The organism is Streptomyces smyrnaeus (assembly GCF_017676345.1).
Lineage (GTDB): Bacteria > Actinomycetota > Actinomycetes > Streptomycetales > Streptomycetaceae > Streptomyces > Streptomyces smyrnaeus.
In genome coordinates this window covers 1-57671 of record NZ_JAFFZM010000003.1, presented here as the reverse complement: position 1 = coordinate 57671, position 57671 = coordinate 1, and the positions used below count along the sequence as shown (strand labels likewise).

47 protein-coding genes and 1 riboswitch (1 of these 48 running past the window's edge) are annotated in these 57671 nt (G+C 71.8%); of the genes, 17 read left to right on the top strand and 30 right to left on the bottom strand.

Annotated features, from left to right (window positions below):
• On the bottom strand, positions 1-1806 hold the 5' portion of the coding sequence (gene dnaE, locus JW613_RS06375) for a DNA polymerase III subunit alpha (RefSeq protein WP_209209725.1). The gene continues 1740 nt to the left of window position 1, outside the view; 1806 of the gene's 3546 nt are visible here — the first part of the coding sequence; the start codon lies at positions 1804-1806; its stop codon lies beyond the left edge, outside the window.
• Between the two features lie 193 nt (positions 1807-1999).
• On the opposite strand from dnaE, the gene JW613_RS06370 reads away from it, so the two are divergent.
• The 5 genes from JW613_RS06370 (at position 2000) to JW613_RS06350 (ending at position 8300) form a co-directional block, all read left to right on the top strand.
• A complete protein-coding gene (locus tag JW613_RS06370) occupies positions 2000-3328 on the top strand; it encodes a DUF2252 domain-containing protein (protein ID WP_209209724.1) in 1329 nt (442 codons plus the stop codon).
• Between the two features lie 33 nt (positions 3329-3361).
• Positions 3362-4093 (top strand): TrbL/VirB6 family protein, encoded by a 732-nt coding sequence (locus JW613_RS06365; protein WP_372447911.1) that lies wholly within the window; start codon positions 3362-3364, stop codon positions 4091-4093.
• A 42-nt stretch (positions 4094-4135) separates the two neighbouring features.
• Positions 4136-4897 (top strand): thioredoxin domain-containing protein, encoded by a 762-nt coding sequence (locus tag JW613_RS06360; protein ID WP_209209722.1) that lies wholly within the window; start codon positions 4136-4138, stop codon positions 4895-4897.
• 111 nt (positions 4898-5008) lie between these two features.
• Positions 5009-6706, top strand: coding sequence for an alkaline phosphatase D family protein (locus JW613_RS06355; protein ID WP_209209721.1), 1698 nt, complete (start codon positions 5009-5011; stop codon positions 6704-6706).
• 25 nt (positions 6707-6731) lie between these two features.
• A complete protein-coding gene (locus tag JW613_RS06350) occupies positions 6732-8300 on the top strand; it encodes a serine/threonine-protein kinase (RefSeq protein WP_209209720.1) in 1569 nt (522 codons plus the stop codon).
• A gap of 9 nt (positions 8301-8309) precedes the next feature.
• Here JW613_RS06350 and JW613_RS06345 read toward each other — a convergent pair whose 3' ends face one another.
• Positions 8310-8897 (bottom strand): dienelactone hydrolase family protein, encoded by a 588-nt coding sequence (locus JW613_RS06345; protein WP_209209719.1) that lies wholly within the window; start codon positions 8895-8897, stop codon positions 8310-8312.
• Positions 8898-9066: 169 nt separating this feature from the next.
• On the opposite strand from JW613_RS06345, the gene JW613_RS06340 reads away from it, so the two are divergent.
• A complete protein-coding gene (locus tag JW613_RS06340) occupies positions 9067-10104 on the top strand; it encodes a mechanosensitive ion channel family protein (protein WP_209209718.1) in 1038 nt (345 codons plus the stop codon).
• 34 nt (positions 10105-10138) lie between these two features.
• On the opposite strand, the gene JW613_RS06335 is transcribed toward JW613_RS06340, so the two are convergent.
• Positions 10139-11743, bottom strand: a complete 1605-nt coding sequence (locus JW613_RS06335; RefSeq protein WP_209209717.1) for a Na+/H+ antiporter — start codon at positions 11741-11743, stop codon at positions 10139-10141.
• A gap of 3 nt (positions 11744-11746) precedes the next feature.
• On the bottom strand, positions 11747-12688 hold the full coding sequence (locus JW613_RS06330) for an RluA family pseudouridine synthase (RefSeq protein ID WP_209209716.1): 942 nt from the start codon (positions 12686-12688) through the stop codon (positions 11747-11749).
• Positions 12689-12912: 224 nt separating this feature from the next.
• On the opposite strand from JW613_RS06330, the gene JW613_RS06325 reads away from it, so the two are divergent.
• Complete coding sequence (locus JW613_RS06325) at positions 12913-14184, top strand: metallopeptidase domain-containing protein (RefSeq protein ID WP_209209715.1); 1272 nt, start codon at positions 12913-12915, stop codon at positions 14182-14184.
• Between the two features lie 33 nt (positions 14185-14217).
• Here the strand turns inward: JW613_RS06325 and lspA are convergent, their stop codons facing one another.
• Positions 14218-14802, bottom strand: coding sequence for a signal peptidase II (lspA, locus tag JW613_RS06320; protein ID WP_372447910.1), 585 nt, complete (start codon positions 14800-14802; stop codon positions 14218-14220).
• 52 nt (positions 14803-14854) lie between these two features.
• Entirely contained in the window at positions 14855-15670 is an 816-nt protein-coding gene (locus JW613_RS06315; protein WP_209209714.1) for a TraR/DksA family transcriptional regulator, read from the bottom strand.
• A gap of 481 nt (positions 15671-16151) precedes the next feature.
• Between JW613_RS06315 and ileS the strand changes: the two genes are divergently transcribed.
• The gene (gene ileS, locus JW613_RS06310) at positions 16152-19280 is read left to right on the top strand and encodes an isoleucine--tRNA ligase (RefSeq protein WP_209209713.1); all 3129 of its coding nucleotides are present in this window, start codon (positions 16152-16154) and stop codon (positions 19278-19280) included.
• Between the two features lie 153 nt (positions 19281-19433).
• On the opposite strand, the gene JW613_RS06305 is transcribed toward ileS, so the two are convergent.
• The 16 genes from JW613_RS06305 to rsmH all read right to left on the bottom strand — a co-directional run bounded on the left by JW613_RS06305 (position 19434) and on the right by rsmH (position 38195).
• On the bottom strand, positions 19434-20603 hold the full coding sequence (locus tag JW613_RS06305; protein ID WP_099879866.1) for a DivIVA domain-containing protein: 1170 nt from the start codon (positions 20601-20603) through the stop codon (positions 19434-19436).
• A 52-nt stretch (positions 20604-20655) separates the two neighbouring features.
• Complete coding sequence (locus tag JW613_RS06300) at positions 20656-20940, bottom strand: YggT family protein (protein WP_099879868.1); 285 nt, start codon at positions 20938-20940, stop codon at positions 20656-20658.
• Positions 20941-21004: 64 nt separating this feature from the next.
• A complete protein-coding gene (locus tag JW613_RS06295; RefSeq protein ID WP_099879870.1) occupies positions 21005-21643 on the bottom strand; it encodes a cell division protein SepF in 639 nt (212 codons plus the stop codon).
• Between the two features lie 140 nt (positions 21644-21783).
• The gene (locus JW613_RS06290; protein ID WP_209209712.1) at positions 21784-22542 is read right to left on the bottom strand and encodes a YggS family pyridoxal phosphate-dependent enzyme; all 759 of its coding nucleotides are present in this window, start codon (positions 22540-22542) and stop codon (positions 21784-21786) included.
• Between the two features lie 78 nt (positions 22543-22620).
• Entirely contained in the window at positions 22621-23352 is a 732-nt protein-coding gene (gene pgeF, locus JW613_RS06285; protein ID WP_209209711.1) for a peptidoglycan editing factor PgeF, read from the bottom strand.
• 12 nt (positions 23353-23364) lie between these two features.
• Positions 23365-24612 (bottom strand): cell division protein FtsZ, encoded by a 1248-nt coding sequence (gene ftsZ, locus JW613_RS06280; protein ID WP_099879878.1) that lies wholly within the window; start codon positions 24610-24612, stop codon positions 23365-23367.
• Positions 24613-25272: 660 nt separating this feature from the next.
• Positions 25273-26199 (bottom strand): cell division protein FtsQ/DivIB, encoded by a 927-nt coding sequence (locus JW613_RS06275; RefSeq protein WP_307865812.1) that lies wholly within the window; start codon positions 26197-26199, stop codon positions 25273-25275.
• 77 nt (positions 26200-26276) lie between these two features.
• Entirely contained in the window at positions 26277-27371 is a 1095-nt protein-coding gene (gene murG, locus JW613_RS06270; RefSeq protein WP_209209709.1) for an undecaprenyldiphospho-muramoylpentapeptide beta-N-acetylglucosaminyltransferase, read from the bottom strand.
• Positions 27372-27377: 6 nt separating this feature from the next.
• Positions 27378-28775 carry a putative lipid II flippase FtsW gene (gene ftsW, locus JW613_RS06265; protein ID WP_209209708.1) on the bottom strand — a complete coding sequence of 466 codons (1398 nt, stop codon included), beginning with the start codon at positions 28773-28775 and terminating at the stop codon, positions 27378-27380.
• Between the two features lie 48 nt (positions 28776-28823).
• Positions 28824-30248, bottom strand: a complete 1425-nt coding sequence (murD, locus tag JW613_RS06260; RefSeq protein WP_245225165.1) for a UDP-N-acetylmuramoyl-L-alanine--D-glutamate ligase — start codon at positions 30246-30248, stop codon at positions 28824-28826.
• Between the two features lie 110 nt (positions 30249-30358).
• Complete coding sequence (gene mraY / locus JW613_RS06255) at positions 30359-31423, bottom strand: phospho-N-acetylmuramoyl-pentapeptide-transferase (RefSeq protein WP_209209984.1); 1065 nt, start codon at positions 31421-31423, stop codon at positions 30359-30361.
• 2 nt (positions 31424-31425) lie between these two features.
• The gene (locus tag JW613_RS06250) at positions 31426-32859 is read right to left on the bottom strand and encodes a UDP-N-acetylmuramoyl-tripeptide--D-alanyl-D-alanine ligase (protein WP_209209707.1); all 1434 of its coding nucleotides are present in this window, start codon (positions 32857-32859) and stop codon (positions 31426-31428) included.
• Positions 32856-34757 carry a Mur ligase family protein gene (locus JW613_RS06245; protein ID WP_443742839.1) on the bottom strand — a complete coding sequence of 634 codons (1902 nt, stop codon included), beginning with the start codon at positions 34755-34757 and terminating at the stop codon, positions 32856-32858. Before JW613_RS06245 ends, JW613_RS06250 begins: the two co-directional genes overlap by 4 nt.
• 12 nt (positions 34758-34769) lie before the next feature.
• Positions 34770-36821, bottom strand: coding sequence for a peptidoglycan D,D-transpeptidase FtsI family protein (locus tag JW613_RS06240; protein WP_307865811.1), 2052 nt, complete (start codon positions 36819-36821; stop codon positions 34770-34772).
• Complete coding sequence (gene ftsL, locus JW613_RS06235) at positions 36818-37198, bottom strand: cell division protein FtsL (protein ID WP_209209705.1); 381 nt, start codon at positions 37196-37198, stop codon at positions 36818-36820. Before ftsL ends, JW613_RS06240 begins: the two co-directional genes overlap by 4 nt.
• A 25-nt stretch (positions 37199-37223) precedes the next feature.
• Complete coding sequence (gene rsmH, locus JW613_RS06230) at positions 37224-38195, bottom strand: 16S rRNA (cytosine(1402)-N(4))-methyltransferase RsmH (RefSeq protein ID WP_307865810.1); 972 nt, start codon at positions 38193-38195, stop codon at positions 37224-37226.
• Between the two features lie 443 nt (positions 38196-38638).
• Between rsmH and JW613_RS06225 the strand changes: the two genes are divergently transcribed.
• From JW613_RS06225 to JW613_RS06210, 4 genes are all read left to right on the top strand, one after another.
• Positions 38639-39166 carry a beta-class carbonic anhydrase gene (locus JW613_RS06225; RefSeq protein WP_209209704.1) on the top strand — a complete coding sequence of 176 codons (528 nt, stop codon included), beginning with the start codon at positions 38639-38641 and terminating at the stop codon, positions 39164-39166.
• 176 nt (positions 39167-39342) lie between these two features.
• Positions 39343-40452, top strand: coding sequence for an AAA family ATPase (locus tag JW613_RS06220; protein ID WP_209209703.1), 1110 nt, complete (start codon positions 39343-39345; stop codon positions 40450-40452).
• On the top strand, positions 40452-41849 hold the full coding sequence (locus JW613_RS06215) for a DUF58 domain-containing protein (protein ID WP_209209702.1): 1398 nt from the start codon (positions 40452-40454) through the stop codon (positions 41847-41849). The genes JW613_RS06220 and JW613_RS06215 overlap by 1 nt, the downstream gene beginning before the upstream one ends.
• The gene (locus JW613_RS06210; protein ID WP_209209701.1) at positions 41846-44248 is read left to right on the top strand and encodes a transglutaminase TgpA family protein; all 2403 of its coding nucleotides are present in this window, start codon (positions 41846-41848) and stop codon (positions 44246-44248) included. Before JW613_RS06215 ends, JW613_RS06210 begins: the two co-directional genes overlap by 4 nt.
• Before the next feature lie 309 nt (positions 44249-44557).
• On the opposite strand, the gene JW613_RS06205 is transcribed toward JW613_RS06210, so the two are convergent.
• The 3 genes from JW613_RS06205 to JW613_RS06195 all read right to left on the bottom strand — a co-directional run bounded on the left by JW613_RS06205 (position 44558) and on the right by JW613_RS06195 (position 46712).
• Positions 44558-44974, bottom strand: a complete 417-nt coding sequence (locus tag JW613_RS06205) for an SCO2097 family morphological protein (RefSeq protein WP_209209700.1) — start codon at positions 44972-44974, stop codon at positions 44558-44560.
• Between the two features lie 261 nt (positions 44975-45235).
• Positions 45236-46012, bottom strand: a complete 777-nt coding sequence (locus JW613_RS06200) for a methyltransferase (RefSeq protein WP_209209699.1) — start codon at positions 46010-46012, stop codon at positions 45236-45238.
• A 94-nt stretch (positions 46013-46106) separates the two neighbouring features.
• Entirely contained in the window at positions 46107-46712 is a 606-nt protein-coding gene (locus tag JW613_RS06195) for an SAV_6107 family HEPN domain-containing protein (RefSeq protein ID WP_209209698.1), read from the bottom strand.
• A 278-nt stretch (positions 46713-46990) separates the two neighbouring features.
• Here JW613_RS06195 and JW613_RS06190 point away from each other — a divergent pair, with 278 nt between their 5' ends.
• From JW613_RS06190 to JW613_RS06175, 4 genes are all read left to right on the top strand, one after another.
• On the top strand, positions 46991-47824 hold the full coding sequence (locus JW613_RS06190) for an ATP-binding cassette domain-containing protein (protein ID WP_307865809.1): 834 nt from the start codon (positions 46991-46993) through the stop codon (positions 47822-47824).
• Positions 47796-49991, top strand: a complete 2196-nt coding sequence (locus JW613_RS06185) for a YhgE/Pip domain-containing protein (protein WP_209209696.1) — start codon at positions 47796-47798, stop codon at positions 49989-49991. Before JW613_RS06190 ends, JW613_RS06185 begins: the two co-directional genes overlap by 29 nt.
• Before the next feature lie 31 nt (positions 49992-50022).
• A complete protein-coding gene (locus tag JW613_RS06180; protein WP_209209695.1) occupies positions 50023-50694 on the top strand; it encodes a TetR/AcrR family transcriptional regulator in 672 nt (223 codons plus the stop codon).
• A 314-nt stretch (positions 50695-51008) separates the two neighbouring features.
• Complete coding sequence (locus JW613_RS06175) at positions 51009-52478, top strand: phytoene desaturase family protein (RefSeq protein WP_209209694.1); 1470 nt, start codon at positions 51009-51011, stop codon at positions 52476-52478.
• A gap of 43 nt (positions 52479-52521) precedes the next feature.
• Here the strand turns inward: JW613_RS06175 and JW613_RS06170 are convergent, their stop codons facing one another.
• From JW613_RS06170 to JW613_RS06150, 5 genes are all read right to left on the bottom strand, one after another.
• Complete coding sequence (locus JW613_RS06170; protein WP_209209693.1) at positions 52522-53574, bottom strand: hypothetical protein; 1053 nt, start codon at positions 53572-53574, stop codon at positions 52522-52524.
• A gap of 47 nt (positions 53575-53621) precedes the next feature.
• Entirely contained in the window at positions 53622-54563 is a 942-nt protein-coding gene (gene metF / locus JW613_RS06165; protein WP_209209692.1) for a methylenetetrahydrofolate reductase [NAD(P)H], read from the bottom strand.
• A gap of 131 nt (positions 54564-54694) precedes the next feature.
• Positions 54695-55429, bottom strand: coding sequence for a thiamine phosphate synthase (thiE, locus tag JW613_RS06160; RefSeq protein WP_209209691.1), 735 nt, complete (start codon positions 55427-55429; stop codon positions 54695-54697).
• 106 nt (positions 55430-55535) lie between these two features.
• Positions 55536-55910 carry an Rv2175c family DNA-binding protein gene (locus JW613_RS06155; RefSeq protein WP_099879917.1) on the bottom strand — a complete coding sequence of 125 codons (375 nt, stop codon included), beginning with the start codon at positions 55908-55910 and terminating at the stop codon, positions 55536-55538.
• Positions 55911-55943: 33 nt separating this feature from the next.
• Positions 55944-57152: an NAD(P)/FAD-dependent oxidoreductase gene (locus JW613_RS06150; RefSeq protein WP_245225162.1), complete on the bottom strand. Its 1209-nt coding sequence runs from the start codon at positions 57150-57152 to the stop codon at positions 55944-55946.
• A 179-nt stretch (positions 57153-57331) separates the two neighbouring features.
• Positions 57332-57445, top strand: a riboswitch (TPP riboswitch).
• Between JW613_RS06150 and JW613_RS06145 the strand changes: the two genes are divergently transcribed.
• On the top strand, positions 57441-57671 hold a 231-nt coding region (locus JW613_RS06145; RefSeq protein ID WP_209209689.1), incomplete at its 3' end, for an FAD-dependent oxidoreductase. (Overlaps the previous riboswitch by 5 nt.)

Genomic DNA, 57671 nt, shown 5'->3' with positions numbered 1-57671 from the left:
CTTGTTCTTGCGGATCATCTTGACCGCGTCGTCCATGATGGTGAGGTTGCGCAGCCCCAGGAAGTCCATCTTCAGCAGGCCCAGCGCCTCACAGCTGGGGTAGTCCCACTGGGTGACGACCGTGCCGTCGTTCTTCGGCGAGAAGATCGGGGCGTGGTCGATGATCGGCTCGCTGGACATGATCACGCCGGCGGCGTGCATGCCCATCTGGCGCACCAGGCCCTCGATGCCCATGGCGGCGTCGATGACCTTCTTGACGTCCGGCTCGTTCTCGTACATCGACCTGACCTCGCCCGCCTCGCTGTAGCGGGGGTGGTCGGGGTCGGTGATACCGGAGAGCGGGATGCCCTTGCCGAGCACGTCGGCGGGCATCGCCTTGGTGATCCGGTCCCCCATCGCGTACGGGTAGCCCAGCACCCGGGAGGCGTCCTTGATGGCGGCCTTGGCCTTGATGGTGCCGTAGGTGCCGATCATGGCGACCTTGTCGGCGCCGTACTTCTCCGTGACGTAGCGGATCACATCGCCGCGCCTGCGCTCGTCGAAGTCGATGTCGACGTCGGGCATGGTGACGCGCTCGGGGTTGAGGAACCGCTCGAAGATCAGGCCGTGGGTCACCGGGTCGAGGTCGGTGATGCCCATGGCGTACGAGACGATCGAGCCCGCCGCCGAGCCACGGCCCGGACCGACCGCGATGCCGTTGTCCTTGGCCCAGTTGATGAAGTCGGCGACCACGAGGAAGTACCCCGGGAAGCCCATGTCGATGATGACCTTCATCTCGTACTCCGCCAGCTCCTGGCGGTCCTGGGGGACGCCGTCCGGGTAGCGGCGGGCCATGCCGCGCCGGACCTCCTCGCGGAACCAGGAGATCTCGTCGTACCCCTCGGGCACCTCGAACTTGGGCATCAGGTTCTTGGGCTCGAACATGCCCTCGGTCTCGATGCGCTCGGCGACCAGCAGCTGGGTGTTGCGGCAGCCGGACTGCCAGGCGTCCGAGGAGTCGATGCCGTACATCTCCGCGGCCGACTTGAGGTAGTAGCCGGCGCCGTCGAAGCTGAAGCGGTCCGGGTCGGAGAGGTTGCTGCCCGTCTGGATGCACAGCAGGGTGTCGTGCGCCGCCGCCTCGCGCTCGTAGGTGTAGTGCGAGTCGTTGGTGACGATGAAGGGGGCGTTGATCTTCTTCGCGATGCGCTCCAGGCCGTCCCTGGCGCGCTTGTCGATGTCGATGCCGTGGTCCATCAGCTCGACGAAGAAGTTGTCCTTGCCGAAGATGTCCTGGTACTCCCCGGCGGCCTTGAGGGCCTCGTCCTCCATGTCGAGACGGATCTTGGTGCTCACCTCACCGGAGGGGCAGCCGGTGGTCGCCATCAGGCCCTCGGCGTACTCGGCGAGCAGCTCGCGGTCCATCCTGGGCTTGCGGAAGAAGCCCTCCAGACTGGCGCGCGACTGGGCGCGGAAGAGGTTGTGCAGCCCCGTGGCGTTCCGGGCCCACATCGTCATATGGGTGTAGGCGCCGTTGCCCGACACGTCGTCCCGCTTCTGGTGCGGGGTGCCCCACTTGACCGGGCGGGTGTTCCTGCGGTGGTCGGGGGCCAGATACGCCTCGATGCCGATGATCGGGGTGACCCCGGCGTCCTTTGCGGAGTGGAAGAAGTCGTAGGCCCCGTGCAGATTCCCGTGGTCGGTCATCGCGATATGCGACATGCCCATTTCATTGCAGGCGTTGAACATGTCCTTCAGCCGGGCTGCGCCGTCGAGGAGCGAGTACTGCGTGTGCACATGCAGATGTGTGAAGGGCTTGTCTGTCACGACGAAGGCCACCTCCGGGCGCGGGTTGTGTGGGGCGGCTCAGGAGTCTACGACCCGGCACCGACAACCACCCAAGAGCCGTCCGGCAGACGGCCCGCCGGGAACCACCGGGCACCCCGCCCCGTCGGCGTACGTTGGACACTCGATTCGTCCTACACCGGTTCAGTCCCCTACCGCCCAACGGAGCGCACCCATGACCACGGCAGGCCAGGCAGCAGAGCGCGGCGAGACCATCCTGCGAGTCTTCGACACCGCGTTCGGCGACCTCCTCGCCGCCGACCCGGCGGCCTTCCGTACGAAGTTCCGCAAGATGGCCGCCTCGGCGTTCGCCTTCTACCGCGGCACCGCCTGCCTGTTCTACGCGGACCTGCACGAGGAGCGGAACGGCGGCCCCTTCCTGGACGAGCGCACCAGCCGGGTGTGGATACACGGCGATCTGCACGCCGAGAACTTCGGCACCTATATGAACGCCAACGGAAGGCTGCTGTTCAACGTCAACGACTTCGACGAGGCCTACGTCGGCCCCTTCACCTGGGACCTCAAGCGCTTCGCGGCCTCCGTCGCGCTGCTGGGGTACAGCAAGGCGCTCAGTGACGAGCAGATCACCGCGCTGGTGACCACCTACGCCGACGCGTACCGCGACCGCATCCGCGCCATGGCCTCCGGCGCCGCCGAGACCGAGTCCCCCACCCTCACACTGGAGACCGCGCGCGGGCCGGTGCTGGACGCACTGCGCGCCGCCCGCGCCAACACCCGCTTCGGGCTGCTGGGCACCATGACCGAGATCCGCGACTGGGAGAGGCGCTTCACCCCGGGCGGCGGCTCCATCGAACTGGACAAGGAGACCAGGACGGCCGTCCTGGACGCCTTCGACGCCTATCTGGAGACCCTCCCGCGCAACGAGGACCGCGAGCGGCACGGCGCCCACCGGGTCAAGGACGTGGTGGGCCGCCGCGGTATCGGCATCGGCAGCGCGGGGCTGCCCTCGTACAACATCCTGCTGGAGGGCCACAGCGACGCCCTGGAGAACGACCTGGTCATCTATATGAAGCAGGCGCAGACCCCCGCCGTCTCGCGGCACATCACCGACCAGGCGGTGCGCGACTACTTCCGGCACGAGGGCCACCGCACCGTCATCTCGCAGCGCGCCCTCCAGTCCCACGCCGACCCCTGGCTCGGCTGGACGGAGCTGAACGGCACCGGCCAACTGGTGGCGGAGGTCTCGCCCTACGCGGTGGACCTGGACTGGTCGGACCTGTCGGACCCGGACGAGATCGCTCAGGTCACCGCGGACCTCGCCCGTGCCACGGCCACCATGCACGCGGCTGCGGACGAGGCCGAGAGCGGCCACAGCCTGGTCCCGTTCTCCACCGAGCGCGCCATCGACGCGGCGATCTCGGCGGACGAGGACGGCTTCCGCGAGATGCTGGTGGACTTCGCCCACACCTACGGCGCTCGGGCCCGCCGGGACCACCAGATCTTCGTGGACCTGTTCCGCAACGGCCGGATCACCGGCGTCTGATTCCGGCCTCTTAGGGATCGCTTACGCCGTCCCATGGCACACTCGGACCCCATGGGAGCGACAGGGTTGAGGGCAACACGGGCGGTGCTGTTCACCGCACTGTGCGTCACCCTGTCCTCCGGCGCCCATGTGATGCTGTCGGGCTCCCCCGTTCCGCTGCGCCCGTTCCTGGTCGTCTCGGCAGTGATCTTCTGCCTGGCCTTCGCGCTGGCCGGTCGGGAGCGGAGCTTCGCCCGGATCGCGGCGCTGCTGATCCCGCTCGAACTGGCGGCCGACACCGTCTTCACCACCGGCCAGCACGCCTGCTACGGGCAGACGGGCGGCCCGGTGACCGGACCGCTACGCTCGGTCGGCGTCGATCTGCTGTGCGGCGGCGGCAGCGTCGGTACCCCCCTGGCGCGGATGGCCGCGCGGGGCGGCGAGGCCGGCGCGTACCCACCGGGCGTCCACGGGGTGCCGGGCGCGGCACTGCCCTGGCTGCTGCTGGCCGCGCACGTCGGGGTGGGCCTGCTGGCCGCACTGTGGCTGCGGCGCGGTGAGGCGGCACTCGCCCGGCTGCTGCGTACCACGGCGGCCACCGCCTTCCGGCCGCTGCGCGCCGCGGTGGCCGTCTGCCGCACCTTCCGCGCCGGCCGGAAGGCCACCGGTCCGGCTCTGCCCCGGCGCGCCCCGAGCGCCGGCGGGCCCCTGGCGCTGCCGCTGCTGACCCACTCCGTACACCGTCGCGGGCCGCCCGCGCTCACCGCCGTGGCACCGGCGGTCTGAGCAGGTTTCCCTTCGCGTACGGAACAACGGAGAAGAACAGTCATGAGCAAGCGCAACAGCCAGGAAGCCAAGCGCGCCGCCCGCGAGCGGCTGCGCCTCGAGCGGGAGAAGCAGGCCAAGAAGGAGCGGACGCGGCGGCAGTTGCTGGTCGGGCTGTCGGTGGTCGCGGTGCTGGCCGTGGTGGCCGGTATCGGCATCTTCATCGCCAAGTTGAACGACCAGGACTCCAGCGGTGACGACATGGCCGTCACCACCGGGGGAGCCAAGGCGGAGAAGACCATCGACGTCTACGAGGACCTGCGCTGCCCGGCCTGCGCCAGCTTCGAGCAGGCGATGGGCGAGCCGCTCCAGAAGGGCGCCGAGGAGGGCAAGTACAAGCTGCGCGTCCACCTCGGCGCGATCATCGACGGCAACATGGGCGGCTCCGGCTCCCAGAACGCGGCGCGGGCACTGGGCGCCGCCAAGGCCGTGAGCGTCAAGGCGTTCGCGGACTACAAGGCGCAGCTGTACTCGGCCAAGTGGCACCCCAACGAGCAGGAGGACAAGTTCGCCGACAACGACTACCTGCTCAAGGTCTCGGACACGGTCCCGGAGCTGAAGGACAACAAGGCGTTCGAGAAGGCCGTCAAGGGCAAGAAGTACACCAAGTGGGCCAAGGACATGATCGCCAGCTTCAACGGCTCCGAGATCCAGTCCACCCCCACCATCAAGATCGACGGTGAGCAGGTGCAGCCGCAGGACGTCCCCGGCAAGCTCAAGGACCTGGGCGTGGACCTGAAGTCGGGCAAGGACGAGAAGAAGTAGCCGACGCACAGCCGTGGGCGAGAAGGGGCGGACCGCATTTCGCACGCGGTCCGCCCCTTGTTGCTGCTGCGGTCTGCCCCTCGTTCCTACCGCTGCGTAGCATGCCGGTTCGTGACTTCTACCCACTCCGCGAGAACCGACTCCCCGACAACCGAACAGGCCCTGCCCCACGGCCCGGTGACCGCTCCGCGGCGCCGGGCCGTGGTCGCCGCCGGCGCGGCCGGCGCCGCGCTGCTGCCGCTGGCCGGCGCCGCACCCAGTGCCGGGGCGGCCGAGGCGGGCCCCTCGTTCGCACACGGTGTCGCCTCGGGCGACCCCCTCCCGGACGGGGTGCTGCTGTGGACCCGGGTCACCCCCGGGCCCGGCGCCGTGCCCGGCTCGGGCAAGGGCGCCCCCGTCGAGGTGGACTGGGAGGTGGCCCGGGACCGGGAGTTCGGCACCGTCGTGGCGCGCGGCACGGTGCGGGCCGAGGCCGCAACCGACCACACCGTCAAGGCCGATGTGCGCGGGCTGCGCCCGGCCACCGCCTACTTCTTCCGGTTCACGGCCGAAGGCGCCCACTCCCCCACCGGCCGCACCCGCACCGCGCCCGCCGAGAGCGCCCAGGTCGACCGGCTCCGCCTCGGGGTGGTCTCCTGCGCCAACTACGAGGGCGGCTACTTCGCCTCCTACCGGCATCTGGCGGCCCGTACCGACCTGGACGCGGTGCTGCACCTGGGCGACTACCTCTACGAGTACGGGCACGGCGAGTACCCCACAGGGGACGCCGTCGTGCGGACCGCCCGGCCCACGCACGAGATCGTCTCGCTCGCCGACTACCGGGTGCGGCACGGCCACTACAAGTCGGACCCCGATCTGCAGGCCATGCACGCGGCGCACCCGCTGATCGCCATCTGGGACGACCACGAGCTGGCCGACAACGCCTGGTCGGGAGGCGCCGTCAACCACGATCCGGCGACCGAGGGCGACTGGGCGCAGCGGACGGCAGCGGCCAAGCAGGCGTACTTCGAATGGATGCCGGTACGGCCCTCCACCGCGGGCACCACCTTCCGGAAACTGCGCTTCGGCAGCTTGGCCGAGCTGCACCTGCTGGATCTGCGCTCGTTCCGCGACGCCCAGCCGACCGTGGGCGACGGCAAGGACATAGACGACCCGGACCGGACACTGACCGGGCGCAGACAGCTCGACTGGCTGAAGAAGGGCCTGGCCGGCTCCCCGGCCCGGTGGAAGCTGGTCGGCAACCCGGTGATGATCTCCCAGGTGGCGTTCGGCTCGGTCCCCGCCAAGTTCCTCGGTCCGCTCGCCGCGTGTCTGGGCGTTCCCCGGGAGGGGCTGGCCGTCAACACCGACCAGTGGGACGGCTACACCGACGACCGGCGGGAACTCCTCACCCACCTGCGCGACAACCGCGTCACCGACACCGTCTTCCTGACCGGCGACATCCATATGAACTGGGCCAACGAGGTGCCCCTGCGCGCCGCCGACCACCCCCACGAGCCGCCGGTCGCCACCGAGTTCGTCATCACCTCCGTCACCTCCGACAACCTCGACGACACCCTGCGGGTGGCTCCCGACACCCTCTCGGGCATCGCCGAAGCAGCCGTACGCGCCGCCAACCGCCATGTGCGCTGGGTCGACATGGACTCGCACGGCTTCGGGGTGCTGGACGTGGACGCGACGCGGACGCAGATGGACTACTACGTCCTCTCCGACAAGACCGACGCGCACGCCACCGCCACGCTGCGCCGCTCCTATCGCACCACCGCCGGCTCGCAGCGCGTCGAGCGGACGTACCAGCCGGTGCGCTGAGCCACCGGCGCCGTACGCTGAGCCCATGACAGGGGGAGGGCGCGGCAGGCGCGGACAGGTCGTCGACGGACGTTTCGAGCTGCTGGAGCGGCTCGGGGCCGGGGGCATGGGCACCGTGTGGCGGGCCCGGGATGTGGCGCTGCACCGCGAAGTGGCGCTCAAGGAGGTCCGGCCCCCGGCCGCCGACCCCGGCGACCCCGACGCGGCACTGGACGGGTCGGCCGGGTCCCGGGCGCTGCGCGAGCGGGTACTGCGCGAGGCCCGCGCCCTCGCCCGGCTCAGCCATCCGCACGTGGTGACGATCCACCACATCGTGGACGAGGGGCCCTTCCCGTGGCTGGTGATGGAGCTGGTGGACGGCCCCTCGCTGGAACAGCGGCTGCGGCAGGGCCCGTTGGCGCCGCAGGAGGCGGCGCGGCTCGGCCGCGAGGTGCTCTCCGCGCTGCGTACGGCGCACGCGGCGGGCATCCAGCACCGCGATGTGAAGCCCAGCAACGTGCTGCTGCGCGCGGACGGTTCGGCGGTGCTCACCGACTTCGGTATCGCCGCGCTCCAGGGCTCCGCCACGGTGACGGCGACGGGGGAGTTCCTGGGCTCACCGGAGTTCATCGCCCCGGAGCGCATCCGGGGCATCGACGAACCGGCCGGTGATCTGTGGTCGCTGGGGCTGACGCTGTACATGTGCACGGAGGGCCGCAGCCCGCTGCGCCGTGCCACCACGCTGGCCACCATCGCTGCGGTCCTCGACGATCCGGTGCCGCCGCCGGAGCGCAGCGGAGCCCTCGGCCCGGTGCTGCGGGCCGTACTCGTCCGGGACGCGGCGGCCCGGCCCGACGCGGCGGAACTGGATCGGATGCTGGACAAGGTCGCCTCGGGGGGCCAGGCGGCGCCGTATCTGCCGACCGAGACGTCGCTGCCCGTCCGCACGCCCTCCGCGCCCCCGCCGCAGCCCCCGGCGCACATCGACGGGGGTGCCCGGGGGCGGCGCCGGGGCCGCACCGCGTCGGCTGTCTGCGCGGCTGTGGTGGCTGCCGTCCTCGTCGCCGGTGGGGTGTTCCTGCTGACGCGGCCCGACGACACATCGGCCGCCGCCGACGACGGCAGGCCCACTGCTCGCCCCGCCCCGACGGAGGAGAAGGAGCAGGGGGAGAGGCAAAAGGAGAAGGAGAAGGACCCGGAGGCGGAGAAGAGCGAGCAGCCGGCGAAGGAGCCCACCGCCACCCCCACGACGCGATCCCCCACCGGGCCGGGCTCGCCCGACGACACCTGGGTCGCACAGCTGGGCTCGGTCGCCAAGGCGGACGGCACCGGCGCACGCGACAAGATGCACGCCGCGCTGAGCCGCAAGGCCGACGGCGTGCGCTACGTCGACAGCGACCGCCACGCCTCACTGCGTCCGGGGTACTGGATGTTCTACCACCCGGGCCCCTCCGGCGGCTTTTCCGACGGCCGGGCCGCGGCCGACTGGTGCGGCGAGCGGGGCCTGGCGTCCTCCAACCAGTGCGTGGGCCGCTACGTCAGCGACAACGCCGCCGACCGCGGCTACCTCTGCGCCCCGGACAAGGGCCGGGGCACGGGGCGCTGCGAGCGCTGAGGCCGTCGCCTACAGGGTGTCCAGGAAGCCCAGCACCGTGCGCCAGGTGCGCTCGGCCGCCTCCTCGTCGTAGTCCTGCAGCTCGGCATGGGTGTACAGGTGCGCGGCTCCCGGATAGCGGTGCACCTCCACATCGGCGCCGGCGCGCTGCATCCGCAGATACCAGGCGGTCAGCCAGTCGTGCGGCTCGAAGGCGTCCGGGTCACCGACGTGCAGCTGTACGGGGAGGTCGTCCACCGCGGCGTTCTCCGGAATGTCCGACGTCCCGGAGAACAGCACCAGGGCGCGCGCCTTCTCGTCCGCCAGCGCGAGGGTCTGGGCGATGGAGCCGCCCAGCGAGAAGCCCGCGTAGACGAGGCCCTTGTCGGAGTGGGGCGCCGTGGCGGCGACGGCCCGCCGCAGCAGCTCGTCGCGGTCGGGGCTGCCCTCCTCCTCACGCATGCGCATCCCCTCCTCCACCGAGGAAGCGGTCCGGCCGTCGAAGAGGTCGGGGGTCACCACCTCGTGCCCCGCGGCGCGGAGCCGCTCCGCCGCGGCGCGTACGTCCGCGGTGAGCCCGCACACGGAGTGGAGGAGAACGATCGCTACGGGTGCCACTGAAATGTCACTTCCTTCACAAAGGGCCCCCGGTGTGAGCCCTGGAGCCGGGTACTCCACATGGTGCCAGGTACGGTCGTCCGTGGTCCTTGGGCAGCCGGTGCGCGGCCCGGTCCGCCCCGGTACCGCGACCGGGGCCGCTGCCAGGAAAGCGAGGAGAAGGACGACCATGGAGAACGTGCTCCGGCCCGTCATCGTCTTCGGTGGCGCGATCGTGCTCTCGTACATCCTCGCCTGGGCCGTCGACCGGCTGATGGTGCGCCTGGACGCCCGCCACCCGGAGACCCCGATGTGGGGGCTGCTGCGCAGCGGCCGCTTCCCGTTCCAGGCGGTCATGTTCGTCGCGCTGGTCAGCGCATTCTTCGACAGCACCGAACTGGCCAAGAACCACAGGGCCGGTGTCGACCGCTGGCTGACCATCGTCCTGGTCGCGGCCTCGGCCTGGCTGATCCTGCGGCTCGTCGCCGCGATAACCGAGACGATCGCCACCCGGTACGCGGGCGCCACCCACGACCCGGCGCGGGGCCGACGGGTGCGCACCCAGCTCACGCTGATCCGGCGGCTGATCACCGCCGTGGTGACGGTGATCGCGGTGGCGGCGGTGCTGCTCCAGTTCCCCGGTATGAAGACGTTCGGCACCTCGATGCTGGCCTCGGCCGGTGTGCTGGGGATCGTCGCCGGTATCGCAGCCCAGTCGACGCTGGGCAATCTGTTCGCCGGGCTGTCGATCGCCTTCGGCGACATGGTGCGGATCGGCGACGAGGTCGTGGTGGACGGCGAGCTGGGCACGGTCGAGGAGATCACCGTCTCCTACCTGGTGATCCTCACCTGGGACGAGCGCCGGATCACGATGCCGGTCTCCTACTTCACCAACAAGCCGTTCGAGAACTGGTCGCGCGGCGGCGCGCAGATGACCGGCACCGTCTACCTCCAGCTGGACCACGCGGCGCCCGTCGCGGAGCTGCGCGCCAAGACGGAGGAGCTGGTGCGGGCGAGCGACGAGTGGGACGGACGCAGCTGGAGCGTGGTGGTCACCGACAGCACACCCACCACGATCGAGGTACGCGTCGCGGTGACCGCACGCTCCTCGGACGATCTGTGGACGCTGCGCTGCGCGCTCCGCGAGCAGCTGATCACCTGGCTGAAGACCTACCACCCTCAGGCGCTGCCGGGCATCCGGTACATCCAGCAGGACAAGCTGGTCTAGCCCGCACGCGGCCGGGCCCCCGGCCGCAACCCGCTCAGGTCCCCCGGAAGCTGCGGACATCGAGCTGGTGCAGCACCCGGTCCACCACCTCCGGGTCGACACCTGCCTCGCCGCGCGCGGCGATCACCTCGTGCCGGGCGGCCGAGAGCAGCTCGCCCTGGAGCCGCCGGATCTTCTGCGCCCGGGCCACCCGCTTGCTGTGCGCGGCCCGGCGCTCCTCACCGACGATCTCGGGGGAGATCCGCGCGCCCACGTCCCAGGCCCGGCGCACCAGCGCCTCGGAGACCTCTTCGGGCAACTCCTCGACCTCTTCGATCTCCTTGAGCCGCTTGCGGGCCGCCTTGGCGACCCGCAGCGCCAGCTGCCGCTCCAGCTCCCGCTCGGCGGCGCTGTCGGACTGCACCTTCAGCCGCCGCACCAGCCTGGGCAGCGTCAACCCCTGGAAGATCAATGTCACGATCACCACCGCGAAGGCGATGAAGATGATCGCCTCCCGGCCGGGAAACGCGCCGCCCCCGGCCTCCGGCTCGACGGACAGCGGGACGGCCAGCGCCAGCGCGACCGAGGCCACCCCGCGCATCCCGGCCCACCACACCACGACGGTCTCCCGCCAGTTGCGCGGGATGTCCTCGTCCAGGTCCTTGCGCCGGTGCAGCCGCTGCGCCAGCCAGGCGGAGGGCAGCAGCCACAGCAGCCGCAGGACGACCACGACGCCGACGACGGCCAGAGCCGCCGGCAGCAGCTGCCGCCAGTCCTCCTGGACGGTGCCGAAGATGGTGTGCAGTTCGAGCCCGATCAGCCCGAACGCGATACCGGTGACCAGGGTGTCCACGATCTGCCAGAACGTCTGCCCGGCCAGCCTGCCCTGTACGTCGTCCGCGTCCACCGCGTGTCCGGACGCCAGATAGAGCGCCGTCGTCAGCACGGCGAGCACGCCCGAACCCATCAGCTCCTCGGCGAGCACGTAGGAGGCGAACGGCACCAGCAGGCTCAGCCCGCTCTGCAAGGTGGCGTCGCCGAGGTAGCCCATCAGCTTGCCGGTGAGCCAGCCGAGTCCCAGGCCGACGGCGACGGCCACCACCGCGGAGAGCACCAGTTCGCCCACGGCGACGGGCAGCGAGAACGAGCCCGTCACGGCGGCGGCGATGGCGACGTGATAGAGGGTGATCGCCGTCACGTCGTTGAACAGGCCCTCGCCCTCCAGTGCGGAGACCAGCCGCCGCGGCAGTCCGAGGTTCCCGGCGACGGCGGTGGCGGCCACCGGGTCGGGCGGCGCCACCAGTGCGCCCAGCGCCACGGCCCCGGCGACACCGAGCGCGGGTACCAGCGCGTTGGCGACGGCGGCCACCGCGGCGGTGGTGACGAAGACCAGCGCGACGGCCATCAGGAAGATCGGCCGTTTGTTCGCCGCGAACTGCCGCCAGGAGGTGCGCTGGGCCGCCGCGTAGATCAGCGGCGGCAGCACCAGCGGCAGGATGTACTCGGGCGGCAGCGAGACGTTCGGGATGGAGGGGATCAGCGCCAGTATCCCGCCGAAGATCGTCATCAGCACCGGCGAGGGCAGCTTGAGCTTGTCCCCCAGCGGGACCATCAACACGGCGGCGAGCAGCAGGGCGAAGAAGAGGGCGAGCTGATCCATGGATCAGGAGCTCTCGGCGCGCACCTTGTCCAGTGCGGCCTGCAGATCCGCCGGGTAAGCACTCTCGTACTCGACCCGGCTCCCGTCGCCCGGGTGCTCGAAGCCGAGCCGCACCGCGTGCAGCCACTGGCGCTCCAGCCGCAGCCGCTTGGCCAGCTTCGGGTCGGCGCCGTAGGTGAGGTCGCCCACGCAGGGGTGCCGGTGGGCGGCCATGTGCACCCGGATCTGGTGGGTGCGGCCGGTCTCCAGCTTGATGTCGAGCAGGCTGGCGGCGCGGAACGCCTCGATCAGGTCGTAGTGGGTCACCGAGGGCTTGCCGTCGGAGGTGACCGCCCACTTGTAGTCGTGCTGCGGGTGGCGGCCGATGGGGGCGTCGATGGTGCCGCTGAGCGGGTCGGGGTGGCCCTGGACGAGCGCGTGGTAGCGCTTGTCGACGGTGCGCTCCTTGAACTGCCGCTTGAGCAGCGTGTAGGCCCGCTCGGACTTGGCGACGACCATCAGCCCCGAGGTGCCCACGTCCAGCCGGTGCACGATGCCCTGCCGCTCGGCGGCGCCCGAGGTGGCGATGGTGTACCCGGCGGCGGCCAGCCCGCCGATGACGGTGGGGCCGCTCCAGCCCGGGCTGGGGTGGGCCGCGACACCCACCGGCTTGACGATCACCACGATGTCGTCGTCGTCATGGACGATCTCCATGCCCTCGACCGGCTCGGCGACGATCTGTACCGGCTGCGCCTGCCGGGGCATCTCGACCTCGATCCAGGCCCCGCCCTGCACCCGGTCGGACTTGCCCGCCGGTGCCCCGTCCAGCAGCACCTTCCCGCCCGCGGCCAGTTCCGCCGCCTTGGTCCGCGAGAATCCGAACATCCGGGCGAGCGCGGCATCGACGCGCTCGCCTTCGAGGCCGTCGGGTACGGGCAGGGTGCGGGTTTCAGGAAGCGTGCTCACCTGATCGAGTATGCCGGACGGCCAGGTACCCACCGCACGTCGCCTGGTCGGCGGTGGGCGGGAACACCGTCCGGGCGTCCTCCGCGCCCTCCGCAGTCGCGCGGACGGCTCCGCCGCGAACCGCCTCACCCGCGCAGCCGTCCCCGGAGTGCGACGGGCCCTCCCTGGGCCGACGGTGTGACAAGAGCCTCGGGACCGGCGAGCGAAACCGGAGGGAATGGCCGATGACGCCGCGCAGGACACCGAAGCACTCCGCGCCGGAGGCCGGCGCGGAGTCCGGCATACGCCGCAGCCCCACCCGTCGGCGCGCGCTGGCGGTGGCCACCGCGCTGGCCACCGCCTGCCTCACCGTGACCCCGATCGAGACGGCGGCAGCCGCCGGTATCTCGGGCCCCTGCGCCATAGCGCCCGGCACCGGCACCGACGAGGGCCCGCTCGACTCGGCCTATGTACACCCCCAGGGCCACAAGCGGGCGCTGATGCTGATGGTCGACTTCAGCGACCACCCCGCGGTGACCCCGGCCCGGGAGCGTGCCCGCTTCTTCTCCCGGTACGGCAACCGCTTCTGGGACCGGGCCTCGTTCGGGAAGTACCGGCTGGAGACCCGGTCCAGCTCCGACTGGATACGCATGCCGCGGCCGTGGTCCTCCTACGGGATCACCCGCGGCATCCCGACCGGCCTGATGCGCGGCTACGTCCAGGACGCGCTGGAGGCCGCACAGCGCCAGGGCACCGACGTGCACGGCGCCGATCTCGTCTTCATCGTCGCCGACAGCAATCTGCCCGCCGCACCCACCGTCTCCCAGGCCCACACCTTCGACGGGCTCAGGGCAGCGGGCACCCGGGTGCACGGAGCGGCACTGATCTTCGGCCGCGCCTCCGACTCGGCGCTGTGGCAGCGGGGCAACTTCGTGCACGAGGCCCACCACCTCTACGGCCTGCCCGACCTCTACAACGTCTCCGAGAACGCCTCCGTCGAGTACGCGGGCGGCTGGGACACCATGAGCATGGCCGGGATCTCCGACCTGCTGGGCTGGCACAAGTGGAAGTTCGGCTGGCTGCCCCGCTCCCGGGTCGGCTGCGTCACCTCGGCCGGCACCACCGAGCACACCCTCTCCCCGGTCAGCTCCAGCGACGCGGGCCTGACCGTCATACGGACGGGCCGGCACCGCGCGATCGTCGCCGAGGCGCGCACCCGCTCCGGCCTGGACCGGGACATCTGCGCGGAGGGGGTACTCCTGTACACCGTCGACTCCGCCAAGCCCACCGGTGAGGGGCCCGTCCGCGTCGTCGACTCCCGGCCCCGCAGCGGCGGCGGGGCCGCCTGCGCGGGGCGGCTGCCCACCGAACTGGCCGAGATGTCGGACGCGCCCTTCGCCCCCGGCGAGAGCCACACCTTTCCCGGCGGCATACGGATCACCGTCACCGGCGGCGGGGACGAGGGCGCCTACGGCGTGCGGGTCGAGGTGCCCCGCGACGGCGGTCACGGCGGCTGAACGCCGCGGCGACGGCGCCGGGGCCGGTGGGGCTCAGTCCCGGTGGACGGTCCCGTCCGGGTCCAGGCCGCGGAAGGAGAGCAGCACGATCAGGATGCCGCCGCACACGATGGCCGAGTCGGCGAGGTTGAAGACGGCGAAGTGCTTGGGCGCGATGAAGTCCACGACGGCACCCTGGAAGACGCCCGGCGCCCGGAAGATCCGGTCGGTCAGATTGCCGCACGCGCCGCCCAGCAGCAGTCCGAGCGCGATCGCCCAGGGGGTGCTGTAGAGCTTGCGGGCGATCCGCGCGATCACCACCACGACGGCCACCGCGATGGCGGTCAGCAGCAGCGTCAGCGCCTCGCCCAGACCGAAGGCGGCGCCGGGGTTGCGGATGACGTTCAGCTGGAGCCAGGAGCCGAGCAGTTCGATCGGCGCGTGGTTCTCCAGCTTGGCGACCACCAGCAGCTTGCTGACCAGATCCAGCGCCAGAGCGAGCCCCGCCACCGAGGCCAGCACACCGATCCGGCGCCTGCGCCGCTCCGGAGCGGAAGACTCCCCTTCCGTGCGCTCGTCTTCGCCGCCGCCGGCCGCGCTGTCGTCGGGGCCATCGACAGGCCGCTCCACCTCAGTCACGCTTTGAGGGTACGACACACGCGGACGGCGACGGTCACGGCGTTGCCCGCGATCAGCGGCGCTCCTGCTTCTGCTTGCACTCCACGCACAGCGTGGCCCGCGGGAACGCCTGCATCCTGGCCTTCCCGATGGGCTTGCCGCAGTTCTCGCACAGCCCGTACGTCCCCGCGTCCAGCCGCTCCAGCGCCCGCTCGCTCTGATAGAGCATCTCGCGCGCGTTGGCGGCCAGCGCCATCTCGTGCTCGCGGGTGATGTTCTTGGTCCCGGTGTCGGCGTCGTCGTCACCGGCACCGTCGCCCGAGTCCCGCATCAGACCGCTGAGCGCCTCCTCGGCGGAGACGATCTCCTGCCGCAGCCGCCCGGCCTCGTCCCGCAGCCCCGAGCGCGCCTCCTCGACCTCTTCCGGGGTCCAGGGGTCCTCGTCCGGGCGTACCGGCAGTTCGCCGGGGGCCGCCGGGCCCACCCCGCTCCGCGCCGAGGGCACCGCCTCGGCCTCCGTCACCGCCGGAGTCTTCTTCGCAGCCACCGTCCCTGCTCCCGTCGTCGTCTGCGCGGCCTGCTCGTCGGGCGCCTGTGCGGCGCTCTCCGGCCGGTCCGCTGCCGCTTCGGCCGCCGTCACTTCCGCCGCCGCCCGTTCCCCCGCGGTCCCTTTCGCCGCGGCTTTCTTCGCCGGAGCCTTCTTCGCCGGTGCCTTCTTCGCCCCCGCCTTCTTCGCCGATGCCTTCTTGGCCGGTACCTTCTTGGCGACCGACTTCTTCGCCGGCGCCGCCTTGCCGGGAACCTTCTTCGCTGCCGCGGCCCTGTCCCCGGCGTCTGTGGCCTTCTTCGATGCTGCCGTCTTCTTCGCGGCGCTCTCCTCCGCCACCATGACCGCGGCCCCTTCACATTTTGTGATCTTGCTCGCGAAACGTGACCGGAACGATAAATCGACTTCAAGCACACGGCAACGGGGCACGCCGGTCTGCAACCTTTGTGCCCCGCCCGGGCGCTCGAAAACCGGTCCGTTGCCGCGGGCGGATCCCCGTACACTGGGGACGGCGAAAGGCGTCGATGGGGACGAGTAGCGTCCGTGAGCAGCCCAGAGCGATCCGGGGACGGTGGGAGCCCGGAGGCGAGCGCGGCGTGAAGATCACCCCGGAGCCGCCGGAAGAAAACCCGAAGGAGCGCGACTCCTCCGGGCGAGTAGAACCGGCAGCGCTGTCCCAATGAGGGGGCGGTGGGCACGGCCCGCCGTCAAGGAGGGTGGTACCGCGGGTCCGCCGCCGACCAGGCAGGCGAGCTCGTCCCTCCGACGGAAGCGAAGACGCGCAGCATCTTCCCGATGTCCGCCGGAGGAAGAAGACCCGCCGATGCAATACAACCAGGTGCCCGCCCAGGTCGACCTGCCCGCGCTGGAGCGCGCGGTGCTCGACTTCTGGCGCGAGAGCAAGGTGTTCGCCCGCAGCCTCGAGATGTCCGAAGGCCGCCCCGAGTGGGTCTTCTACGAGGGCCCGCCCACCGCGAACGGCATGCCCGGAGCGCACCACATCGAGGCCCGCGTCTTCAAGGACGTCTTCCCCCGCTTCCGCACCATGCGCGGCTACCACGTGGCCCGCAAGGCCGGCTGGGACTGCCACGGCCTGCCGGTCGAGCTGGCCGTGGAGAAGGAGCTGGGCTTCAACGGCAAGCAGGACATCGAGAACTACGGCATCGCCGAGTTCAACGCCAAGTGCCGCGAGTCGGTGACCCGCCACACCGACGCCTTCGCCGAGCTGACGACCCGGATGGGCTACTGGGTCGACATGGACGACGCCTACCGCACGATGAACCCCGAGTACATCGAGTCGGTCTGGTGGTCGCTCAAGCAGATCTTCACCAAGGGCCTGCTGGTCCAGGACCATCGCGTCGCTCCCTGGTGCCCCCGCTGCGGCACCGGCCTGTCCGACCACGAGCTGGCGCAGGGCTACGAGACGGTGGTGGACCCCTCCGTCTACGTCCGGATGCCGCTCACCTCCGGCCCGCTGGCCGGCGAGGCGTCCTTGATGGTGTGGACGACCACGCCCTGGACGCTGGTCTCCAACCTGGCCGTGGCCACGCACCCGGACGTCACCTACGTCGTCGCCTCCGACGGCACCGACAAGATCGTCGTCGCCGAGCCGCTGGTGGACAAGGCGCTCGGGGAAGGCTGGCACATCACGGGCGAGCGCTACACGGGCCGGGAGATGAACGGCTGGCACTACCAGCGCCCCTTCGAGCTGGTCGACATCCCCGATGCGCACTTCGTCGTCAACGACACCTATGTCACCACCGAGGACGGCACCGGCATGGTGCACCTGGCGCCCTTCGGTGAGGACGACTTCCGGGTGGCCCGCGCCAACGGGATCTCCCCGGTGGTGCCCGTCCGCTCGGACGGCACCTTCGAGCCCGACCTGGACCTGGTCGGCGGCCAGTTCTTCAAGAAGGCCGACGAGGCCCTGGTGGCGGACATGGAGGCCCGCGGCATCCTGTTCCGGCACGTGGCCTATGAACACAGCTACCCCCACTGCTGGCGCTGCCACACGGCCCTCATCTACTACCCGCAGCCGTCCTGGTACATCCGCACGACGCAGATCAAGGAAGCGCTGCTGCGGGAGAACGAGGCGACCAACTGGTTCCCCGACTCGGTCAAGCACGGCCGCTACGGCGACTGGCTCGACAACAACATCGACTGGGCACTGTCCCGCAACCGCTACTGGGGCACCCCGCTGCCCATCTGGCGCTGCGAGGAGGGCCACCTCACCTGCGTCGGCTCGCTGGCCGAGCTGAGCGAGCTGTCCGGCAGCGACCAGTCGGGCCTCGACCCGCACCGCCCCTACATCGACGCGGTCACCTTCGGCTGCCCCACCGAGGGCTGCACGCTGGAGGCGGAGCGCGTCCCTGAGGTCATCGACGCCTGGTACGACTCCGGCTCCATGCCCTTCGCCCAGTGGGGCTACCCGTACAAGAACAAGGAGCTGTTCGAGAAGCGCTATCCGGCGCAGTTCATCTCGGAGGCCATCGACCAGACCCGCGGCTGGTTCTACACCCTGATGGCCGTCGGCACCCTCGTGTTCGACAAGTCCTCCTACGAGAACGTCGTCTGCCTCGGCCACATCCTCGCCGAGGACGGCCGCAAGATGTCCAAGCACCTGGGCAACATCCTGGAGCCCATCCCGCTGATGGAACAGCACGGCGCGGACGCGGTGCGCTGGTTCATGGCCGCGGGCGGCTCCCCCTGGGCCGCGCGCCGGGTCGGCCACGGCACCATCCAGGAAGTCGTCCGCAAGACCCTGCTGACGTACTGGAACACCGTCGCCTTCCAGGCCCTCTACGCCCGTACGGCCGGCTGGGCGCCCTCCGAGTCCGACCCGGCGCCGCACAAGCGTCCGCTGCTGGACCGCTGGCTGCTGAGCGAACTGCACGCCCTGATCGACCAGGTCACCCTCGCCATGGACGGCTACGACACCCAGCGCGCCGGCAAGCTGCTGTCCACCTTCGTCGACGACCTGTCCAACTGGTACGTCCGCCGCTCCCGCCGCCGCTTCTGGCAGGGCGACGCCGCGGCGCTGCGTACGCTGCACGACGTGATCGAGACGGTCACCAGGCTGATGGCGCCGATCACCCCGTTCCTGACCGAGCGCGTCTGGCAGGACCTCGTCGTCCCGGTCACCCCCGGGGCCCCCGACTCGGTCCATCTGACCTCCTGGCCGCAGGCCGACCTCAGCCGTATCGACCCCGAGCTGTCCCAGGACATGCTGCTGGTGCGCCGACTGGTGGAACTGGGCCGCGCCTCGCGCGCCGAGTCCGGCGTCAAGACCCGCCAGCCGCTGTCCCGCGCGCTCATCGCCGCGCACGGCTTCGAGACCCTCTCCCCCGAGATGCGCACCCAGATCACGGAGGAGCTGAACGTCGAGCAGCTCGCCTCCCTCTCGGAGGTCGGCGGCTCGCTCGTCGACACCACGGCCAAGGCCAACTTCCGGGCGCTGGGCCGCCGGTTCGGCAAGGAGACCCAGACCGTCGCCAAGGCCATCGCCGAGGCCGACGCCGCCGCCTTGTCGGTGGCCCTGCGGGAGGGCACCGCCACCGTGCGGGTGAACGGGGAGACCGTCGCCCTCGGCCCGGAGGAGGTCATCATCACCGAGACGCCCCGTGAGGGCTGGTCGGTGGCCTCCGACTCGGGCGCCACCGTCGCGCTCGATCTGGAGATCTCCCCCGAGCTGCGGCGCACGGGCCTGGCCCGCGATGCCATCCGGCTCATCCAGGAGGCCCGTAAGAACTCCGGGCTCGATGTCGCCGACCGGATCGAGCTGCGCTGGCAGTCCGACGACGAGGAGGTGGCCCGCGCCCTGGCCGAGCACACCTTCCTCATCGCCGAGGAGGTCCTCGCCGAGGAGTTCGCCCAGGGCGATCCGAACGAGGTGGAGGGCCCCGCCTTCGAGGACGAGGCCCTGTCCCTGACGTTCCGCCTCCGCAAGCGCTGAGCGCCGCCCCCGCGGGCGCCGACGGCGAAGGGCACCCTCACCCTCACGGGTGGGGGTGCCCTTCGCTCCATGAGAACGGGCCGGGCCCCCGGGAGCGGAAGGTGCTCCCGGGGGCCCGGCCCGTCGATCAGCGCACTCGGCGCGGCGTGAGCGTCAGCTCTCGTCCTCGTCGATGAGGAAGCCCCGCATCGGCGACGGCGCCTGCTGGGCCGCCTGCGGACCGCCCTGCGGCCGCACCGGTGCCATCGGCTGTGTCATGGCGGGCGACATCTGCTGCTGCCCGCCGTAGGACTGCCCGGCACCGCCCTGGGTGTGCGGTCCACCGCCGGGGCCGCCACCGTGGCCGCCCATGGAGTGCCCGTTGCCACCCATCGTCTGGTGTCCGCCACCGTTGGCGGCGGCACCGGCGGGGGCACCGGCTCCGGCCGGGGCCATCGACGGCGCGGGCAGCGAGGCGGTCGCCGGCGTCCGCGGCGGCGCGAGCGAGTCGTCGGCCTGGTTCTCCAACTGCCGCAGCTGGCTCTCCAGGTACGACTTCAGCCGCGTGCGGTACTCGCGTTCGAAGCCGCGCAGGTCCTCGACCTTGCGCTCCAGGGTGGCGCGGGCGGACTCCAGCGAGCCCATCGCTACCCGGTGCTTCTCCTGCGCGTCCCGCTCCAGCGCGTCGGCCTTGGCGCGCGCGTCCCGCTCCAGACCCTCGGCGCGGCTGCGTGCCTCGCCGACGATCTTGTTGGCCTCACTGCGGGCCTCCGCGATCGCCTGGTCGGCGGTCTGCTGGGCCAGCGACAGCACGCGGGCCGCGCTGTCGTTGTTCTGGCCGCCGCCGGGCATCTGCGGGCCGCCCTGCGGGCCACCGGGACCCATGGGGCCGCCCTGCTGCGGGCCGGGGCCACCTGGGCCCATCGGACCGCCCTGCGGGCCCGGGCCACCGGGACCGCCGTGTCCACCGGGGCCGCCGGGGCCCGCGGGGAGCTGTGCCTGTCCGCCGGGAAGCTGCGGCGGGCCGCCCATGCCCTGCTGTTGGGGCGGGACGGGCTGCGGTCCGGATATGGCGGCGGGCACAGGGGCCCCGCCTTGCTGCTGCTGCCTGTCCTGAGGTTCAGGAGGCTTTCGCATACCGCCTTGTTGCTGTTGCTGGTTCTGCGCGGCCGCGCGCGTGGCCGCAGCCAGCTTGGCGCGCAGGTCCTCGTTCTCCCGCAGCAGCCGGGTCAGCTCGGCTTCGACCTCATCGAGGAAGGCATCGACCTCGTCCTCGTCATAGCCTTCACGCAGACGGACGGTCGTGAACTGCTTGTTCCGCACGTCCTCGGGGGTCAGGGGCATCTCTTCACCTCAACGTAAGTCGTCGGCATATCGGCAAGACCATTCCGATCGTTCACAGCCTGGCCACGACGTTGATCAGGATGTAGACGATGATCATGAGTACGAAGAAGGACAGGTCGAGCGCCACGCCCCCGAAGCGCAGCGGTGGGATGAACCGCCGCAGAAGCTTGAGTGGCGGATCGGTGACAGTGTAGGTGGCCTCAAGAACGACCACCATCGCCTTGCCGGGTTGCCATGAGCGGGCGAACTGGAAGACGTAGTCCATCACCAGCCGGAAGATCAGCACGAGCAGGTAGCAGTACAGCGCGATTTGGACCACGTCCAGTGCGGTTCTCATCTGCGCGTCCCTCTCCCCTGGGGCTCCCGTGCGGCCTTGGCGGCCTGTTCCTGGTTCCTGCGTCTCAGCTCTGGTTGAAGAACCCGCCCTCTGCGATGCGGGCCTTGTCCTCCGCCGTGACATCGACGTTAGCAGGAGACAGCAGGAACACCTTCTGCGTCACTCGCTCGATACTGCCGTGCAGACCGAAGACCAGACCAGCCGCAAAGTCGACAAGTCGCTTCGCGTCGGTGTCGTCCATCTCCGTCAGATTCATGATCACCGGAGTGCCCTCACGGAAGTGTTCCCCGATGGTACGGGCTTCGTTGTAGGTCCGAGGGTGCAATGTGGTGATCCGGTACGGCTCACGTTCGGACACAACCTTGGGCATGATCACCGGGGCACTCTTCTCGACATTCTGGCGTTCAGGTGTGATGGATGACACCGGAGCAATTCTCCCGGCTCGTCCGCTTTCGGCCGCAACCGCCGGAGCCGGCTCCGGTTCCCGCTCCCGCTGCGCCGGGGGGTGAGCAACCCTCACCGGCTCCTCGGGTTCGGTCTTTTGGAGGGAATGGTGTGATTGTTCCGACTCATACCGTCGACGGTCACGTTCGGGCTCGGGCTCGGGCTCGAACTCGTCGTCAGGGTCGAATCCCCGGCCGTCGTACCCATCGTCCTCCACGAGGCCGAGGTAGACCGCCATCTTGCGCATCGCGCCGGCCATTCTCTGCGTCCTCCGCTCTGTGGTGGATCGACTCCGCCCCCGTCACCGGTGGCCCTGGGATGATCCACGCAGCCTCTCCGACCGGCCTTTCCGGCGGAAATGACCATATATTCTGCTGTGGCCCAACTCGCTTCGCGACGTTACCGGAGCCGGGGTCGGTCTCCGAGTACCGCGCTGCCGACGCGCACATGTGTCGCACCGGCAAGCACCGCCTCTTCGAGATCCGAGCTCATTCCCGCAGACACCATGGTCGCAGCAGGATGCGCCACTCGCAGGGCGGTTGAGATTTCCAACAGTTGGTCGAAAGCCGCCCGCGGGCGCCCGGCCAGCGGACCGGTCAGCGGTGCGACGGTCATCACTCCGTCGAGCCGCAGACCTTGGGCGGCCGTCACCGCCTCGGCGAGATCCGTCACACCGTCGGGTGCCACACCGCCGCGCTCCCCCACCGAGCCTGACTCGGCGTCAAAGGCGATCTGGATCAGACACCCGATCTCGCGTTCCGCGCGCACGGCGGCGTTCGAGAGCGCGGTCACCAGCCGGGCGCGGTCCACCGAGTGGACACGGTCGGCGTAACCGGCAACCGAACGGGCCTTGTTGGTCTGCAGCTGGCCGACGAAATGCCAGGTGAGCCCGGCATCCGCACAGGCGGCGGCCTTCGGCGCGGCCTCCTGGTCGCGATTCTCCGCCACGTCCCGCACCCCCAGCTCGGCCAGCAGCCGCACATCACCGGCGGGGTAGGTCTTGGTCACGACGACGAGGGTGACGTCCTCGCGCTTGCGCCCCGCCGCGAAACAAGCGCTCTCGATGCGCTCCTCCACCCGGGCGAGATTCGCGGCCAGCTCCGCCTTGCGCGCCGCCTCCGGGGACTTTCCATCCCCGGTACCCCCGAAAGCCTCCAAAGCCGCAGCAGAGGGCTCAGCGGGCGCAGAGGACTCATGGGACCCACGAGGCTCAGGGGACATCTGTGCCGTCACTTCTCAGCTCGCCTCGATCCAGACATAACTCGCAAGCCTTCCCGTCGTCTTGTCCCGGCGGTACGAGAAATGATCGGCGGACTCCAGCGTGCACACGGAGGACTGAGCGCACTGTGCGACCCCCGCCCGGCCGAGCTGGGCCCGCACCGCCGCGGCCATGTCGACGGCCGGGGTCCCCTGCCGCGTGGTCGCGTACGCCTCCGGAACGGCCTCGGCGATCTCGGAGCGCATCGCGTCGGGCACCTCGTAGCACTTGCCGCAGACGGCGGGGCCGGTACGGGCGACCATGCGCTCCGGCTCGGCGCCGAGCCGCACCATGGCCTCCACCGTCGCCTCCGCCACGCCCGCCAGCACCCCGGGGCGCCCGGCGTGCGCCGCGCCCACGATCCCCGCGACCGGGTCGGCCAGCAGCACCGGAGTGCAGTCGGCGGTGAGCACCGCGAGCGCGAGCCCCCGGCGCGCCGTCACCACCCCGTCGACGGGCGGCGCGTCGGCGCCGAACGGGCGATCGACGACGGCGACGTCGCGCCCGTGCACCTGATGCATCCAGACCACCTCGTCGGGCGACAGCCCGAGCGCATGCGCGGCCCGCCGACGGTTGGTCCGTACCGCTTCGGGGTCGTCGCCGACCGCGCCGCCGAGATTGAGCTCCTCATACGGAGCGGCGCTCACCCCGCCCCACCTGTCGGTGAAGGCGAAGTGCGCGCCGCCGGCCGTCTCTTGTACAGCTATCACTTCAGGCAGCTATCACTTCAGGAAGTCCGGCACATCCAGCTCTTCCGCCTGGCTGTCGTGGTACGGGCGGGCCGGCGGCACCTGCGGGGTGGCGGCCGGAGGCGGCGGCACCTCGCTCACCGGTGCCGGCTCCGGGCGGGGCGGGGTGTCCTCCTCGCGCGGCGGGGCCACCGAGCCGAGGCCGCTGAACGAGGGGCGCTCCGGCTCCGGGTCGGCGGAGGCGGCGGACGGCTCGTCCTTGTAGGAGGACGGAGCCGAAGAGGCCGCGGACGACGGCTGGCCGAGCGCCTTCTCCCCCTTCTTGGAAGGCGGCTGCCCACCGTCGAACCCGGCGGCGATGACGGTCACCCGCACCTCGTCGCCGAGTGCGTCGTCGATGACGGCACCGAAGATGATGTTCGCCTCGGGGTGGGCCGCCTCGCTCACCAGTTGGGCGGCCTCGTTGATCTCGAACAGACCGAGGTCGGAGCCGCCCGAGATGGACAGCAGCACACCCCGCGCGCCGTCGATGGACGCCTCCAGCAGCGGCGAGGAGATGGCCATCTCGGCAGCGGCCACCGCGCGGTCGTCCCCGCGCGCCGAGCCGATGCCCATCAGAGCCGATCCCGCCTCGGACATCACGGACTTGACGTCCGCGAAGTCGAGGTTGATGAGGCCCGGGGTGGTGATGAGGTCGGTGATGCCCTGGACACCGGAGAGCAGCACCTGGTCCGCCGACTTGAAGGCGTCCAGCACGCTGACCTGGCGGTCGGAGATGGACAGCAGCCGGTCGTTCGGAATGACGATCAGGGTGTCGACCTCGTCGCGCAGTCCCGCGATGCCGTCCTCGGCCTGATTGGCCCGGCGACGCCCCTCGAAGGTGAAGGGACGGGTGACGACACCGATGGTGAGGGCGCCGAGCGAGCGGGCGATGTTCGCCACGACGGGAGCGCCACCGGTGCCGGTGCCGCCACCCTCGCCCGCGGTCACGAAGACCATGTCGGCCCCCTTGAGGACCTCCTCGATCTCCTCGCGGTGGTCCTCTGCGGCCTTGCGGCCGACGTCCGGGTTGGCGCCGGCACCGAGGCCGCGAGTCAGCTCGCGGCCCACATCGAGCTTGACGTCGGCGTCGCTCATCAACAGGGCTTGCGCGTCAGTGTTGATCGCGATGAACTCGACGCCCTTGAGACCGACCTCGATCATCCGATTGATGGCGTTCACGCCACCGCCGCCAATACCGACGACCTTGATGACTGCGAGGTAGTTCTGCGGTGCTGCCACGTCGAAGGCCTCTCGCCTCGAGTTACGTATCCCTGTGGGGCGGTTCGAACGCCGACCCGAACCCTAAGTGTGAAGTTTAGGGTTACCAGTGCCTGTCTTACTTGGACTCTTCTCAACGGACACTAAGTCGACAAGTGCTGGGTGTTCAACGAACACGCCGAACCTCCCGTTTTTCTTTTCACCCTATGTGATCAGACCGAGCAGTAGCCATCCAGGGTGCTCACCAGCGGCGATACGCGTCAACTGACACGGCCACAGGTGGCGGAGACTCCAGCCGTTCGCCGATCCCCGGCCACAACACCGTCCACCGCGCCGGACGCCTGCGCCCCTTCGCCGATCCCGGCGGGGGGTACGGGGGTCAACCCCCCGCGGAACGCAGGACCCTGTACGAGTGGGCCGAGCAGCAGCCAACCAGGGTGCTCACCAGCAGCGATGCCCGTCAACTGGACGGTTCGCTCCCGGCGAGGACATCAGCCTGATCATGTGGGGCAGCTCCGGTCAACTGACGCGGCCACGGAACGGTGGACTCCAGCCGTTCGCCGAACCCGGCTGGGGGTACGGGGGTTAGCGGGAAGACCACAGCCCGGAGCGGCCACGCAAGCGGATACGCCAAGCCTTCACCGAATCCGGCCGAAGAGGACGCGATCAGTGCGGTGACGGCTAACTGTCGGATGCGGCCGGGGCACTGGGAGCGGTGACATCGAAGTGTTCGGCGTCCTTGGCGGCTTTCATCACAGCGGTCAGCGCTCTCGCCTTCTGCGCGCTGTGCTCGGAGCTTCCCCACCGCACCGTGCGACCTCCGGTCAGCTTCAGGGTGATGTCGTCGTAGGAACCCACCCGCACGGCGCGGGTGGCGCGGTGGACGGAATCGGGGAGAGCGTCTGTGACCCTTGCCGCTTCCCGGCGCAGCCGTGCCGTTGAGAAGTACCGCTCGGCCGCCGGACGGCCCGGTTCCAGGACAAGAAGCGGAACGCCTTTCGGTGGCTTGCCGACTGTGGCGAATCGCACGCCCTCGGAGTCCACTTCCACATATTTTCCGGCCTTCTCCATGACCAGTTCCGGCCGTCTTTCCGTCACGGTGAGTACGACGCCGTGCGGCCAGGACCGCTCGGCCGTCACCTCGCGAACCCGGGGCAGGGCCTCCCGTACACGCCGCTGTACGGCCGACTTGTCGATGGAGACGAGCGGCTCCCCGTCGGGGACCGCCGCCGCGCGGACGACCTCGGAGTCGCTCAGTACCCGGGTGCCGGTGACGGAGACGGACTCGATGCGCAGCCACGGCGAGCCGTACAGCACCCAGCTGCCGAAGCCACCCAGCAGGACCGCGAGGAGGAGCAGCAGGACGAGAAGGCGCCGCCGCCGCAGGCGCGGTCCGGCTCCTTCCGGGCGCGCCGGCTCCTCAAGGGCGCGGTCATGGCCGGCGGCGCCGGCTCGCGCGCCGGGACGGGCACCGACGCGGACGCCGGCACTTCGGCCCTGGCCGACGGCCTTGCCCCGCGGCCGTACCGGGTCGGACTCGCCGGTCGACCGGGACGCCGCGGACGCCTTGGAGCCCTTGGACGGCTTGGACGACTTCGATGCCTTCACGGCTTTGGCAGCTCTGACCACAAGGACCACCCTGCTTTCTGCGTTCTCGGCGAGCTGCCGCCTCCGCGCCCGCCGGGTCAGTCCCGGCGGCCCGCGGCGATCGCCTCGTACACCATGCCGACAAGCAGTTCATCGGCGTCCGGACGGCCGAACTCGGCTGCCGCGCGCGACATGGCGGTGAGCCGCTGCGGGTCGGAGAGGACCGGGAGCACATTGCCCTGGATCCACTCCGGCGTCAGCTCCGCGTCGTCGACGAGGAGTCCGCCGCCGGCCTTGACGACCGGCTGGGCGTTGAGCCGCTGTTCGCCGTTGCCGATCGGCAGCGGGACGTAGGCGGCGGGCAGCCCGACGGCCGACAGCTCCGCTACGGTCATCGCGCCCGCGCGGCAGAGCATCATGTCGGCCGCCGCGTACGCGAGGTCCATCCGGTCCACATACGGTACCGGTACATAGGGCGGCATTCCGGGCATCTGGTCCACGTGGGGGAGTTCGTTCTTGGGCCCGACCGCGTGCAGGATCTGGATCCCCGCGCGCTGGAAGTGCGGAACGACCTGCTGGACGACCTCGTTGAGCCGGCGCGCACCCTGCGAGCCGCCGGAGACCAGCAGCGTCGGCAGGTTGGGGGACAGCCCGAAGGCGGCACGCGCCTCGGGGCGTACGGCGGCGCGGTTGAGGGTCGCGATGGAGCGGCGCAGCGGGATACCGACGTAGCGCGCCCCCCGCAGCTTGCTGTCCGGTGTGGAGACGGCGACGCCGTGCGCATAGCGGGAGCCGATCTTGTTGGCGAGTCCCGGGCGGGCGTTGGCCTCGTGCACGACGATCGGCACACCGGCGCGCTTGGCGGCCAGATAGCCGGGCAGCGCCACATAGCCGCCGAAGCCGACGACGCAGTCGGCCTTGGCACGCTCCAGGATCTGCTCGGCGGCCTTGATGGTGCCGCGCAGCCGGCCCGGCACGGTGATCAGCTCGGGCGTGGGTTTGCGCGGCAGCGGAACGGCCGGAATCAGCTCCAGTTGGTAGCCGCGTTCCGGCACCAGCCGCGTCTCCAGACCGCGCTCGGTACCGAGGGCCGTGATCCCCACGGTCGGGTCCTGCCTGCGCAGGGCGTCCGCGAGGGCGAGCGCGGGCTCGATGTGGCCGGCGGTCCCCCCACCGGCGAGTACGACGTGCACGCTGTTTCACCGCTCTCCGGACGGCGGCCTTCCGGCACGCCGTCTCATCGTCTTCTCTCTCTTCCGGCCGGGGGCGGTCCCCGATCGCAGCACCCCTGCCGGCCCTCCCCGAGACGTGCGCTGCCACAGGGCGGGCTGCCGCACGGCCAGGGCAGCGCGTGCCGCCGGGTCGCTGCGCGCGAAGGCGATCAGCAGTCCGACAGCGAACATCGTCGGCAGCAGGGCGGACCCACCGTAGGAGAACAGCGGGAGGGGGACCCCGGCGATCGGCAGCAGACCGAGCACCGCACCCACGTTGATCACCGCTTGCGCCGTGATCCACGTTGTCACGCCTCCCGCGGCATACCTCACGAAGGGGTCCTCCGTGCGTCCGGCCACGCGGATACCCGCATAGCCTAGAGCCGCGAAGAGGGCGAGTACCGACAGCGTCCCCGCCAGACCGAGTTCCTCCCCGGTCACGGCGAAGATGAAATCGGTGTGGGGTTCGGGGAGTTGGCCCCATTTTTCCACACTCGCACCCAGTCCGGAACCGAACCATCCTCCGGAGGCCAGCGCGTAGATCCCGTGCACGGCCTGCCAGCACCGGTCGTCGGGGCCCGGATCGGTTGCGCCGATGCAGCCGAGGCGGGCCATCCGGTTGGGGCTGGAGGTGACCAGCAGCGCGGCGGCCGTCAGGGCGATCACGAGTACGCCCGTGAACAGCCGGGTGGGCGCGCCCGCCAGCCACAGCAGTCCGAAGAGCACGGCGGCGACGATGAGAGCGGTGCCCATGTCGCCGCCGAGCATGATGAGCGCGAGCAGCAGCAGCACGACCGGCACCAGCGGTACCAGCAGGTGCTTCCACTGGGTGAGCAGCTTCTTCCCGCCCTTGCGCGCGAGCAGGTCGGCGCCCCACAGGACGAGTGCCAGCTTGGCGAACTCGCTGGGCTGGAGCTGGAACGGGCCGCCCAGATAGATCCAGTTCTGGTTCCCGTTCACCTCCTGTCCCACGCCGGGCACCTGCACCAGGCACATCAGGAAGATGGAGACGACAAGCAGCGGATAGGCCAGTGCCCGGTGCATCCGTACCGGCATCCGCGAGGCGGCCAGCAGCAGCACCGCCCCGATCCCGGCGGCCACCAGCTGCTTGCGGAAGTAGTAGGTGGAGGGCAGTCCGGACTGGAGTGCCTGGATCTGCGAGGCGGAGAAGACCATCACCAGCCCGAGGACGGTGATGAGCGCGCTACCGCCCATGATCAGGTAGTACGCCGTCAACGGGCGGTCCCAGGCGCGCTTGGCGCGGGCGTAGAGCCGCTTCGGTGCCGCGCCGCCCCCGGGTGCCTCGGGGCGCTTCGGCGGACGCATGGGCGCGGGTTGGCTGCGCGCGCGCCGGGGCGTGGGCGGTTTGGCGGATCGCGCCGTCATCCGTATCCCCTCCGTCTCACCCGCGTCCTCGGCCGACGGGGACGGGGTCTACTGCTCGCTGTGGCCTGCGGCGGCGGCGAGGGCCCGGACCGCCTCGGCGAACGCGTCGCCACGCGCGTTGTAGTTGACGAACATGTCCATCGAGGCGCACGCGGGAGCCAGCAGTACGGTATCCCCGGGCCGGGCCATCGACATCGCTTCGCGGACAGCCTCCGCCATCGCCCCAGTGTCCGTGCGTTCGAGGTCGGCCACGGGCACATCGGGGGCGTGTCGCGCCAGGGCTTGTCCGATCAGCTCCCGGTCGGCGCCGATCAGTACGACGCCGCGCAGCCGGGGCGCCGACCTGGCGACCAGTTCGTCGAACGTCGCCCCCTTGGCCAGCCCGCCCGCGATCCACACGATCGAGTCGTAGGCGGCGAGCGACGCCTCGGCCGCGTGCGTGTTGGTGGCCTTGGAGTCGTCGACGAAAAAGACACCGTCCACCTCGGCGACGTGGGTGATGCGGTGCGCGTCCGGACGGAAGGCGCGCAGTCCGTCGCGTACGGCCGCGGCCGGTACACCGAAGGCGCGCGCCAGGGCCGCCGCGGCGAGCGCGTTGGCGATGTTGTGCGGCGCCGGGGGGTGGACGTCGCCGATCTCGGCCAGCTCCTGCGCCTGCTGCTGCCGGTCCGCGACGAAGGCGCGGTCGACCAGCACGCCCTCCACCACGCCGAGTTGGGAGGGCGCCGGGGTACCGAGGGTGAAGCCGATGGCGCGGGCACCCTCCACCACGTCGGCGGCCCGCACCAGGTCCTCGGTGCGGGGCGCGGGGTCCGCGCCGGTACCGGCTGCGTTGTCCGAGCCGCCGGCGTCGTCGGCGTTGTAGACGCAGGCCACCTGGTTGCCCTCGTAGATGCGGCCCTTGTCGGCGGCGTACGCCTCCATCGAGCCGTGCCAGTCGAGGTGGTCGGGGGCGAGGTTGAGGACCGCGCCGGAGTGCGGACGCAGGCCCGGGGCCCAGTGCAGCTGGTAGCTGGAGAGTTCGACGGCGAGCACGTCGAGGCCCGCGTAGGGCTCCTGCTCCAGGACGACATCGATGAGGGAGACGCCGATGTTACCGACCGCCGCCGTCCGCAGCCCGGCCGCGCGCAAAATGCTGGCGAGCATCTGGACGGTGGTCGTCTTGCCGTTGGTGCCGGTGACCGCGAGCCACGGCGGAGCGTCGGGCCCCCGCAGCCGCCAGGCCAGCTCCACATCGCCCCACACCGGTACGCCCGCCTCGGCCGCCGCCCGGAAGAGGGGGGCGGCGGGTTTGAAGCCGGGGGTGGTGACGATCAGCTCGGTGCCCTCGGGGAGCGTCCGGTCGTCGCCGAGCCGGACGGCGATCCCGAGCGCCTCCAGTTCGGCGGCCTGGCGGCGCGGGCCTTGCCCGTCGCCGCCGTTGACGGCCGTGACCCGGGCCCCGAGACGGTGCAGCACCTTGGCCGCCGGCATACCGCTGACGCCGAGTCCGGCGACGGTGACGTGCTTGCCGGACAGTTCCTCGGTGAGCTTCGCCAGGTTCGTGCGGCCCGTCGCGTCCTGGCCCGTCGCGTCCTGGGCGGTCACTTGCTCGCCGCCCAGCCCGCGTAGAAGATGCCGACGCCGACGATGGCGCACATGCCCTGGATGATCCAGAACCGGACCACGACAAGGACCTCGGACCACCCCTTGAGTTCGAAGTGGTGCTGGAGCGGGGCCATCTTGAAGACGCGCTTGCCGGTGAGCCGGAAGGAGCCGACCTGGATGACCACCGACATGGTGATCAGCACGAACAGGCCGCCGAGGATGGCCAGCAGCAGTTCGGTGCGCGAGCAGATGGCCAGGCCCGCCAGCGCGCCGCCGAGGGCGAGGGAGCCGGTGTCGCCCATGAAGATCTTCGCCGGCGAGGTGTTCCACCACAGGAAGCCGAAGCAGGCACCCATCAGCGCGGCCGCGACCACGGCCAGGTCGAGCGGATCTCGTACCTCGTAACAGCCGGGTCCCGCGGTGGCGATGTGCGCACAGGACTCCTGGTACTCCCACACGCAGATGAAGACATAGGCGCCGAAGACCATCACCGAGGCGCCGGTCGCCAGACCGTCGAGGCCGTCGGTGAGGTTCACGCCGTTGGACATCGCCAGGATCATGAACAGCGCCCAGACGACGAACAGCACGGGCGGCAGGGCCCAGCCGAAGTCCTGGGTGAAGGAGAGCTTGGTGGAGGCGGGGGTGAGCTGGCGCGCGTCCTCGAAGCTGAGCGCGAGGAGGGCGAAGGCGATACCGACGATGAGCTGGCCGGCCATCTTCGCCTTGGCGCGCAGCCCCAGGCTGCGCTGTTTGACGATCTTGATGTAGTCGTCCAGGAAGCCGACCAGGCCCATCCCGGCGAACAGGAAGAGCACCAGCACACCGGAGAAGGACGGCTGCTCCCCCGTGATGAGCTTGGTGAGCGCATAGGCGAGCACCGTCGCCAGGATGAAGGCGATACCGCCCATGGTGGGGGTGCCGCGCTTGCTGTGGTGGTTCTGCGGGCCGTCGTCGCGGATGAACTGGCCGTAGCCGCGCGAGGCGAGCAGTTTGATCAGCAGGGGGGTCCCGATCAGGGACAGGAAGAGTCCGATGACCCCGGAGAAGAGGATCTGCTTCATCGTCATCGGGCGGAGCCCTCACCCTCCCTGGATCCGTCCTCGAGGAGGGCAGCCGCCACCTTCTCCAAGCCCACCGACCGGGAGGCCTTCACCAGTACGACATCTCCCGCGCGCAGCTGACCGCGCAGCAGGTCGACGGCCGCCTCAGTGCCGGACACATGCACCGACTCCTCACCCCACGAACCCTCGTTCTTGGCACCCATGTCGAGCCAGGCGGCCTCCCGGCCTCCGACTGCCACGAGCTTGCTGACGTTGAGCCGGACGGCGAGCCGTCCGATCGCGTCGTGCTCGGCGAGCGCATCGTCGCCGAGCTCGGCCATCTCGCCCAGCACCGCCCAGGTCCGGCCCCCCCGGGCCTTCGCCGCCTCCCCCATGGCCGACAGCGCACGGAGCGCTGCCCGCATGGAGTCGGGGTTGGCGTTGTAGGCGTCGTTGATGACCGTGACGCCGTCGGCGCGCTCGGTGACCTCCATCCGCCAACGGGAGAGCGTGCTCGCCGAGGAGAGCGCGTCGGCGATGTCCCCAGCAGGCATGCCCAGTTGGTGGGCGACGGCCGCCGCGGCGAGCGCGTTCGACACGTGATGCTCACCGTACAGGCGCATGGTCACATCGCCGCACCCGGTAGGTGTGTGAAGGGTGAAAGCTGGTGTGCCGCGTTCCGACAACCGCACGTTTTCGGCCCGTACGTCCGATTCCGGGGACTCGCCGAAGAGCAGGACGCGGGCCTCGGTACGCGCTGCCATGGCGCGGACGTACGGGTCGTCGGCGTTGAGTACCGCCACTCCCCCCTCGTCGGCCGTCGGCAGCGTCTCGACCAGTTCGCCCTTGGCCTGGGCGATCTGCTCGCGCCCGCCGAACTCGCCGATGTGCGCCGTGCCGACGTTGAGCACGACGCCGATGCCGGGCGGGGTGAGCTCGGTGAGGTAGCGGATGTGGCCGATGCCGCGGGCGCCCATCTCCAGCACCAGGTGCCGGGTGGACTCGTCCGCGCGCAGGGCGGTCAGCGGCAGGCCGATCTCGTTGTTCTGCGAGCCTTCCGGCCACACCGTCGGGCCCAGCCGCCCCAGCAGCTGGGCGATCAGATCCTTGGTGCTGGTCTTGCCGCTGGACCCGGTCAGCGCGACGACCCGGGTGCCGAGCTTGTGCACGGCGTGCCGGGCCAGGGCGCCCAGGGCGCGGGTGACGTCGTCGACGACGATCGCCGGGACACCGACGGGACGGGTGGCGAGCACGGCGACGGCGCCCGAGGCGACGGCGGAGGCGGCGAACTCGTGGCCGTCGGCACGCTCACCGGCGAACGCCGCGAAGAGCGCACCGGGGCCCGCCTCCCGGGAGTCGATCACCACCGGCCCGGTGATCCGCGCTTCCGGGTCCGTTATGTCGTGCTGCCGTCCGCCGGTGAGGGCGGCGATCTCTGCGAGGGAGAGGGGGATCATCGGTTCTGGTTGTCTGTCCGGTGGTTCGCGGAGGATTCGGAAGGAGGAACGGAGAGAGCGGGGGACGAGGGCGACGGTGCCGCCACGGTGTGCGTCGGGGCGTGCATCGGGCCGGCCGGAGCCTGCTCGGCCGCCCGGGCGCGGATGGAGTCGTACAGGACCTGGACGTCGTCGAAGGGGCGCACCACACCGGCGATGTCCTGACCCTGTTCGTGTCCCTTGCCCAGGATGAGGACGGTGTCGCCGGGTTCGGCCCGGGCGACGGCGGCCCGGATGGCGGCGGCCCGGTCCTCCTCGACCAGCACGATGCCGCGCTCGTGGGCGGGGACCTCGGCGGCGCCGCCGAGCATGGTGGCCAGGATCGCGAGCGGGTCCTCCGAGCGCGGGTTGTCCGAGGTGAGCACCGCCGTGTCGGACAGCCGGGCCAGCGCGGCACCCATGGCGGGCCGCTTGTGCGGGTCGCGGTCACCGCCGCAGCCCAGAACCGCGTGCACGGCGCCCTCGGTGACCTTGCGGACGGCATACAGCACGGACTCGACGGCGTCCGGTTTGTGTGCGTAGTCGACGATGGCGAGGTAGTCCTGGCCGGCGTCCACCCGCTGGAGGCGACCGGGGACACCGGGGACGGCGCTGATGCCCTCGGCGGCGATGTTCGGGTCGATTCCGGCGGCGGCCAGCGCGGTGAGCGCGGCCAGCGCGTTGGCGACGTTGAAGGGCCCGGCGATGGGGGCGCCGGCGAGCACTTCCTGGCCGTCGGGGCCCACGGCGGTGAACGTCGAGCCGAGCGGGCCGACCTCCACGTCCTCGGCCCGCCAGTCCGCGTCCGGGTGGCCCTCGGCGGAGAAGCTGGTGACGGGGAAGCCCTCGTCCTGGAGCTCGGTCAGCAGCCGGAAGCCGTACTCGTCGTCGAAGTTGACCACCGCGGCCCGCGAGCGCTCCGGGGTGAACAGCTGCCGCTTGGCCTGGAAGTAGTCCTCGATGTCGCGGTGGAAGTCGAGGTGCTCGGGGCTGAGATTGTTGAACACCGCGACATCGAAGACGCAGCCGTCGACCCGGCCGAGGACCAGCGCGTGGCTGGAGACCTCCATGGCGACCGAGCTGACGCCGCGCTCCCGCATCACCGCGAACAGCGCCTGCAGGTCGGTGGCTTCCGGTGTGGTGCGCTCCGACTTGATGCGCTCGTCGCCGATCCGCGACTCGACGGTGCCGATCAGCCCGGTCAGCCCCCCGCCCTCCCGTCGCCCGCCACCGCCCTTCGCAGGACACGCTACGCGTGGCTCGCCCTTCTGCGCTGCCTTGCGCAGCCCCCCGTCGACCAGATACGCGGTCGTCGTCTTGCCCGAGGTTCCGGTGATGCCGATCTGCAGCAGGTCCTCGCCGGGCTTGCCGTAGATGGTGGCGGCCAGCTGCCCCATCCGGCCGCGCGGGTCGGGCACCGTCAGCACCGGCAGCCCGGTGGCCGCGGCGCGCTCGGTGCCGCCGGGGTCGGTCAGCACGGCGGCGGCGCCCAGGCTCTGGGCCTGCTCCACGAAGTCCGCCCCGTGCAGCCGGGCGCCGGGCAGCGCGGCGTAGATGTCACCGGGGCGTACGGCGCGCGAGTCGTGGGTGATGCCGGTGACGGACACGCCGGCTCCGGACGCGGTGTCGCCCTCGGGTGCACCGGTGGAGCCGGACACCGGAGCGCCGGGCTCGTCGGCATCCAGCAGTCGGGCCAGCTCCGCGAGCGGGACGGGCGTGACCCGCATGGGGCGGGGCGGCCCAGGGAAGGACTCGGGGGAGGTCTGATCAGCTTGTGGCACGGCGGTGAGCGTACCGGGCGGGACACCCGTGCCGCGAAGCGAGGGGCGCGGCGGCGCCGATCCATGAAGGTTGTACGCGCTGTCAGTGATCGTTCTCACGTGGTGCATGGCTCAGTCGTTCCGGTCCTTCCCCGCGAGCACGGGGAACCGGGCGGGCTCGGCCCCGGTCGGGGGGATCTGCAGGCTCTTCAGGGAGAACTTCATGACCTTCTTGTAGACGGGGCCGCACACGTCGCTGCCGAAGTAGCTGCCCTTCTTGGGGTTCTGGACAGCGCAGTAGACGGTGATCCGGGGCTTGTCGGCGGGGGCGAATCCGGCGAAGGAGGCGGTGTAGCCGTGGTAGCGCCCCGTCTTCGGGTCCACCCGGTTGGCCGTACCGGTCTTCCCCGCGACGCGGTAGCCGGGGATCTTGGCCGTGGTTCCGGTGCCCTCCATGTCGGACACCACGGACTCCAGCATCCGGGAGAGGGTCTTGGCGGTCTTCTCGCTCACCACCCGGCGCTCGGCGGGCGGCTCGGCCGGTTCGTAGCGCCCGTCGGGGCCCGTGGTGCCGCGTACGACCGTGGGTTCGATCCGCACACCGCCGTTGGCGATGGTGGAGTAGATGGAGGCGGCCTGGACGGCGTTGAGGGACAGGCCCTGGCCGAAGGGGATCGTGTACTGCTGGGAGGCGCTCCACTTCTCCGGCGGGGCCAGCAGCCCCTCGGTCTCGCCGGGGAAGCCCAGCCCGGTGGGCCGGCCGATGCCGAACTTGCGCAGATAGCTGTGGAGGACCTTGTTGGCCTGCTTCTGCGTCCTGCCCAGCTGCTCGGTGGCCAGGATGGTGCCGATGTTGCTGGACTTGGCCAGAACGCCGTTGAGGGTCAGATGCCAGGTGGGGTGGTCGATGTCGTCGGCGAAGGACCGGTCGGCGCGCTTGAGCCGGTTGGGCACGGTGACCGCCGTGGTGGGGGTGGCCTTGCCCTCCTCCAGGACCGCGGCCATCGACATGACCTTGCTGGTGGAGCCGGGCTCGTAGACGTCCTGGAGTGCGGGGTTGCCGAAGGAGTCCACCTTCGCGCCGCGGATGTCGTTGGGGTCGAAACCGGGCGCGCTGGCCATTCCGAGCAGCTGGCCGGTCCTGGTGTCCTGGACGATGACGTAGCCGCTGTCGGCGTGCGACTTGGCCACCTGGTCGGAGATGGCCTGCTGGGCGGACCACTGGATGTCGCGGTCCAGCGTGAGCTCCACGTCGGAGCCCGGCTCGGCCGCCTGTTCGCGGACGCCCGCGGTGGGGACCTGACGGCCGCCCGACTGGGCGTAGGTGATCTTGCCGTCCTCGCCCGCGAGCTTGTCGTTCAGCATCGCCTCCAGCCCGGCGCCGCCCTTGCCGGCCGAGTTGACGAAGCCGAGCACCGGGGCGGCCAGCTCCTTGTTGGGGTAGACGCGTTTGGCGTGCTTCTCCTGGTAGATCCCGGCGAGCACATTGGGCTTCTCGCCCTTGGGCGCGGCGGCCTCCTCCTCGGCGAGCCGCTCCTTGAGCTTCTTGATCTTCCGCCAGGTCTGCGGGGTCTGCTGGCGGGCGAGCAGGACATAGCGGGTGCCCGACCGGGAGAGCTTCTTGGCCAGCTGGCCTGGCTCCTTGTCCAGCAGCGGCGCCAGCAGTTCAGCGGCCCGCTCGGGGGCGTCCTGGATCTTCGCCTGCTCGGGGGTGAACAGATACGGGTCGGCCGTGATGTCGTGGGCGTCCACCGTGCTCGCCAGCGCGGAGCCGTCCCGGTCGGTGATGGCGCCGCGCTCGGCCGCGAGCGGGACGGTGATGTAGCGGTTGACGGCGGCCTTGTCCGCGTACGCGCTCGCGTCGACGGCCTGCACCTGGAGCAGCCGCACGGTGAACGCCAGCATGACCAGTGTCAGCCCGACGGCGATCAGCCGCAGCCGGGGCCGCGGGTTCACCAGCCGCAACTGCCCGGATCCGCCGCCCTTCGGAGGACGGGAGCCACCGCCGCGCCGCGCCCCCGCCGGCTGGGCGCCGCTGGCCGTACGGGAGGAGGCCGGTCGCCCGGGGCGGGGCACGCGGCGCGGGTCGCCCCCTTTGCTCCGCCCGGCGCCGGACCCCTTGCCGGGTGCCGGACCGGAGGTCCCACGGGCGCCGCGGCCCGACTCACCGGAGCGCTCGGTCACGGGTCCACCTGCCCGGCACCGTCGGTGGGCGCGCTGTCCGGCTTGCCGCGTACGGTGCCGTCCGGGCCGAGGAAGACGGGGTTGCCGCCGGGGACCAGGCCCTGCTCGCGGGCGCGCTCGGCGAGCTGTCCCGGGGCCGAGTAGCCGTCCACCTCCTGCTGGAGCGCCTGCTGCTGGTCCGTCAGCTCCTCGGTCTCCTTCTCCAGCTTGCTCAGCTGGAAGGAGCCCTTGTTGAGGGAGGCGTTCAGCAGCAGCAGAGCCAGCAGCCCGCTGCCCAGCAGCAGGACGACCAGCAGGACGAACGGGGCGCGTGCCGCCGGGGACCTCCCGGCCGGCAGCAGTCTGGCCAGCCGCGCGATGCGCTGCTGTGCGGTCATGTCCCCTCCCTGACGCGGCGGGCGGTCATGTCGATTCCCTGATGCGCTGGACGGCGCGCAGTCTGGCCGGTGCGGCGCGGCGGTTCTCGGCGACCTCCTCGTCGGTGGGCAGTTCGGCGCCGCGGGTCAGCAGCCGCAGCCGGGGCTGGTACTGCTCGGGCACTATCGGCAGCCCGGGCGGGGCCGTGTTGCGGGAGCCGGTGGCGAACAGCTGTTTGACCAGTCGGTCCTCCAGCGAGTGGTACGCGAGCACGACCATCCGGCCGCCGACCGCGAGCCCGTCGAGCGCGGCGGGCAGCGCCCGCTCCAGCACCGCCAGCTCCCCGTTCACCTCGATCCGCAGCGCCTGGAAGGTCCGCTTGGCCGGGTTGCCGCCGGTGCGCTTGGCGGCCTGCGGCAGGGCGTCGCGGATCACCTCGACCAGCCGGCCGCTGCGGGTGAACGGTTCCTTCGCCCGCTCCTTGACGACGGCCTCGACGATGCGGCGGGCCTGCTTCTCCTCGCCGTAGGCGCGCAGGATGCGCACCAGATCGCCGGGCGCGTAGGTGTTGAGCACCTCGGCGGCGCTGAGCCCCCTCGTCTGGTCCATGCGCATGTCCAGCGGCGCGTCCTGCGCATAGGCGAAGCCCCGGTCGGCCTCGTCCAGCTGCAGCGAGGAGACGCCCAGATCGAACAGGACGCCCTGGACCCGGGGGACGCCGAGCCGGGCGAGTACCTGCGGCAACTCGTCGTAGACGGCGTGCACCAAGGTGGCCCGGTCGGCGTAGGGGGCCAGCCGCTCCCCCGCGAGTTCGAGGGCGGCGGTGTCTCGGTCCAGCCCGATCAGCCGGGCCGAGGGGAAGGTCGCCAACAGCGCCTCGCTGTGGCCGCCGAGGCCGAGGGTGCAGTCGACGACGGTCGCGCCGGGCTGAGCCAGGGCGGGGGCGAGCAGCTCCAGGGTGCGCCCGAGCATGACCGGATTGTGCAGTTCGCCGATGGGCCGCTCGTTGGTGGTCACTGTGCCCTCTCAGATCTGGCGGGCACCGTGCACATGCTCCTTGGTCCCCGCCCGCTCGAAGGGGAGCGGCCACCCGCGCCGAACGGGCGCCGGAGGCCGGGAGCGGGAGGAGGCCGAGCCGCACGTGCGCGCCCGCGCACGCGAGGGGATTCGGGGGTCCTTGGGGAGAATTTGTCGCCTCCCACTTCGCGTCACTTTAGTCCACTCGTCCCCGCGGTCAACTACGGGACCAGGCGCGTCCACCTAAGGGAGCAGGCGCGTGCGGACAGCGTCCGGCACCGGCCCGGACACCGCGGCCCCGCCCACCGCGGTGCGCGCCGACGAAGAAGAGCGGACGGTGAGACCGGGTGAGCACTGTGGGTTGCCTCACACCGCCGCGAGTCGCCCGTTTTCACCACTCCCCGAGCAGCCCGTCCGCTTCGGAAGCGTCTAACGTCGTACACATGTCGATATCAGCACCTCGGCCCCAGTCCGCACAGTCCGTGGTCGACGAGCTCGTCGCGGCGAACCGGGACTACGCGCACGACTTCGCCGACCCCGGGATGGACGCCCGCCCGGTCCGCAAGGTCGCCGTGGTCGCCTGCATGGACGCCCGCCTGGATCTGCACGCCGCACTCGGCCTGGAACTGGGCGACTGCCACACCATCCGCAACGCGGGGGGTGTCGTCACCGACGACGTCATCCGTTCCCTCACCATCAGCCAGCGCGCCCTGGGGACCCGCTCCGTGGTGCTCATCCACCACACCGGTTGCGGACTGCTCGACCTCACCGAGGATTTCCGGCACGAACTGGAACTGGAAGTGGGCCAGCGGCCGTCCTGGGCCGTCGAGTCCTTCAACGACCTGGACCAGGACGTGCGCCAGTCGATCGAGCGCGTACGGACCTCGCCGTTCCTGCCCCACCGGGACGACGTCCGCGGCTTCGTGTTCGATGTGACGACGGGCCTGCTGCGCGAGATCGCCCCGGCCTGACCAGCCCGACGTCACGGGTGGGGACCGACCGGGAACACCCGGAAGAGTGACGCGAGGCCCTGTCGCCGTGAAGAATACGCAACAGCGCATACTGCAGGGCCCGGTGGAGCGGACGCGGGGGCGTACGCGGCGGGCACGTACGAACGGGCAAACGGGGATGGGGCCGAGGAGGGCCGGTGACGACCTATGACGAGCGGGCGAACCTGAGCGATCTGAGCGCCACAGCGGGGGAGGTGCGCCGCTGTGTCGAGTCGGTGATCGAGGGGAAACCCGAAGTCGTCCGGCTCTCGCTGACAGTGCTGCTGGCCGAGGGGCATCTGCTGATCGAGGACGTGCCCGGCGTCGGCAAGACGATGCTCGCCAAGGCACTGGCCAAGACCGTCGACTGCTCGGTACGCCGCATCCAGTTCACCCCCGATCTGCTGCCCTCCGACATCACCGGGGTCAGCGTCTACGACCAGCAGCGCAAGGACTTCGAGTTCAAGCCCGGCGCCGTCTTCGCCCAGATCGTGATCGGCGACGAGATCAACCGGGCCTCCCCCAAGACGCAGTCCGCTCTGCTGGAGTCCATGGAGGAGCGCCAGGTCACCATCGACGGGCAGACCTATCAGCTGCCCGACCCGTTCATGGTCGTCGCCACCCAGAACCCGGTGGAGATGGAGGGCACCTACCCGCTGCCCGAGGCGCAGCGCGACCGGTTCATGGTGCGCGTCTCCATCGGCTACCCGAGCCCGGCCGCCGAGCTGGAGATGCTCGATGTGCACGGCGGCGCCTCCCCGCTCGACGATCTGCAGCCGGTGGCCCACGCACACGACATCGCCAAGTTGATCGAGACCGTGCGGGGCGTGCACGTCTCGGACGCGGTGCGGCGGTACGCGGTCGAGCTGGTGGCCGCCACCCGGACGCACCCGGATCTGCGGCTGGGGGCCTCACCCCGCGCCACGCTGCATCTGCTGCGCGCCTCCAAGGCGGCGGCGGCACTGGCGGGGCGCGAGTTCGCGCTGCCCGACGACGTGCAGTCGCTGGCGGTCCCGGTGCTGGCACACCGTCTGCTGCCCACCGCGCAGGCGCAGTTGAACCGGCGTACGGCCGAGCAGATGGTGTCCGAGATCCTGCAGCGGGTGCCCGTCCCGGCGGTCGGCCCCGGCCCCTCGGCGCCCGGCGGACCGATGCCCGCAGCGGCGCCCGGCGGCTCCGGGGTGCCGGGTCCCTACGGTCAGCCGCAGCCCCCCGGCCCGCGTCCGCCGCTGGACCGGCCGCAGAGCGGGCAGGCCCGGGGCTACTGATGGCCTACGGACCGGCCCCCGGCGCACCGCCGGCGCCCGACAGGGGGCCTGGTGGCGGTACGGGGCCGACCGGTGGGCGCTCCCCGGACGAGAGCCGCGGCTCGCTGCGCCGGGCGTTCGGCGGGCTCACCACACGCGGCCGCTCGTTCATGGCGGCAGGGGCCGCCGCGGCGCTGTGCGCCTATGTGCTGGGCCAGGAGGAACTGCTGCGGGTGGGCGTCCTGCTGGCGATCCTGCCGCTGGTGTGCGTCCTGGTGCTGCACCGCACCCGCTACCGGGTCGCCGGCTACCGCAAGCTGTCGCCCTCCCGGGTGCCGGCCCGCGCGGAGGCCCGCGTCAAGTTGCGGATCGAGAACATCTCGCGGCTGCCCACCGGATTGCTGATGCTCCAGGACCGGGTGCCCTACGTGCTCGGTCCCCGCCCCCGGTTCGTCCTGGACCGGGTGGAGCCGGGCGGGCGCCGCGAGGTCTCCTACCGGGTCCGCTCCGACCTGCGCGGACGCTATCCGATGGGCCCCCTCCAGCTGCGGCTGACGGACCCGTTCGGGATGTGCGAGCTGACGCGCTCCTTCAGCACCTACGACACCCTCACCGTCGTCCCGCCCGTCGAAGCCCTGCCGCCCGCCCGGCTGACGGGCGAGACCACTGGCTACGGCGAGGGGCGGCAGCGCGCGCTGGCGCTGGCCGGTGACGACGATGTGATCCCGCGCGGCTACCGGCACGGCGACGACCTGCGCCGGGTGCACTGGCGGTCGACGGCGCGCTACGGCGAGCTGATGGTGCGCCGCGAGGAGCAGCCCCAGCAGGCCCGCTGCACCGTACTGCTGGACACCCGCCGCGCGGCCTACCCGGGCTCGGGCCCCGACTCCCCCTTCGAGTGGGCGGTCGCCGCGGCCGCGTCCGTCTGTATGCATCTGCTGGAGCGGGGCTACTCCGTTCGGCTGCTGACCGACACCGGAGCCGCCGCACCGGGACCGGAGAGCGGGGGCTTCCTCTCGGACACCTCGGACACGGCCGGACTGCTGCTGGACACCCTCGCCGTCGTCGAACACTCGAACGAGAAGGGGCTGTCCGGCGCCTACGACGCGCTGCGCGGCGGAACGGGGAACGAAGGCCTGCTGATCGCGTTCCTCGGGGAGCTGGACGAGGAGCAGGCCCTCACCGTCGGCCGGATACGGCAGCGCTCCAGCCGGGCCGTCGCCTTTCTCGCCGGCGCGGGCCCCACCGGGCAGCATGCGGGGGGCGCCGCAGCGGCGCCCGCACCCGGGAGCGAACCGGCCCCGCTGCGCGCGCTGCGCGAGGCCGGGTGGACAGCGCTGTCCGGCGGGCCCGGGACACCGCTGGCCGCACTGTGGCAGGAAGCCGACAACGCGAGCGCGAAGGGGCTGGGACGATGAGCGGACGGGGACGGCTCGCTTTCTGCGCCGCGCTGGCCACCCTGGCCGCGGCCTGCGCACTCCTGCCACTGGTGGACCCGGCGACATGGCTGCTGCAGGCCGCGCTGCTGACAGCCGTGCAGACGGGAGTGGGCGCGGCCACCCGCCGGATACCCCTGGCCCGCCCCGTGACCGTGCTGACGCAGGTGGTCGTCTCCCTGCTGCTGCTCACCGCCGTCTTCGCACGGGAGTACGCACTGGCCGGGTTCCTGCCGGGCCCCGAGGCCTTCCGGTACGCCGGCACCCTGTTCGAACAGGGCGTCCAGGACGTGAGCCGGTACGCGATACCCGCGCCGCTCACCGACGGCATCCGGCTGATGCTCGTCGGCGGCGTACTGGCCATCGGCCTGCTGGTGGACCTGGTGGCCGTGACCTACCGGAGCGCGGCCCCCGCCGGGCTGCCCCTGCTCGCCCTCTACTCGGTGGCCGCCGGGCTCTCCCAGGGCGGCGCCCGCTGGCTGTGGTTCCTGTGCGCCGCGGGCGGCTATCTGCTGCTCCTGCTGGCCGAGGGACGCGAGCGGCTGTCGCAGTGGGGCCGGGTCTTCGCCGACCGGACGCGGCCGGGGACGGCCGCGCACCAGCCGGGCAGCGTCGGCGGCCCCGCCCTGGCGCCGGTGCGCACCGGACGGCGGATCGGAGTGCTGGCGCTGGGCATCTCGCTGGTGGTGCCGATCGCGCTGCCGTCCCTGAGCGGTGGGCTGCTCGACGACCTGGGCACCGGCGGCGGGGGCGGCGGCAACAAGGGGGGCGGCACGGTCTCCGCGGTCAACCCGGTCGTCGCCCTCAAGAACAGCCTCAACCAGCCGCAGAACCGCACCGCGCTGGTCTACTCCACGGACGGCGAGGAGGACCAGGAGCTCTATCTGCGGATCGTCGCGCTGGACAAGTTCGACGGCGCCCAGTGGAAGCCCTCCGAACGGCGCATCGGCGAGATCCCCGACCCGCTGCCCGCCCCGCGCGGGCTGGCTCCGGGCGTTCGCACCAGCACCGTCCGCAGCACCATCCAGGCCAGCGACGCCTACGCGCAGGACTGGCTGCCCATGCCGTACCCGGCCGACCGGGTGCGCGTCAGCGGCAAGTGGCGCTTCGAGCCCGAGGGCCGCACCCTCGTCGGCTACGACCAGCAGACCACCCGCGGCCTCAGCTACAGCGTCGAGAGCCTGCGCGTCCAGCCCACCGCCGAGCAGCTGCGCAACGCCCCCGCACCGCCGCCCGACCTGGAACGCGAGTACACCGCCGTCCCCGGCTCGCTGCCCGACGTCGTCCCCGACACGGCGCGCAGGGTCACCAGCGGAGCGAAGGACGACTACGACCGCGCGGTGCTGCTCCAGGACTGGTTCGCCAGCAAGGGCGGCTTCTCCTACGACACCGAGGTCGCCGCCGGGACCGGTGTCAACGCCATCGCCGACTTCCTGAAGCAGAAGGAGGGCTTCTGCGTCCACTTCTCCTTCGCCATGGCCTCGATGGCACGCACCCTCGGCATCCCGGCCCGGGTCGCGGTCGGCTTCACCCCCGGCACGGCGCGCGGCGACGGCAAGATGGAGGTCGGCTTCCAGGACGCGCACGCCTGGCCCGAGCTGTACTTCGAAGGCGTCGGCTGGACCCGGTTCGAGCCCACCCCCACGCGGGGCACCACCCCGCCCTACGCGCAGCCCGACGCCCCCGACTCCGACCTGGACCCGGACGAGCAGCTGCCCGACCGCAGTCAGAACGACCAGCCCTCGACCAGTCCCTCGCCGTCGGAGCGGTGCACCGCGCAGCAGAAGCAGGCCGACCCCGAGTGCGGGCTCGCGCTCCCGCCGCCCGGCTCGGACAAGTCCGACGCGGGCCCGCCCGTGGGCGCCCTCGCCGGGTTCGGCGCGGCCGGGCTGACGGTGCTGGCGTTGCTGGCCTCGCCACTTCTCCTGCGGCGGAGAAAACGCGCCAGGCGCCTGCGGAGCCGGGGCCCCGACGCGGCCCCGGACGGCCCCGAAGCAGTGCTGGCCGCCTGGCAGGAGCTCATCGACACCGGATGGGACTTCGGGATCCTCCCCGAGGAATCCGCGACTCCGCGGACCGCCGCGGCCCGGCTGGCCCGGATCGGGCAGTTGCAGCCTGCGGAGGCGGAAGCGGTGCAACGGGTCGCCCTCGCGGTGGAGCAGGTCCTGTACGCCCCCGTACCCCGGGCGACCCCGGCGATCGCCGACGAGGTCCGCCGCATCCACGCCGGCCTGCGTGCGGCGGCCCCCCGCGGCGTGCGCCTGCGGGCGCTGCTGCTGCCACCGTCCTCGGTGCGGCTGCTGTGGGCGGCGACCCGCCGGGCAACCGCCCTGCGTACGCGCTGGACCCGGGCGCTGACCCGCCCCCGCCTGGCCAAGTAGCCCGTGGCGGGGCCCGCCCGCCCGGAGCGGAGCGGGGCCGGGCACAGCGGAAAGGGACCGGACGCAGCGGGGAGCCGGGAGGAGAGAGATCGGGAGGAGCCCGGTAGGGAAGGCGCGGCGGACCCACCGGTGCCGACGGGTGCCCACCGGTGCCGACGGGGTGCCGAACCCGCCCCTACCGGTGGGTTCGGCCCCTACTGGTGAGTTCGGCAGCGGGCAGCTGCTACGCCGTAACCGACCGGTGCTGCGGCGGAAAGAGACCGCAGCACAGGAGAGGAACGCCGGGAGCCGGGTGCGGCACCGGCGGCGTCAGTGGTGACCCTCGTCGCGGCGGCGCTGCCAGCGCTCCTCGATGCGGGTCATCATCGACTTGCGGCTCCGTGGCTGCTGCCGGCGACCGGATTCGGGCCCGGCCCCCTGCGAGGACTGGCCCTGGGCCTGCCCTTCGCCCTGTTTGGGGGCCTTCCGCCATCCTGTCACCGCGAGGACCGCGCAGCCCAGCATCACCAGGAATCCGACGACACTGATCCAGATCTGCTGAGCGACCATTCCGGCCATGAGGAGCGCGATACCCACCAGAAAGCCCGCAACCGCTTGGTAGACCCGCTTGCGGGTGTACCGGCGCAGCTCACTTCCCTCGAGCGCTGTCGCGAACTTGGGATCTTCGGCGTACAGCGCTCGCTCCATCTGCTCGAGCATCCGCTGCTCGTGCTCAGAGAGCGGCACGGAGTCCTCCTACTCGTCGGTCGCGGGGGCGACCGGATGCGACTCTTTCAGGATAGGCAGGGAATCGCCCCCGTGAAACCCGCCCCTCTACGCCAATTCCTCCCACCACACCCGATATAACGGACGGGGTGCCCACGGCGTGTTCCGTTCATTCCCGCACCACCTTTCCGCCATGCCGGACGGTGTGCCTCGATCATACGGCGAGTAGGGGTTGATCGGGCGGGCACAAGTCCATGCCCTGGCCGGGCGGTGCGGACGACCTCAGCGGACGGCGCCCCGCGCCGCCCGGGGCGGCACCTCGGCGAGCACATGCAGCTGACTGGCCACCGACTGGAAGTCGGGCAACTCGGCGGCGGCCGCCTCCAGCCGGGCAAGGGCCTCCAGCGCGTCCGGCTCGGTGTCCACGAGCGCTCCGGGCACCAGATCGGCGAAGACCCGTACGCCGTGCACGGAGATCACCTCCAGGCCGGTGCTGGTCACCAGCGCGGTGAGCTGTTCGGGGGTGAACCGGCGGGGCATGGGGTCGCTCTCGCCCCAGCGCCCGCCGGGCGAGGTGAGGGCGTGCCGGGCCTCCGTGAAGTGCCCGGCCAGCGCCCGCGCCAGCACCGCTCCACCCAGCCCCGAGGCGAGCACACTGAGCGTGCCGCCCTCCTCACGCAGCGCCGCGACGGCGTTGCCGAGGCCCTCGGCGGGGTCGTCGACGTACTCCAGGACGCCGTGGCAGAGCACCGCGTCGTGGGCGCCGCGCTCGGCCACGTCGAAGAGGCCGCGCACATCGCCCTGAACGCCGCGCACCCGGTCGGCCACGCCTGCCTCGGCGGCGCGGCGCTCCAGCGCGAAGAGAGCATCGGGGCTGGGGTCGACGACGGTGACACGGTGGCCGAGGCGGGCGACGGGCACCGCGAAGTTGCCGGTGCCGCCGCCGGTGTCGAGGACCTCCAGCTCGGCGCGGTCCGCCAGTTTGGCGCGCTGATCGAGGGCTCCCCTGAGGACGTCCCAGACCACTGCGGTCCGGAGGGTTGCGCTGGGGCGGGACATGCGGCTGCTCCTCGGCTCAGGGACGGGCGTGTCCCACCCTATTGCCTCGGACGCCCGCCGATCCGCCTGGTGGGCCTCTCGTGCGCACGGCGTCTCACCCCGCCCGCCGGTCCCAGGGTGAGGACGGGCGGGCCTCTCCCTCCTCACCGGTGACCGTGCGGGGCCGGGGCAGCGCCGGCTGGGTGATGAGCATCCGCTCGACGAGGCGGAGGAACATCCCGGCGTAGTGCAGCAGCTCGTCGGCCTCCCGCCAGCCGGCGGCACCGGCTATGCCCGCTTCGGCGCGGGCACGGCGCCCGGCGCCGGAGGCGAACAGCTCGGCCCACTCGGCGAGTTCGGGCGCGACCTCGGGCAACACCTCCCAGGCGCTGCGGATGGCGGGTCGCCGCGCCCGGCGCGGGGCCCCGCCCCTCCTGCGGTCCGGCTCCGGCCCGGACCTGCCGCGGACGGCGAGGACGGCGGCGGCGGTGCGCAGCGCGGCGAGGTGGGCGGTGGCGTACCGCTCGTTGGCGGTCTGCATGGCCGCCGCCTCGTCGAGGCCGTGCTGGGCCTGGGCGAGCAGGTCGAGCGCGGCGGGCGGGGCCGTGGCCCGGCGGAGCACCGGGTGGATGTCGTGGGGGTCGCGGTCGGGGTCGGGGTGGCTGGTGGGCGGCGCTGTCGGCTGCCAGGGCGCGGGGCGCGCTCCCGGAGAAGGTCGCATCACGTGAATCAACCTCCCGTCGGCTGATACCGGTTCGAGAACCGGTCGTATGGGCACATCGTGTCGCATGCCACTGACAATCGGCGCTGACCTGCGCAAAGACCGTGGACGGCAGCGAAGTGCCGGGGTGCTGGGCAGCGGGGCGGGGCCGGTTGGCGTACGGGCGGTCGCCTGCTGCATACTTTGAACTGACCAGTCAGTTCAAAAAGCGCCGTGCCCGGCACCGGGGACCGGGCACGGCGCGCCAGGACGGGATGCGACACAGAGCGGGAGGGGCCGTGACCCAGGTGCGGGGAGCCGCCGTCGAGGCGGAGGACTTCGGGCTCGACGGGCCGCGCGGACCCGTCTTCGACAAGGTGGGCTTCACCGCCGGGGCGGGCTCACTGATCGCGGTGACCGGCCCTTCGGGATCCGGGCGCACCTGCCTGCTGCTGGCGCTGACCGGCCGGATGAAGGCGAGCCGCGGGCGCGCCGAGGTGGCCGGGCACCCGCTGCCCAAGCGGCTCGCGGCCGTACGCCGGATCAGCGCGCTGGGCCCGGTCCCCGGCGTCAACGACCTGGACCCGGCACTGACCGTCACCGAGCAGCTGCGCGAACGCGTACTGCTCCAGCGCCGGTTCGACAGCCCCCTGCGTGCCTGGCTGCGCCCCCGCAAGGAGCGGGCCGCGGCCAGCCGTGCGCGGCTGGAGGCGGCACTCGGCACCGCCGGCCTCGATCTGGACGCGCTGCCCAGGGGCGGGCGCACGGCCGTACGGGACCTGGGGCGGCTGGAGGAGCTGCGGCTGTCGGTGGCACTGGCGCTGCTGGCCGAGCCGCTGCTGCTGGCCGTCGACGACCTGGACCTGAAGCTGCCGGAGAGCGAACGCGAGAGGGCCTGGCCACTGCTGCGCACGGTGGCCGAGCAGGGCACCACCGTGCTCGCGGTGTGCAGCGAGCCCCCGGACCACGGCGCCGTGGTGGTGCGTACCGGCAGGGCGCACGGCCCGGACGAGCCTGCCGGGGACGAGGGCACGGGAGCTGGGACGGGAGCCGCCGGGGAGAGCGGCGACGCGGACGACGACGCGGAGAAGGAGGGGGCGGACGATGCGCTCGCCGAGGCTAGCCGCGCTTGAGCTGAAGCGGTTCGGCAGGGGGCGGCTGCCGCGCGCGGCGATGGCCGCGATGCTGCTGCTTCCGCTGCTGTACGGCGCGCTGTACCTGTGGTCGTTCTGGGACCCCTACGAGCGCCTGGACAAGGTGCCGGTGGCGCTGGTGAACGAGGACCAGGGCACCACCGTCAAGGGCGAACGGGTCGAGGCGGGGGACGACATCGTCAAGGGCCTGCACGACAGCGACTCCTTCGACTGGCACGAGACCAGCGCGGCGGAAGCCCGCGAGGGGGTCGAGGACGGGCGGTACTACCTGTCCTTGACCGTGCCGGCGGACTTCAGCAAAAGGGTCTCCTCCAGCTCCGGCGACTCCCCCGAGACGGGTGCGCTCAAGGTGCGCACCAACGACGCGAACAACTACATCGTCGGGCAGATCTCCCGCACGGTCTTCTCCGAGCTGCGCGCCAGCGCCTCCAGCAAGGTGTCGCGCGGCTTCTTCGACAAGATCTACGTCTCCTTCTCCACACTGCACGACAAGACGGCGAAGGCCGCCGAGGGCGCCGACGAGCTCGGCGCGGGCATCGGCAAGGCGAAGAAGGGCGCGAGCAGGCTCAAGACCGGGCTCGGCGACGCCGAGGAGGGCTCCGGCAGCCTCAAGAGCGGCGCCGGTCAGGTCGCCGCGGGGACCCAGAAGCTGGCCGACAAGGTGAACGGCGCCTCCGACAGGGTGCGGCCGTTCCTCAAGGCGCACAGCGGCGACATCGGCAAGGCGGCCCGCGAGGTGGCCCGAGGGAGCAGGACGCTCAAGAAGAACCTCGAAAAGCTGCCGGGTGACGCACAGCGCGCGCAGACCGACACCCGCCAGGCCGCCGACGCGCTCTCGAAGCTGTACGAGGCCCGCTGCGGCAAGGGCGCCCCCGGCAAGGACGCTCCCAAGGGCAGCCCCGGTACGGACGTACCGGGCGGTCCGGGCGCGGACGCAAGCCCTCCCGGGGACGGCGGCAGCCGAAGCGGCGGTGACGGGGACAGCAGCGGCGCGCAGCAGCCGGCTCCGAGCACGACACCCACGCCCGCGCGGCCCTCCCCCGACAAGGCCCACCCCGCCGAGCGGCCCGCGGCGGCCGATTCGTGCCCGGAGCTGAAGAAGGCCGTCGACGCGGCGAAGCGGTCGGCGCGGGTCGCCGCGAAGGTCAACGGCTATGTCCACAACGAGCAGAAGCTCGACGAACTCGGCCGCCACCTCGACGACCTCAACCGGGCGGCGAACGACGTCGCCCAGCGCGCCCCGCACCTCCAGGAGGACGTGGACAGCGCCGTACGGCAGATCAACAAGCTCAACAAGGGCGCGCACAAGGTCTCCGCAGGCGCCGGTAAGCTGCACTCCGGGCTCGGCAGGCTCGCGACCGGTGCCGCCTCGCTCGACGGCGGTCTGTTCAAACTGGCCGACGGCTCCGGGAAACTGGCCGGCGGACTGCACAACGGGGCCGAACAGATCCCGGACTACGGCAAGAAGGAGCGCCACGACCGCACCGGAGTGATGGCCGACCCGGTCGACCTGGCCGCGCACAAGGCCCACACGGCCCCCAACTACGGCACCGGATTCGCGCCGTACTTCATCCCGCTCTCCCTCTGGGTCGGCGCGATGATCGCCTACATGCTGCTCCAGCCGCTCAACAGGCGGGCGCTGGCGGCGGGCGCTCCGGCCTGGCGGATCGCGCTGGCGGGCTGGCTGCCGGTGGCCGCGATCGGCGTGGCCCAGGTGGCGGCGCTGATGAGCGTGCTGCACTGGGGTCTCGGCCTGCAGATGGCACGCGGCCTGGCGACGGTGGGCTTCCTGACGCTGGTGACGGCGTGCTTCACGGCCGTCGTCCAGTTCCTGAACGCACGCTTCGGACCCGCGGGGCGGATCCTCGTCCTGGCCATGCTGATGCTGCAGCTGACCTCGGCCGGCGGCACGTACCCGATCCAGACCAGCCCCGGCTTCTTCAACGCGATCCACCCGTTCCTGCCCATGAGCTATGTGGTGGAAGGGCTGCGGCATCTGATCACGGGCGGAGAGCTGTGGCCGGTGTGGCGGGCGTGCCTGGTACTGCTGGCCTTCACGGTGGGTGCCCTGGCGCTCACGGCCGTCACCGCGCGCCGCAAGCAGGTGTGGACGCTGGATCGGCTGCGCCCGGAGATCTCGCTGTGAGGCCGGGCCTCCCCGAGAGGAGAATGGCCGTATGACGAGTGCCCGCACCACCGCTTCCGCTTCTTCGGCTTCTTCTTCGGCTTCCACAGCCGCCGCTCCGCGCGGCCGCAGCGCCACCAGGGACAAGCTCTTCCATGCGGCGGTCACGCTCATCGCCGAACAGGGGTTCTCCTCCACGACCGTCGAGGAGATCGCAGAGCGCGCCGGAGTCGCCAAGGGCACGGTCTACTACAACTTCGCCAGCAAGACCGAGCTGTTCGAAGAGCTGCTGCGGCACGGCGTGGAGCTGCTGACAGCCGATCTCCGGCAGGCCGCCGAGGAGACGGACGGGCGGGGCGGCAGCAGGGTGGACGCGCTGGACGCGATGGTCCGCGCGGGACTGCAGTTCATCGACCGCTACCCCGCCTTCACCCAGCTGTACGTCGCCGAACTCTGGCGCACAGGACGCGCATGGAACGACACCCTGCTGATGGTGCGCAAGGAAGCGGTGGCCGTGGTGGAGGGTGTTCTGCGCGCCGGGGTCGCCGAGGGCGAACTGAGCGAGGACATCGACATCCAGCTCACCGCCGCCGCGCTGGTGGGGATGGTGCTGGTCGCCGCCCTCGACTGGAAGGCGTTCCAGCCGGAGCGCTCCATCGAGGATGTGCACGGGGCGCTGTCCCTGCTGCTGCAGGGCCGGGTCGGCGGAAGCCGGCCCCGCTAGACGCGGGACCGGCCCCGGGGCGGGCGGCCCCGCCGTGCGCGGGGCGGCCCCTTTTGTGCGGGGGGTGGCTTCCGGGAGAACGCCGAGCGCCGTTCCGCGGCCCCGTGTCAGCGGTGCGGCACCGTGCCCTCCCGTGTGCCCTCACTCTGCCGCCCGCACGGACGGGGGCCCATCCGTGCGGATACTCAAGATCCCGTCTGAGTACCCGTACCTACTGCCGCGTACGGCGCCGCACCGGCCCGTGCCGGGTACGGCGCGGTGGCGGGGGGAAGCAGGTGCGGGGAGGGCAGCCGGGGGCCGATAAGGTCGGGCGCATGGTGCGAGTTGTCGTGGTCGGGGCCGGGATGGGCGGGATGGCGGCGGCCGCGCGGCTGGCCGTCGCGGGGCACGAGGTCTCGGTCCACGAGCGGACCGGCACCTACGGGGGCGCTGTGCGGCAGTACGCGCGGGACGGTTTCGCCTTCGACACCGGGCCGGGGCTGCTGCGGCTGCCGGCCGTCTACCGCGATCTGTTCGTCAAGACGGGCCGCGAGCGGCTGGAGGACCGGGTGGAGCTGGTCCAGGTGCCGGTCACGGCCCGCCATCTGTTCGCCGACGGCAGCGCCGTCCCGCTGCCGAACGCCTCCCGGGGCAAGGTGATCGCCGCGCTGGACGAGGCGCTGGGCGGCGGTGCGGGCGAGCGCTGGGCCGGGATGCTGACCCGGGCCCGCGAGGCATGGGAGGCGACGCGCCGCCCGCTGCTGGAGGAACCGCTGCGGGACGAGCCCTCCTCCCTGGGCGTGCTCAGCCGGGACGGCACCTATCCGGCATCCCGGAAGAAGGGCCTGCAGCGCCTCGCCCGGGCTCTTCGCGCAGGGTCCGGCCCCGGGCCGACGCTGGCCGAGATCGCCCGGGAGGAGCTGCGAGATCCGCGGCTGGCGGAGATGCTGGGCAGCTACGCGTGGGCCTGCGGTGTGGATCCGCGGTCGGCTCCCGCGAGCGCCGCCGTCCTCGCCTATGTCGAGGACACCTTCGGCACCTGGTACGTACGCGGCGGTATGCGTGTGCTCGCCGACGCGCTGTACGAACGGTGCCGGGAGCGGCGGGTGGCCTTCCACTTCGACAGCGCGGTGCGGGGGGTACGGGAGAAGGACGGCAGGGCGGCCGGACTGGAGCTGGCCGACGGCTCGGTGGTGGACGCGGACGTGGTGGTCGCGGGCGGCGGTCCGGCCGCACCGGGCGGCCGGGGCACGGCGGACCGGGGCGCGACAGACCGGGGCGCGGCCAGGATCACCGTGCTGCTCGCGCTGCGGGGTGCCCGGCCCGAGGGCACGGCCCACCGCACGCTGGTGCACCGCGCGGAGGCGCCCGGGCAGCCGCTGACCGTACTGCGGCCCGACGACCCGGCGCTGCGGCCGGACGACGCGCACGAGACGGCGGTGCTCTCGCTGCCGGTACCGCCGGGTTCGGCCGCCGATGCCGCCGCGGCCGAACAGCTCGCCGAGCAGCTGCTGGCGGCGACGGATGCGGCGGGGCTGGGGTTGAGCGAGCGGCTGCTGTGGCGCGAAGTGCGTACCCCCGCCGACAACGAGGCGGAGACAGGTGCTGCCGGTGGCCGGGTGCCGCCGCCCGCGCTGCCCGGGGCCGACGGTGCCTTCCTGCACCCCGCCAACCCGACCGGACTGCCGGGCCTCTACCTGGCGGGCGGCTGGTCCCACCCAGGGGGCGGCCTGCCCGGGGCCGGCATGAGCGGCGCGATGGTGGCGGGGCTCGTACAGGACCCCGAGTGGCGCGGCTCGGTGTGACCCGCACCGGCCGGGCCCCGCGCCTTTCGGCGTACCTGCGGCCTCAGTACTGGCCGCTGCCGTAGTAGTCCGGCGGGTACTGCGGCGCCTGCTGCGGGTAGGGCTGGGGCTGGGACGGCTGGTCGGCAGCGTCGTTGCCGTAGTAGTCGCCGTACTCGTTCCCGTAGCCGTACGGGGACGGGGGCGGCTCCGCCGGAGGCAGCGGCGCGCCCGCGTCCCGCTGCTGGGGAACCCAGACCCCGCCGGGCGGCGTCTCGGGGACCTCGGGGTAGTAGGACTGCTGGGCCGGCTGCTGCGGCGCCTGATAGGCGTGCTCGTCGCCGTAGCCGCCGTAGCCGCCGTACGGGTCCGCGTACTCCTGGTAGGCGGGCTGGTTCCGGTACTCGGAGGGGTCACCGGCCGCCGGGGGGTCGGCGTATCCGGCGTACTGGCCGGCGTACTGCTCGCCCTGCCCGGCCCCGTAGGCGTACACCTGCGTCTGGTCCGGTGCCGGGGCCGGCGGGCGGCCGAAGACCGAGGCCTCTTCCTCGTAGCTGTCATAGCCGTGACCGCCGTGGCCGCCGTAGCTCTCGTGGCTGCCGTAACCGCCGTAGCCGTCCGCTGCCTGGTAGCCGCCGTACCCGTAGTCGGCACCGTTGTCGGTCTGTGTGCCGTACCCGGCGGCGGGCTCGGGCTGGCCGTAGCCCTGCGGGCCGTAGTCGTCGACCGGGTCGGGGACAGGCGCGGCACCGGGGGCCGGAACGGCACCGGGGCTGTGGGCGCGCAGGTCGGAGACCTCCAGGGAGGCGGTGTCCGGGCCGGGCGCCGCCGCGCCCGACCGGCGGCGCCGGCTGGAGCCGGGGCCACCGCCGAGCGACCACCCGGCGGTGAACCCGCTGCGGACCGAGAGCGTGACGAAGGTCTGGCCGACGGCGAAGGCCGCGATGCCGACACCGATCACCAGGATCGACGGCAGCACGGTGCCCACCACCACGCCCAGGAAGCCGGTGAAGGCCAGCGCCCGCCAACGCAGCCGGGCCTTGTACTGGAGCAGGACCTCGCCCAGCAGCCACAGCGCGACCACGCCGAACGCGATATAGAGGACCGTCCAGCCCATCTACGCCCCTCTTCCCGCTCCCGCCGCCCCATGGGCGGATCCGTGGCTCAAGCCCCCTTGCGAAGGCCCAGAGTAGCCCTCTCCCGAAGGCCGAGATTCTGGTGGATCTCCAGCGTCGCCGTGGAGTGGTTGAGCGTGATGAAGTGCAGCCCCGGGACGCCTTCGGCCATCAGCCTCGCACACAAGTCTGTGGCGTACTCGATTCCGACCGAGCGTACCGCCGCCGGATCGTCCTGGACCGCCTGCAGCCGCTCGATCATCTCGGGCGGCAGGGTGGCGTTGCTCAGCTGCGCGAACCGTTCGATCTGTTTCACGTTCGTGACAGGCATGATCTCCGGGATGATGGGCGTGTGGCAGCCGGCCGCCGCGACCTTGTCCCGCAGGCGCAGATAGTCCTCGGCCCGGAAGAACATCTGGGTGATCGCGTAGTCGGCCCCCGCCCTGCACTTGTTCACGAAGTGCCGGACGTCGCTCTCCCAGTCGGTGGAGCGCGGGTGCATCTCGGGGAAGGCCGCCACGCCGACGCAGAAGTCGCCGGACTCCTTGATCAGCTCGACGAGTTCGGAGGCGTAGTTGATGCCCTGGGGGTGCTTGACCCACTCCCCCAGCGGATCTCCGGGCGGGTCGCCGCGCAGCGCGAGCACGTTGCGGATGCCCGCGTCGGCGTACTGCCCGATGACGTTGCGCAGCTCGGCCCGCGAGTGGCCGACCGCGGTCAGATGAGCGACCGGGGTCAGCGTGGTCTCGTTGGCGATGCGCTCGGTGTTGCGGACCGTGCCCTCACGCGAGGAGCCGCCCGCACCGTAGGTGACGGACACGAAGGTCGGGGACACCGCCTCGATGCGCCGAAGCGCGTCCCACAGGGTCCGCTCTCCCTTCTCGGTCTTCGGCGCGAAGAACTCGAAGGAGAAGGACTGCTCTCCGCTCGCGAGCAGATCACGCACAGTCGGCGGACGGTCTGTCCTGGGAGCTGAGATACCGATGGCCATAGCTGCAGGCTAGCGGCCTGGCCTGCAGAGTGACTCGACCCTGGGACGGTACGGGATGATCTGTCCGATTCCCGGATGGCTGATGTCCACCTGTTGGACAGCTGGCCGCCCCGTGCTACGGAAGCGCCCGGTCACGGCACCAAGGGCCGCGGGTCGGCCTCGGCCGCCCGCCGCAGCCGCTGCGCGAGCGAGGCCGCGGCAGCCCCCGGGTCGTCGGCCCGGGTGAGCGCGCGGACCACCACGACCCTGCGGGCCCCGGCCTCCAGCACCTCGTCCAGATTGCCCGCGTCGATACCGCCGATGGCGAACCACGGCCGGGACGCCGGATCCGTACCGGTACGGGCGGCAGTGTGACGGACGAGATCCAGCCCCGGTGCGGGCCGCCCCGGCTTGGTGGGGGTCGGCCAGCACGGTCCGGTGCAGAAGTAGTCGACGCCGGGCTCGGCCAGCGCCGCGTCCGCCTCGGCGGCGGAGTGGGTGGAGCGGCCGATCAGCACCTCCTTGTCGAGGGTGCCCAGCAGGGCGCGGGCCGCGGGGACCGGCAGATCGCCCTGGCCGAGGTGGAGCACGTCGGAGCCGGCGGCGTGGGCCACGTCCGCGCGGTCGTTGACGGCCAGCAGCGCGCCGTGCCGGCGGCAGGCGTCGGCGAACACCTCCAGATGCGCCAGCTCCTCCGCCGCCTCCATGGCCTTGTCCCGCAGCTGAACGATGTCGACCCCGTTGGCCAGCACCGCGTCCAGGAACGCGGGAAGGTCGCCCTGCTCCTTGCGGGCGTCGGTGCACAGGTACAGCCGTGCGTCGGCGAGCCGCCGACGAGCCTCGTCAGGCGCGGCGGAGGTGGCGGACGTGGCGGTGGTACGGGACATGGTGCGGTGCTTCCCCCCCGTGAGGGGTGCGTGGACCCGTGCGGGTCCACGCACCCGGTGGTGTCGGTGTTCTTCCACTGGGCCCGGCGCGAGCCGGGCGGCGGGGTCAGACGGCGAGCGCCTGGGCGCGGCGCTTGACCTCCGTGCCCCGGTTCTCCCGCAGGGCCGTCACGGGCGAGCCGGGCAGGGACTCGTCCTCGGTGAACAGCCATTCCAGCATCTCTTCGTCGCTGAAGCCGTCGTCCTTCAGGAGCGTGATGGTGCCCGCCAGGCCCTTCACGATCCGGCCCTCCCCGATGAAGGCGGCCGGAACCTGGAGCACCTTGTTCCCGGACTCCGCCTCCCGCCGCACGGCGATCAGCTGGCCTTCCTTCACGAGCTGCCGTACCCGGGTCACTTCGACGCCGAGCTTCTCGGCGACGTCGGGAAGGGTGAGCCAGGCGGGGACGAGAGCATCGGTCTTTGCGTCAATCTCGGTCACGGGTTCCAGACTGCCATCTGGGACCGACGGTCACTACCGCGCCGCCTGCTTCAAGGCGACGGCCGCGTCGCCCACCAGCGTCCGGTCCACGGCCGTACGCTGCTGAATCAGCTTCCGGCCCTGCGCGAGATCGCGCGGACGGCCGACGGCCAGCAGCGCGGCCAGCCGCCCTTCGCGCAGCCAGCACACCGTCCAGGCGGCGCCGTCCGGAGAGCCGCGCCACACCAGCTCGTCGCCCGGTCCGTGGTGGCCGACGTACTGCACGAAGCGGCCGAACTGCTCGGACCAGAAGTAGGGCACCGGGTCGTAGACGACGCTGTCGGCCTCACCGTCGGCATGCCCCTCGGCCAGCAGATTGACGGCGACCGTACGGGGGCCCTGGAGCGCGTTGTCCCAGTGGTGGATCAGCAGCCGCTCGCCGTAGCGGGCCGACGGGAAGGAGGCGCAGTCGCCCACCGCGTAGACGCCGGACGCGTGGCTGCCGAAGACCGAGGCACGCAGCCGGGCGTCGGCGGCCACGGCGCCGTCCGGACCGAGCTCCACACCGGAGCCGCGCAGCCAGTCGGTCGCGGGGCGGGCCCCGATCCCCACCAGCACCGCGTCCGCCGCCAGCCGCGTCCCGTCGGCGAGCAGCACCCCGCCGCGCTCCACCGCCTCGACGGCGACCCCGGTGCGCAGCGTCGCCCCGGCCTCCGCGTACCAGTCCCGCATCGGCTCGGTGACCTGCGGCGGAAGCGCGCCCGGCAGCGGCGTCGCGGCGGCCTCCACAACGGTGACCTCGCAGCCCCGCTCGCGCGCCGCCGTCGCGAACTCCGCGCCGATCCAGCCCGCACCGACCACGACGATCCTGCCCCGGGCCGCCAGTACCGGCCGCAGCCGCCGGGCGTCGTCCAGGGTGCGCAGCAGATGGACGCCGGGCACACCCTCACTGCCGGGCAGACCGACCGGCTCGGCACCCGTCGCCACGACAAGGCGGTCGTAGTGGACCGGACCCGCGTCGGTGACCAGCAACCGCTCGTCGGCCCGCAGCCCGGTGACCGTCCTGCCCAGCTCCAGTTCGATGCCCAGCCCCGCGAAGTCGATGTCGAAGAGCGGCGCCTGCGCCTCCTCGCCCTTGCCGAGCAGCACCGCCTTGGACAGCGGCGGCCTGTCGTACGGCGCGTGCGGCTCGGCCCCCACCAGCCGCACCGAACCGGGCCAGCCCTGTTCGCGCAGTTGCACGGCGGCCTGCACACCGGCCATCCCGGCGCCCACGACCACGACCCGCTGCTGTTTCTGACCGTCACTCACACGATCACTGTATGCCGGTCGGCGCGCGCGGCCATCGGTCACCGGTCGTAGGCCCGCCGGCGGGGTGTACCCGAGGCCCCCGGTGGCCCTTACCCGGCCCGCGGGCACCGCAGTAGGGTGGGTGCGGTAGTTACGGCATACGCGGGAGCCCGGGCGCACCGGGCTGAGAGGGAGGCTGCGACGGCCTCCGACCGTCCGAACCTGATCCGGGTCATTCCGGCGAAGGGAGAAGCAGCGCCCATGCGCGGCACGACTCCGGCAGCACCTCACAACAGCCCCGATGTGCTGGTACTCGGCGGCGGACTCATCGGACTGGCCACCGCCTGGCGCGCCGCGGGAAGCGGCCTGACGGTCACCGTCGCCGACCCCGAACCCGGCGGCGGAGCCGCCCGGGTCGCGGCAGGCATGCTGGCGGCCGTCACCGAACTGCACTACGGCGAAGAGACACTGCTGGACCTCAACCTCGCCTCC

Bases quoted from the DNA above. Each gene is read 5' to 3' on its own strand.
- ileS (WP_209209713.1), top strand. From the start codon at position 16,152: ATGCAATACAACCAGGTGCCCGCCCAGGTCGACCTGCCCGCGCTGGAG.
- JW613_RS06225 (WP_209209704.1), top strand. From the start codon at position 38,639: ATGTCGATATCAGCACCTCGGCCCCAGTCCGCACAGTCCGTGGTCGAC.
- metF (WP_209209692.1), bottom strand. From the start codon at position 54,563: ATGGCCATCGGTATCTCAGCTCCCAGGACAGACCGTCCGCCGACTGTG.
- JW613_RS06305 (WP_099879866.1), bottom strand. From the start codon at position 20,603: ATGCCCCTGACCCCCGAGGACGTGCGGAACAAGCAGTTCACGACCGTC.
- JW613_RS06350 (WP_209209720.1), top strand. From the start codon at position 6,732: ATGACAGGGGGAGGGCGCGGCAGGCGCGGACAGGTCGTCGACGGACGT.
- JW613_RS06360 (WP_209209722.1), top strand. From the start codon at position 4,136: ATGAGCAAGCGCAACAGCCAGGAAGCCAAGCGCGCCGCCCGCGAGCGG.
- JW613_RS06335 (WP_209209717.1), bottom strand. From the start codon at position 11,743: ATGGATCAGCTCGCCCTCTTCTTCGCCCTGCTGCTCGCCGCCGTGTTG.
- JW613_RS06210 (WP_209209701.1), top strand. From the start codon at position 41,846: ATGAGCGGACGGGGACGGCTCGCTTTCTGCGCCGCGCTGGCCACCCTG.
- JW613_RS06295 (WP_099879870.1), bottom strand. From the start codon at position 21,643: ATGGCCGGCGCGATGCGCAAGATGGCGGTCTACCTCGGCCTCGTGGAG.
- mraY (WP_209209984.1), bottom strand. From the start codon at position 31,423: ATGAAGCAGATCCTCTTCTCCGGGGTCATCGGACTCTTCCTGTCCCTG.
- JW613_RS06300 (WP_099879868.1), bottom strand. From the start codon at position 20,940: ATGAGAACCGCACTGGACGTGGTCCAAATCGCGCTGTACTGCTACCTG.
- JW613_RS06365 (WP_372447911.1), top strand. From the start codon at position 3,362: ATGGCACACTCGGACCCCATGGGAGCGACAGGGTTGAGGGCAACACGG.
- JW613_RS06340 (WP_209209718.1), top strand. From the start codon at position 9,067: ATGGAGAACGTGCTCCGGCCCGTCATCGTCTTCGGTGGCGCGATCGTG.
- JW613_RS06170 (WP_209209693.1), bottom strand. From the start codon at position 53,574: ATGGGCTGGACGGTCCTCTATATCGCGTTCGGCGTGGTCGCGCTGTGG.
- JW613_RS06215 (WP_209209702.1), top strand. From the start codon at position 40,452: ATGGCCTACGGACCGGCCCCCGGCGCACCGCCGGCGCCCGACAGGGGG.
- ftsL (WP_209209705.1), bottom strand. From the start codon at position 37,198: ATGACCGCACAGCAGCGCATCGCGCGGCTGGCCAGACTGCTGCCGGCC.
- JW613_RS06195 (WP_209209698.1), bottom strand. From the start codon at position 46,712: ATGCGACCTTCTCCGGGAGCGCGCCCCGCGCCCTGGCAGCCGACAGCG.
- JW613_RS06185 (WP_209209696.1), top strand. From the start codon at position 47,796: ATGCGCTCGCCGAGGCTAGCCGCGCTTGAGCTGAAGCGGTTCGGCAGG.
- thiE (WP_209209691.1), bottom strand. From the start codon at position 55,429: ATGTCCCGTACCACCGCCACGTCCGCCACCTCCGCCGCGCCTGACGAG.
- ftsW (WP_209209708.1), bottom strand. From the start codon at position 28,775: ATGACGGCGCGATCCGCCAAACCGCCCACGCCCCGGCGCGCGCGCAGC.
- JW613_RS06370 (WP_209209724.1), top strand. From the start codon at position 2,000: ATGACCACGGCAGGCCAGGCAGCAGAGCGCGGCGAGACCATCCTGCGA.
- JW613_RS06180 (WP_209209695.1), top strand. From the start codon at position 50,023: ATGACGAGTGCCCGCACCACCGCTTCCGCTTCTTCGGCTTCTTCTTCG.
- JW613_RS06325 (WP_209209715.1), top strand. From the start codon at position 12,913: ATGACGCCGCGCAGGACACCGAAGCACTCCGCGCCGGAGGCCGGCGCG.
- murD (WP_245225165.1), bottom strand. From the start codon at position 30,248: ATGCCGGCGGCCAAGGTGCTGCACCGTCTCGGGGCCCGGGTCACGGCC.
- JW613_RS06175 (WP_209209694.1), top strand. From the start codon at position 51,009: ATGGTGCGAGTTGTCGTGGTCGGGGCCGGGATGGGCGGGATGGCGGCG.
- JW613_RS06150 (WP_245225162.1), bottom strand. From the start codon at position 57,152: ATGGCCGGTGTGCAGGCCGCCGTGCAACTGCGCGAACAGGGCTGGCCC.
- JW613_RS06200 (WP_209209699.1), bottom strand. From the start codon at position 46,012: ATGTCCCGCCCCAGCGCAACCCTCCGGACCGCAGTGGTCTGGGACGTC.
- JW613_RS06315 (WP_209209714.1), bottom strand. From the start codon at position 15,670: ATGGTGGCGGAGGAGAGCGCCGCGAAGAAGACGGCAGCATCGAAGAAG.
- JW613_RS06250 (WP_209209707.1), bottom strand. From the start codon at position 32,859: ATGATCCCCCTCTCCCTCGCAGAGATCGCCGCCCTCACCGGCGGACGG.